50 protein-coding genes and 2 tRNA genes are annotated in these 56,880 nt (G+C 60.6%); 30 read left to right on the plus strand and 22 right to left on the minus strand.

Annotation, left to right across the window (positions count from 1 at the left end):
* Positions 1 to 28: 28 nt before the first annotated feature.
* The 6 genes from hisF to APH27_RS18785 form a co-directional block, all read right to left on the minus strand.
* Complete coding sequence (hisF, locus tag APH27_RS18760) at positions 29 to 799, minus strand: imidazole glycerol phosphate synthase subunit HisF (protein WP_011536177.1); 771 nt, start codon at positions 797 to 799, stop codon at positions 29 to 31.
* 10 nt (positions 800 to 809) lie between these two features.
* On the minus strand, positions 810 to 1,547 hold the full coding sequence (hisA, locus tag APH27_RS18765) for a 1-(5-phosphoribosyl)-5-[(5-phosphoribosylamino)methylideneamino]imidazole-4-carboxamide isomerase (RefSeq protein WP_023382794.1): 738 nt from the start codon (positions 1,545 to 1,547) through the stop codon (positions 810 to 812).
* 27 nt (positions 1,548 to 1,574) lie between these two features.
* Complete coding sequence (locus APH27_RS18770; RefSeq protein ID WP_027917568.1) at positions 1,575 to 1,835, minus strand: DUF2164 domain-containing protein; 261 nt, start codon at positions 1,833 to 1,835, stop codon at positions 1,575 to 1,577.
* A complete protein-coding gene (gene hisH, locus APH27_RS18775) occupies positions 1,836 to 2,474 on the minus strand; it encodes an imidazole glycerol phosphate synthase subunit HisH (RefSeq protein WP_027917569.1) in 639 nt (212 codons plus the stop codon).
* Positions 2,475 to 3,068: an imidazoleglycerol-phosphate dehydratase HisB gene (gene hisB / locus APH27_RS18780; protein WP_027917570.1), complete on the minus strand. Its 594-nt coding sequence runs from the start codon at positions 3,066 to 3,068 to the stop codon at positions 2,475 to 2,477.
* Between the two features lie 271 nt (positions 3,069 to 3,339).
* Positions 3,340 to 5,001 carry an OFA family MFS transporter gene (locus APH27_RS18785; protein WP_027917571.1) on the minus strand — a complete coding sequence of 554 codons (1,662 nt, stop codon included), beginning with the start codon at positions 4,999 to 5,001 and terminating at the stop codon, positions 3,340 to 3,342.
* Between the two features lie 456 nt (positions 5,002 to 5,457).
* On the opposite strand from APH27_RS18785, the gene APH27_RS18790 reads away from it, so the two are divergent.
* The 6 genes from APH27_RS18790 (at position 5,458) to APH27_RS18815 (ending at position 10,919) form a co-directional block, all read left to right on the plus strand.
* The gene (locus tag APH27_RS18790) at positions 5,458 to 7,695 is read left to right on the plus strand and encodes an AsmA family protein (protein WP_060485613.1); all 2,238 of its coding nucleotides are present in this window, start codon (positions 5,458 to 5,460) and stop codon (positions 7,693 to 7,695) included.
* Positions 7,692 to 8,759 (plus strand): A/G-specific adenine glycosylase, encoded by a 1,068-nt coding sequence (gene mutY, locus APH27_RS18795; RefSeq protein ID WP_060485614.1) that lies wholly within the window; start codon positions 7,692 to 7,694, stop codon positions 8,757 to 8,759. The genes APH27_RS18790 and mutY overlap by 4 nt, the downstream gene beginning before the upstream one ends.
* Positions 8,756 to 9,028 carry an oxidative damage protection protein gene (locus APH27_RS18800; protein WP_027917574.1) on the plus strand — a complete coding sequence of 91 codons (273 nt, stop codon included), beginning with the start codon at positions 8,756 to 8,758 and terminating at the stop codon, positions 9,026 to 9,028. Before mutY ends, APH27_RS18800 begins: the two co-directional genes overlap by 4 nt.
* Before the next feature lie 90 nt (positions 9,029 to 9,118).
* Positions 9,119 to 9,194: transfer RNA gene (locus APH27_RS18805), tRNA-Phe, on the plus strand.
* Positions 9,195 to 9,384: 190 nt separating this feature from the next.
* Entirely contained in the window at positions 9,385 to 10,374 is a 990-nt protein-coding gene (gene ppk2 / locus APH27_RS18810; protein WP_060485615.1) for a polyphosphate kinase 2, read from the plus strand.
* 101 nt (positions 10,375 to 10,475) lie between these two features.
* On the plus strand, positions 10,476 to 10,919 hold the full coding sequence (locus APH27_RS18815; protein ID WP_027917576.1) for a hypothetical protein: 444 nt from the start codon (positions 10,476 to 10,478) through the stop codon (positions 10,917 to 10,919).
* Between the two features lie 180 nt (positions 10,920 to 11,099).
* On the opposite strand, the gene gabP is transcribed toward APH27_RS18815, so the two are convergent.
* A complete protein-coding gene (gabP, locus tag APH27_RS18820; RefSeq protein ID WP_027917577.1) occupies positions 11,100 to 12,485 on the minus strand; it encodes a GABA permease in 1,386 nt (461 codons plus the stop codon).
* A 632-nt stretch (positions 12,486 to 13,117) separates the two neighbouring features.
* Between gabP and APH27_RS18825 the strand changes: the two genes are divergently transcribed.
* From APH27_RS18825 to APH27_RS18845, 5 genes are all read left to right on the plus strand, one after another.
* Positions 13,118 to 13,891, plus strand: a complete 774-nt coding sequence (locus APH27_RS18825; RefSeq protein ID WP_027917578.1) for an ABC transporter ATP-binding protein — start codon at positions 13,118 to 13,120, stop codon at positions 13,889 to 13,891.
* Between the two features lie 11 nt (positions 13,892 to 13,902).
* Positions 13,903 to 14,652 carry an ABC transporter substrate-binding protein gene (locus tag APH27_RS18830; RefSeq protein ID WP_027917579.1) on the plus strand — a complete coding sequence of 250 codons (750 nt, stop codon included), beginning with the start codon at positions 13,903 to 13,905 and terminating at the stop codon, positions 14,650 to 14,652.
* Between the two features lie 53 nt (positions 14,653 to 14,705).
* On the plus strand, positions 14,706 to 15,398 hold the full coding sequence (locus APH27_RS18835; RefSeq protein WP_027917580.1) for an ABC transporter permease: 693 nt from the start codon (positions 14,706 to 14,708) through the stop codon (positions 15,396 to 15,398).
* On the plus strand, positions 15,398 to 16,087 hold the full coding sequence (locus tag APH27_RS18840) for an ABC transporter permease (protein ID WP_027917581.1): 690 nt from the start codon (positions 15,398 to 15,400) through the stop codon (positions 16,085 to 16,087). Before APH27_RS18835 ends, APH27_RS18840 begins: the two co-directional genes overlap by 1 nt.
* Positions 16,088 to 16,222: 135 nt before the next feature.
* Entirely contained in the window at positions 16,223 to 17,428 is a 1,206-nt protein-coding gene (locus APH27_RS18845; protein ID WP_060485616.1) for a methyltransferase, read from the plus strand.
* Between the two features lie 380 nt (positions 17,429 to 17,808).
* On the opposite strand, the gene APH27_RS18850 is transcribed toward APH27_RS18845, so the two are convergent.
* Both APH27_RS18850 and APH27_RS18855 read right to left on the minus strand, forming a co-directional pair.
* On the minus strand, positions 17,809 to 18,081 hold the full coding sequence (locus APH27_RS18850) for a DUF3077 domain-containing protein (RefSeq protein WP_027917583.1): 273 nt from the start codon (positions 18,079 to 18,081) through the stop codon (positions 17,809 to 17,811).
* Complete coding sequence (locus tag APH27_RS18855; protein ID WP_027917584.1) at positions 18,074 to 18,346, minus strand: hypothetical protein; 273 nt, start codon at positions 18,344 to 18,346, stop codon at positions 18,074 to 18,076. The genes APH27_RS18850 and APH27_RS18855 overlap by 8 nt, the downstream gene beginning before the upstream one ends.
* Positions 18,347 to 18,827: 481 nt before the next feature.
* Between APH27_RS18855 and APH27_RS18860 the strand changes: the two genes are divergently transcribed.
* The 4 genes from APH27_RS18860 (at position 18,828) to APH27_RS18875 (ending at position 22,643) form a co-directional block, all read left to right on the plus strand.
* Positions 18,828 to 19,076 carry a hypothetical protein gene (locus APH27_RS18860; RefSeq protein WP_027917585.1) on the plus strand — a complete coding sequence of 83 codons (249 nt, stop codon included), beginning with the start codon at positions 18,828 to 18,830 and terminating at the stop codon, positions 19,074 to 19,076.
* A gap of 97 nt (positions 19,077 to 19,173) precedes the next feature.
* A tRNA-Thr gene (locus tag APH27_RS18865) sits at positions 19,174 to 19,249 on the plus strand.
* 163 nt (positions 19,250 to 19,412) lie between these two features.
* On the plus strand, positions 19,413 to 20,732 hold the full coding sequence (locus APH27_RS18870; RefSeq protein ID WP_060485617.1) for an integrase arm-type DNA-binding domain-containing protein: 1,320 nt from the start codon (positions 19,413 to 19,415) through the stop codon (positions 20,730 to 20,732).
* A 930-nt stretch (positions 20,733 to 21,662) separates the two neighbouring features.
* On the plus strand, positions 21,663 to 22,643 hold the full coding sequence (locus APH27_RS18875) for an integrase domain-containing protein (protein ID WP_060485618.1): 981 nt from the start codon (positions 21,663 to 21,665) through the stop codon (positions 22,641 to 22,643).
* A 376-nt stretch (positions 22,644 to 23,019) separates the two neighbouring features.
* Here APH27_RS18875 and APH27_RS18880 read toward each other — a convergent pair whose 3' ends face one another.
* The 3 genes from APH27_RS18880 to APH27_RS18885 are packed head-to-tail and all read right to left on the minus strand — an operon-like array spanning position 23,020 to position 27,318.
* Entirely contained in the window at positions 23,020 to 25,362 is a 2,343-nt protein-coding gene (locus APH27_RS18880) for an AAA family ATPase (RefSeq protein WP_060485619.1), read from the minus strand.
* Entirely contained in the window at positions 25,346 to 26,041 is a 696-nt protein-coding gene (locus APH27_RS26465) for an ABC-three component system middle component 1 (RefSeq protein WP_134698223.1), read from the minus strand. Before APH27_RS26465 ends, APH27_RS18880 begins: the two co-directional genes overlap by 17 nt.
* A complete protein-coding gene (locus APH27_RS18885) occupies positions 26,038 to 27,318 on the minus strand; it encodes an ABC-three component system protein (protein ID WP_134698225.1) in 1,281 nt (426 codons plus the stop codon). Before APH27_RS18885 ends, APH27_RS26465 begins: the two co-directional genes overlap by 4 nt.
* 917 nt (positions 27,319 to 28,235) lie before the next feature.
* On the opposite strand from APH27_RS18885, the gene APH27_RS18890 reads away from it, so the two are divergent.
* Entirely contained in the window at positions 28,236 to 28,436 is a 201-nt protein-coding gene (locus APH27_RS18890) for a hypothetical protein (protein WP_027917590.1), read from the plus strand.
* Between the two features lie 40 nt (positions 28,437 to 28,476).
* Here the strand turns inward: APH27_RS18890 and APH27_RS18895 are convergent, their stop codons facing one another.
* On the minus strand, positions 28,477 to 30,756 hold the full coding sequence (locus APH27_RS18895) for a TonB-dependent siderophore receptor (RefSeq protein ID WP_371262723.1): 2,280 nt from the start codon (positions 30,754 to 30,756) through the stop codon (positions 28,477 to 28,479).
* Positions 30,757 to 30,914: 158 nt separating this feature from the next.
* Here APH27_RS18895 and APH27_RS18900 point away from each other — a divergent pair, with 158 nt between their 5' ends.
* The 3 genes from APH27_RS18900 (at position 30,915) to APH27_RS18910 (ending at position 34,777) form a co-directional block, all read left to right on the plus strand.
* The gene (locus tag APH27_RS18900; RefSeq protein WP_060485622.1) at positions 30,915 to 31,634 is read left to right on the plus strand and encodes a response regulator; all 720 of its coding nucleotides are present in this window, start codon (positions 30,915 to 30,917) and stop codon (positions 31,632 to 31,634) included.
* Between the two features lies 1 nt (position 31,635).
* The gene (locus APH27_RS18905; protein ID WP_060485623.1) at positions 31,636 to 33,003 is read left to right on the plus strand and encodes an ATP-binding protein; all 1,368 of its coding nucleotides are present in this window, start codon (positions 31,636 to 31,638) and stop codon (positions 33,001 to 33,003) included.
* 103 nt (positions 33,004 to 33,106) lie between these two features.
* Positions 33,107 to 34,777 carry an FMN-binding glutamate synthase family protein gene (locus APH27_RS18910; protein ID WP_060485624.1) on the plus strand — a complete coding sequence of 557 codons (1,671 nt, stop codon included), beginning with the start codon at positions 33,107 to 33,109 and terminating at the stop codon, positions 34,775 to 34,777.
* A 30-nt stretch (positions 34,778 to 34,807) separates the two neighbouring features.
* Here the strand turns inward: APH27_RS18910 and APH27_RS18915 are convergent, their stop codons facing one another.
* On the minus strand, positions 34,808 to 36,127 hold the full coding sequence (locus tag APH27_RS18915; protein ID WP_027917595.1) for an OprD family porin: 1,320 nt from the start codon (positions 36,125 to 36,127) through the stop codon (positions 34,808 to 34,810).
* Between the two features lie 444 nt (positions 36,128 to 36,571).
* Here APH27_RS18915 and APH27_RS18920 point away from each other — a divergent pair, with 444 nt between their 5' ends.
* Entirely contained in the window at positions 36,572 to 38,674 is a 2,103-nt protein-coding gene (locus APH27_RS18920; RefSeq protein ID WP_060485625.1) for a TonB-dependent siderophore receptor, read from the plus strand.
* Positions 38,675 to 38,753: 79 nt separating this feature from the next.
* Here APH27_RS18920 and APH27_RS26095 read toward each other — a convergent pair whose 3' ends face one another.
* Both APH27_RS26095 and aguA read right to left on the minus strand, forming a co-directional pair.
* Entirely contained in the window at positions 38,754 to 38,951 is a 198-nt protein-coding gene (locus APH27_RS26095) for a hypothetical protein (protein ID WP_081784253.1), read from the minus strand.
* A 183-nt stretch (positions 38,952 to 39,134) separates the two neighbouring features.
* Positions 39,135 to 40,241 (minus strand): agmatine deiminase, encoded by a 1,107-nt coding sequence (gene aguA / locus APH27_RS18925; protein WP_027917597.1) that lies wholly within the window; start codon positions 40,239 to 40,241, stop codon positions 39,135 to 39,137.
* Between the two features lie 453 nt (positions 40,242 to 40,694).
* On the opposite strand from aguA, the gene rfbC reads away from it, so the two are divergent.
* From rfbC to APH27_RS18950, 5 genes are read left to right on the plus strand one after another with little or no spacing between them, the layout of a single operon-like run.
* Positions 40,695 to 41,237 (plus strand): dTDP-4-dehydrorhamnose 3,5-epimerase, encoded by a 543-nt coding sequence (gene rfbC / locus APH27_RS18930; protein ID WP_060485626.1) that lies wholly within the window; start codon positions 40,695 to 40,697, stop codon positions 41,235 to 41,237.
* Positions 41,234 to 42,094 (plus strand): dTDP-4-dehydrorhamnose reductase, encoded by an 861-nt coding sequence (rfbD, locus tag APH27_RS18935; RefSeq protein ID WP_060485627.1) that lies wholly within the window; start codon positions 41,234 to 41,236, stop codon positions 42,092 to 42,094. The genes rfbC and rfbD overlap by 4 nt, the downstream gene beginning before the upstream one ends.
* A gap of 38 nt (positions 42,095 to 42,132) precedes the next feature.
* Positions 42,133 to 43,947: an ATP-binding protein gene (locus APH27_RS18940; RefSeq protein ID WP_027917600.1), complete on the plus strand. Its 1,815-nt coding sequence runs from the start codon at positions 42,133 to 42,135 to the stop codon at positions 43,945 to 43,947.
* On the plus strand, positions 43,944 to 45,353 hold the full coding sequence (locus APH27_RS18945; RefSeq protein ID WP_060485628.1) for a sigma-54 dependent transcriptional regulator: 1,410 nt from the start codon (positions 43,944 to 43,946) through the stop codon (positions 45,351 to 45,353). The genes APH27_RS18940 and APH27_RS18945 overlap by 4 nt, the downstream gene beginning before the upstream one ends.
* Positions 45,350 to 45,805 carry a YiiD C-terminal domain-containing protein gene (locus APH27_RS18950; RefSeq protein WP_027917602.1) on the plus strand — a complete coding sequence of 152 codons (456 nt, stop codon included), beginning with the start codon at positions 45,350 to 45,352 and terminating at the stop codon, positions 45,803 to 45,805. The genes APH27_RS18945 and APH27_RS18950 overlap by 4 nt, the downstream gene beginning before the upstream one ends.
* Positions 45,806 to 45,932: 127 nt before the next feature.
* On the opposite strand, the gene cysQ is transcribed toward APH27_RS18950, so the two are convergent.
* Both cysQ and nudE read right to left on the minus strand, forming a co-directional pair.
* Positions 45,933 to 46,751 (minus strand): 3'(2'),5'-bisphosphate nucleotidase CysQ, encoded by an 819-nt coding sequence (cysQ, locus tag APH27_RS18955; RefSeq protein WP_027917603.1) that lies wholly within the window; start codon positions 46,749 to 46,751, stop codon positions 45,933 to 45,935.
* Positions 46,748 to 47,314, minus strand: a complete 567-nt coding sequence (gene nudE / locus APH27_RS18960; protein WP_027917604.1) for an ADP compounds hydrolase NudE — start codon at positions 47,312 to 47,314, stop codon at positions 46,748 to 46,750. Before nudE ends, cysQ begins: the two co-directional genes overlap by 4 nt.
* A 64-nt stretch (positions 47,315 to 47,378) precedes the next feature.
* Here nudE and yrfG point away from each other — a divergent pair, with 64 nt between their 5' ends.
* Positions 47,379 to 48,041, plus strand: coding sequence for a GMP/IMP nucleotidase (yrfG, locus tag APH27_RS18965; RefSeq protein ID WP_060485629.1), 663 nt, complete (start codon positions 47,379 to 47,381; stop codon positions 48,039 to 48,041).
* A gap of 93 nt (positions 48,042 to 48,134) precedes the next feature.
* On the opposite strand, the gene lysM is transcribed toward yrfG, so the two are convergent.
* Positions 48,135 to 48,572: a peptidoglycan-binding protein LysM gene (gene lysM, locus APH27_RS18970; RefSeq protein WP_060485630.1), complete on the minus strand. Its 438-nt coding sequence runs from the start codon at positions 48,570 to 48,572 to the stop codon at positions 48,135 to 48,137.
* 177 nt (positions 48,573 to 48,749) lie between these two features.
* On the opposite strand from lysM, the gene fdhD reads away from it, so the two are divergent.
* The 3 genes from fdhD (at position 48,750) to APH27_RS18985 (ending at position 52,625) form a co-directional block, all read left to right on the plus strand.
* Positions 48,750 to 49,580 carry a formate dehydrogenase accessory sulfurtransferase FdhD gene (fdhD, locus tag APH27_RS18975; RefSeq protein ID WP_027917607.1) on the plus strand — a complete coding sequence of 277 codons (831 nt, stop codon included), beginning with the start codon at positions 48,750 to 48,752 and terminating at the stop codon, positions 49,578 to 49,580.
* A gap of 5 nt (positions 49,581 to 49,585) precedes the next feature.
* Complete coding sequence (locus APH27_RS18980; protein ID WP_060485631.1) at positions 49,586 to 51,931, plus strand: FdhF/YdeP family oxidoreductase; 2,346 nt, start codon at positions 49,586 to 49,588, stop codon at positions 51,929 to 51,931.
* Positions 51,932 to 52,145: 214 nt separating this feature from the next.
* Entirely contained in the window at positions 52,146 to 52,625 is a 480-nt protein-coding gene (locus APH27_RS18985) for a glycine zipper domain-containing protein (RefSeq protein WP_027917609.1), read from the plus strand.
* A gap of 56 nt (positions 52,626 to 52,681) precedes the next feature.
* Here the strand turns inward: APH27_RS18985 and APH27_RS18990 are convergent, their stop codons facing one another.
* The 3 genes from APH27_RS18990 to hslO all read right to left on the minus strand — a co-directional run bounded on the left by APH27_RS18990 (position 52,682) and on the right by hslO (position 55,956).
* Positions 52,682 to 53,122 (minus strand): thioesterase family protein, encoded by a 441-nt coding sequence (locus tag APH27_RS18990; RefSeq protein ID WP_060485632.1) that lies wholly within the window; start codon positions 53,120 to 53,122, stop codon positions 52,682 to 52,684.
* Positions 53,123 to 53,335: 213 nt separating this feature from the next.
* Positions 53,336 to 54,877, minus strand: a complete 1,542-nt coding sequence (locus APH27_RS18995; protein WP_027917611.1) for a phosphoenolpyruvate carboxykinase — start codon at positions 54,875 to 54,877, stop codon at positions 53,336 to 53,338.
* 179 nt (positions 54,878 to 55,056) lie between these two features.
* Positions 55,057 to 55,956, minus strand: a complete 900-nt coding sequence (gene hslO, locus APH27_RS19000; protein ID WP_027917612.1) for an Hsp33 family molecular chaperone HslO — start codon at positions 55,954 to 55,956, stop codon at positions 55,057 to 55,059.
* A 108-nt stretch (positions 55,957 to 56,064) separates the two neighbouring features.
* Here hslO and APH27_RS19005 point away from each other — a divergent pair, with 108 nt between their 5' ends.
* Positions 56,065 to 56,859, plus strand: a complete 795-nt coding sequence (locus APH27_RS19005; RefSeq protein ID WP_027917613.1) for a phosphatase PAP2 family protein — start codon at positions 56,065 to 56,067, stop codon at positions 56,857 to 56,859.
* The last annotated feature ends 21 nt before the right edge of the window (positions 56,860 to 56,880 follow it).

The following is a 56,880-nucleotide window of genomic DNA, read 5'->3' on the forward strand; positions in this document are numbered from 1 at the left end:
GGGCTGAAAAGCAGCCCCAATCAATATTTCAGCGAACGACAATCCCGCGCGAAGCCATATAAGCCTTGGCCTCCGGCACGGTGTACTCACCAAAGTGGAAGATACTGGCCGCCAGCACCGCGCTGGCATGCCCTTCCAGAATCCCGTCAGCCAGGTGCTGCAGGTTACCCACACCCCCCGAAGCAATCACCGGAATCCCCAGCGCGTCGCTGATGGCACGGGTTACGCCCAGGTCGAAGCCGTTCTTCATGCCGTCCTGGTCCATGCTGGTCAGCAGGATCTCGCCTGCCCCCAGGCCTTCCATCTTCTTCGCCCATTCAACGGCATCCAGCCCGGTCGGCTTGCGCCCACCGTGGGTGAAGATCTCCCAGCGTGGTGCTTCACCAGGCCCGGACACCTTCTTGGCGTCGATCGCAACGACGATGCACTGCGAACCAAAACGGTCCGCTGCCTCGCCAACGAATTCCGGGTTGAACACCGCGGCGGTGTTGATCGAAACCTTGTCGGCACCGGCGTTGAGCAGGTTGCGGATGTCCTGCACGGTGCGCACGCCACCGCCCACGGTCAGCGGGATGAACACCTGGCTGGCCATGCGCTCGACGGTATGCAGGGTGGTGTCGCGGCCGTCGACGCTGGCAGTGATGTCGAGGAACGTGATTTCGTCGGCACCCTGCTCATTGTAGCGACGGGCGATTTCTACCGGGTCACCGGCATCACGGATGTTCTCGAACTTGACGCCCTTGACCACCCGGCCGTTGTCCACGTCCAGGCAAGGGATGATGCGCTTGGCCAGTGCCATGGTTCAGTCCTCAGCCTTGGTAGTTGTCGCAGAAGGCCTGGGCCTCGGCGACATCGAGGGTGCCTTCGTAGATGGCACGGCCGGTGATGGCACCGATGATGCCTGGGGCCTTGGCGTCCAGCAGGGCCTTGATGTCGCCCAGGTTGTGGATACCGCCCGAGGCGATCACCGGGATCGACGTGGCTTCGGCCAGCGCCTTGGTGAACGGCACGTTGCAGCCCTGCATCATGCCGTCCTTGGCGATGTCGGTGTAGACGATCGCCGAGACGCCATCGGCCTCGAAACGCTTGGCCAGGTCGATGACCTGCACCGAGCTGACTTCGGCCCAACCGTCGGTGGCGACGAAGCCGTCTTTCGCGTCCAGGCCGACGATGACCTTGCCCGGGAAGGCCTTGCACGCTTCGGCGACAAACTCAGGCTGCTTGACCGCCTTGGTGCCGATGATCACGTAGCTGACGCCGGCCTTGACGTAGTGCTCGATGGTTTCCAGCGAGCGGATGCCGCCGCCGATCTGGATCGGCAGGTTCGGGTAGCGCTTGGCGATGGCGGTAACCACTTCACCGTTGACCGGCTGGCCTTCGAAGGCGCCGTTGAGGTCGACCAGGTGCAGGCGGCGGCAGCCACCTTCGACCCACTTGGCGGCCATGCTCACCGGGTCGTCGGAAAATACCGTGGAGTCTTCCATGCGGCCCTGGCGCAGGCGCACGCAGGCACCGTCCTTCAGATCGATAGCGGGGATAATCAGCATCTTGGGAACCTGTCTGTTCTTGGGGTTTCAGGGCTTCTCGAGCGCCCAGAGATCGCTTTCGATGCTCTCGAACCGCTCCTTGAGGTGCAGCTGAACATCGGCAATCGCCCTGTTGTAGTAATGGGGTGCAATTTCTTTGCTGAACAGCTCAAGGACCTCGGCCACTTCGAACGACCCCAGCTGCAGCTCGAAGCGGTCTTCCAGAAAGCGCTTGAGCGTGTCGAGCGCCTCGCGTTCCTCTTCGGGAGCCAGGGTGATGATCGGGGCCTTGGTCTTCGAGCGGCTCATTTACCAGCGCCCGTCCCAGGCGACGAAGTTCTGCAGCAGCTGCAGGCCATGGGTGTGGCTCTTCTCCGGGTGGAACTGCACGGCAAAGCGCGAGCCATCGGCCAGCGCGGCGGCAAAGTCGACGCCATAGTGGCCACGGCCGACTACCTGGCCCGGCTTGCCGGCATTGATGTAGTAGCTGTGCACGAAATAGAAGCGCGCGCGGTCGGAAATGTCGTGCCACAGCGGGTGGTCGATGGTCTGGCTGACTTCGTTCCAGCCCATGTGCGGCACCTTCAGGTGCTCGCCGTCTTCTTTCAGGTCTTTGCCGAAGAAGCGCACCTGGCCAGGGAACAGGCCGATGCAGTCGACGCCTTCGTTCTCTTCGCTATGGTCGAGCAGCGCCTGCATGCCGACGCAGATGCCGAGGAACGGGCGGTCCTGGCTCACTTCACGCACCAGGCTGTCGAAGCCCAGGCGGCGGATTTCGGCCATGCAGTCACGAATCGCACCCACGCCTGGGAACACCACACGGTCAGCCTCGCGGATCACCGCAGCGTCGCTGGTGACCAGCACCTTGCCGGCGCCGACGTGCTCAAGCGCCTTGGCCACCGAGTGCAGGTTGCCCATGCCATAGTCGATTACGGCTACCGTCTGCATTTACAGGCACCCTTTGGTCGACGGCATCTGCCCGGCCATGCGCTCGTCGAGGGTCACAGCCATGCGCAGGGCGCGGCCGAAAGCCTTGAACACGGTTTCGATCTGGTGGTGGGTGTTGTGGCCACGCAGGTTGTCGATGTGCAGGGTCACCAGGGCGTGGTTGACGAAGCCCTGGAAGAACTCCTGGAACAGGTCGACATCGAAGCCGCCAACCGTGGCGCGGGTGTACGGCACATGCATCTGCAGGCCTGGGCGGCCGGAGAAGTCGATGACCACGCGCGACAGCGCTTCGTCCAGCGGCACGTAGGCGTGGCCGTAGCGGAAGATGCCTTTCTTGTCGCCGATGGCCTGGGCGAATGCCATGCCCAGGGTGATACCGACGTCTTCGACGGTATGGTGATCGTCGATATGCAGGTCACCCTTGCACTCGATATCCAGATCGATCAGCCCATGACGGGCGATCTGGTCCAGCATGTGTTCAAGGAAAGGCACACCGATATCGAATCGGGCCTTGCCACTGCCATCGAGGTTGATCGAGCACTTGACCTGGGTTTCCAGGGTATTGCGCTCGACGGAAGCCTTACGTTCGACCATCACCAGCTCCGCAAAATCATTGGGCGAAAAGGGCTCCATTATAGGCCCAGAACGCGCCAGCTTGAAACGCGGATGACATATGGCATGGCAAGGAATTACGGGGCCGGAGAGGCCTACAGGTCTATACAACCAGGGAAGTGGGGCTGCTTTGCAGCCCATCGCGACACAAGGCCGCTCCTACAGGGACCGCGCGATCTCGAGGTCCACGCGGCCCCTGTAGGAGCGGCCTTGTGTCGCGAAAGGGGCGCGCAGCGCCCCCAGTGCAGCTACATCAATGGAACAGCACAGCAGTCTTCTGCAGGGTAACCCACACGCCCCACGCCAGCGGAATCACCACCACAGCCCAGGCCAGCAGCACCAGCGGCAGGCTACCCGGCGCAGCATGCCACTCCAGCGAACGGGCACCGTCAGCGCCTTTGTCGTGGCTCAACGCACGTTCGGCAGCCAGTTCGGCATCGGTCATGAAGTACTTGTCGGCCACCGGGCGGATCAGCATGTTGCAGATGAAGCCCAGCACCAGCAGGCCGGCGAGGATGTACAGGGTCATGTCGTAGGCCGCTGCACGTTCCACACCCGCCGCCAGCTGGTACTCGCGCAGGTAGGTGATCAGCACCGGGCCCAGCACGCCGGCAGCAGCCCAGGCGGTCAGCAGGCGACCGTGGATGGCGCCGACCATCTGCGTACCGAACAGGTCGGCCAGGTACGCCGGTACGGTAGAGAAGCCACCGCCGTACATCGACAGGATGATGCAGAACGCCGCCACGAACAGCGCCACGTTGCCCAGGTGGCCCATGTTCGGCACCAGGCTGTAGAGGCCAACGCCCAGGGCGAAGAAGGCGAAGTAGGTATTCTTGCGGCCAATGTAGTCGGAGAACGATGCCCAGAAGAAGCGGCCACCGATATTGAACAGGCTCAACAGGCCGGTGAAACCGGCGGCGATGGCGGCGATCTGCGCCAGCTGCGCGGCGTTCAGCTCGCTGAAGCTCAGCGCGTTGCCCAGCAATTTGCCGGCGAACACCTCCTGCAGCAGCGGCGACGCCATGCCGAGGATGCCGATGCCGGCCGAGACGTTCAGGCACAGCACCAGCCAGACCAAGGCGAACTGCGGGGTTTTCCAGGCGACGCTGACGTGCACGTGGCGGTCGGTGACCATGCCATTACCGGCTTTTTTCGCCGGGGCAGTCCAGCCTTCAGGCTTCCAGCCGGTCGGCGGCACGCGGTAAGCCAAGGCACCGGCGGTCATGAACACGAAGTAGATCGCGGCCATGGCGACGAAGCTCTGCCACACACCCACTTCATGCTCGTTGCCGAAGTGGCCCATCAGCGCGGTGGCCAAGGGTGCGCCAACCATGGCGCCACCACCGAAGCCCATGATCGCCATGCCGGTGGCCATGCCTCGCTTGTCCGGGAACCACTTGATCAGGGTCGAGACCGGCGAAATGTAGCCCAGGCCCAGGCCGATACCACCGATAACGCCGGAGCCCAGCCACATCAGCCACAGCTGGTGGGTCTTCACGCCGATCGCCGAGATCAACATGCCGCCGCACCAGCACAGCGCCGACACCAGGCCAGCCTTGCGGGGGCCTGCGTGTTCCAGCCAGCCGCCCAGCACCGCCGCCGAGCAACCGAGGAAGACGAAGAACAGGGTGTAGATCCAGCTCAGCATCGAGATCGGCCAATCGCACTCGGCGCTGAACAGGCGGGCGATGAAGCCCATGTCCGCCGAACAGGCGACTGGCGCGGTGATGCCGATGGCTTGCGACAGTGGCAGCCAGAACACCGAGAAGCCATAGGCCATGCCGATGCACAGATGGATGGCCAAGGCGGCTGGCGGGACCAGCCAACGGTTGAAGCCCGGGCGGGCGATGATGCGCTCCTTCGACAGGAAGCTCGGCGCGCTGGCCAGCCCCCCTGCCGCGATTGTACTGCTCATGGATTCGATCCTTTTGTAGGTAGACAGTGCTCGCGGATGGCGTCCCGGGCTCTTGTTCTCGCACGCAGGGCGAACTGGCCTTTTCCCTGGGTAACGGCCCGCGACAATGGGTCGCGGTCGCTCCGCAAAGCGGCACAAGGGTACCAGTTCGCAGATGACATGAAAGCAATCTGATATCGTTATTTTCCGCGTGGCTGAATCGGTATTTCTATGCCGGCCTCTTCGCGGGCTCGCCCGCTCCCACAGGACTTCCACAGCTCTCGAGTGCGCTGCAGCACCTGTGGGAGCGGGCGTGCCGCGAAGAATCCAGCGCCGAAGGAACTGCCAAAACCACAACTGTCGAATCTCACAATCATTGGAAATGCCCTGCATCGCTAGTCGAATACGCAGGGCACACCCCTGCGGCGCTATACTCTGGCGTTCGGAATTCACACTACGGACTACAAGGACTCGCCCATGAAAGCGTTCGGCAAAATCCTGGGACTGGGGCTTCTCGGGTTGCTGCTGATCATTGTGGCGCTGGGCTTCGCCCTGACCCACCTCTTCGATCCCAACGACTACAAAGACGAGATCCGCCAACTGGCGCGCGACAAGGCCCACGTCGAGCTGACCCTCAACGGCGACATCGGCTGGAGCCTGTTCCCCTGGCTGGGCCTGGAGCTGCACGAAGCCAGCATCGCCACCCTGACCAAACCCAAAGAACCGTTCGCTGACCTGCAGATGCTCGGCCTCTCGGTACGCGTGCTGCCATTGCTGCGCCGTGAAGTGCAGATGAGCGATGTTCGCGTCGAAGGCCTCAACCTGACCTTGGCACGTGACGAAAACGGCCACGGCAACTGGGAGGACATCGGCAAGCCGCTACCGGCTGCAAGCGAGGGCACCGCCACTGCGCCGACCCAGGCACCTGCCGAACAACCCGCCAAACCTGCCGAAAGCGGCGGCGAACGCGCCGTCAAACTGGACATCGACAGCCTCACCGTGAACAACGCCCGGGTGCAGTACACCGATGCCAAAAGCGGTCAGAGCTACAGCGCCGAAAGCATCCAGCTGAGCACCGGCCCGGTCCACGAAGGCACCAATATCGCCCTCAAGGCCAGCGCCTTCCTCAGCGCCAGCCAGCCAGCCATCAAGGCCCGTACCGAGCTGGCCGGCGAATTGCGTTTCGATCGCAAGCTCAAGCGCTACAACTTCGAAGACATGCGCCTGACCGGCGAAACGTCGGGCGAACCTACCGCTGGCAAGACCGTCACCTTCGGCGCCCAAGGCCAGTTGCTGGTCGACATGGGCGCCAACGTGGCCTCGTGGAACGGCCTCAAGGTGTCGGCCAACCAGCTGCGCGCCCTCGGCGAACTGAACCTGCGTGACCTCGACAAGGCACCGCAACTGAGCGGCGGCTTGTCCATCGCCCAGTTCAACCTGCGCACCTTCCTCGACGGCATCGGCCACCCGCTACCGGCCACCACCGACCCGGCGGCATTCGGCAAGCTGGAGCTGGTGACCCGGCTGCAAGGCACGCCAACCAGCCTGACACTGGCCGACCTGGCCGTGAAGCTGGACGAAAGCACCTTCACCGGCCGCGTGGCCGTCGAAGACTTCGCCAAGCAGGCCCTGCGCCTGCAGCTAAAAGGCGACAAGTTCGACGCTGATCGGTACATGCCGGCCAAGAGCGAAGAGGCCAAGGGTGCCACTGCCGCACGCCAGGCCGAGGTCCAACAGCAGGAAGCCACAGCCGTAGCCGCTGCTGGCAGCACACCGCTGCCCAACGCCCCGACCCAGTTGGCCTGGAGCGACGACAAGCTGTTGCCGGTCGACCGCCTGCGGGTACTCGACCTGCAGGCCGACCTGGCCTTCGGCTCGCTGACCCTGGACAAACTTCCGATCAGCGATGCGCAACTGCAGGCCACCGGCCAAGGCGGCCTGCTGACATTGCAAACCCTGCGTGGCGGCCTCTACAACGGCACCTTCGAAGCCAAGGGTAATGTCGATGTGCGCCCTGCCGTGCCACAGATGGGTATCAACACCAAGATCAACCGGGTCCCGGTCGAGCACTTCATCAAGGCCGAAGGCAAGGAGCAGACGCCACCGGTCAAAGGCCTGCTGACCCTGACCAGTGATCTGACCGCCACCGGTAACAGCCAGAAGGCACTGGTCGACACCCTCAATGGCAGCGCAAACTTCACCATCAACGACGGCGTGCTGGTCAACGCCAACCTGGAACAGCAACTCTGCCAGGCCATCGCCACCCTCAACCGCAAGGCATTGAGTGGCGAGCCACGCGGCAAGGACACCCCGTTCGAAGAACTGCGCGGCAGCCTGGTGATTCGCAATGGCGTGGCCAGCAACCCGGACCTCAAGGCACGCATCCCGGGCCTGACCGTCAACGGCCATGGCGACCTCGACCTGCGCGTGCTGGGCATGGACTACAACGTCGGCGTGATCGTCGAAGGTGACCAGCGCGCAATGCCCGACCCGGCCTGCCAGGTCAACGAACGCTTCGTCGGTGTGGAAGTGCCGCTGCGCTGCCGTGGCCCGCTGGAGCTGGGCGCCAAGGCCTGCCGCCTGGACCAGGACGGCCTGGGCAAGGTCGCGGCCAAGCTGGCCGGCAACCGCCTGAAAGACAAGATCGATGAAAAACTCGGAGACAAAGTGAGCCCAGAACTCAAAGACGCACTCAAGGGGCTGTTCAAGCGATGACCCCCGCGCAGTTCTCCAGCGCCGTGCTGGATTGGTACGACCAGCACGGTCGCCACGACCTGCCCTGGCAACAGGGCATCAACCCCTACCGGGTATGGGTTTCGGAAATCATGCTGCAGCAGACCCAGGTCAGCACCGTACTCAACTACTTCGACCGCTTCATGCAGGCCTTGCCAACCGTGCAGGCCCTGGCTGAAGCGCCGGAGGACGAAGTGCTGCACCTGTGGACGGGCCTTGGCTACTACACCCGCGCACGCAACCTGCAGAAGGCGGCGAAGATCGTCGTCGAGCAGCATGGCGGCGAATTTCCGCGCAGCGTCGAACAGCTCACCGAGTTGCCCGGCATCGGCCGCTCCACCGCCGGCGCCATCGCCAGCATCAGCATGGGCATTCGCGCGCCGATTCTTGATGGCAACGTCAAGCGCGTGCTGGCTCGCTACACCGCCCAGGCCGGCTACCCCGGCGAACCCAAGGTGGCCAACCAGCTGTGGGCCACGGCCGAGCGCTTTACACCGCAGCTGCGTGCCAACCACTACACCCAGGCAATGATGGACATGGGCGCGACGCTGTGCACGCGCAGCAAGCCCAGTTGCCTGATCTGCCCGTTGCAGCGCGGCTGCGAAGCGCACCTGCACGGCGAAGAAACCCGCTACCCAGAGCCCAAGCCACGCAAGGCGCTGCCCCAACGGCGCACGCTGATGCCGCTGCTGGCCAACCACGAAGGCGCCATCCTGCTTTATCGCCGCCCATCCAGCGGCCTGTGGGGCGGCCTGTGGAGCCTGCCGGAACTCGACGACATCGCCCAGCTCGATGACCTCGCCTACCAGCACGGCCTGCGCCTGGCTGGCAGCCGCGCGCTGGACGGCCTGACCCACACCTTCAGCCACTTCCAGCTGGTGATCGAGCCCTGGCTGGTACGCGTCAACCCGGTCGGCCAGCACGTGGTCGAGGCCGACTGGCTCTGGTATAACCTCGCCACCCCGCCGCGCCTGGGCCTCGCCGCCCCGGTCAAGAAGCTGCTCAAACGCGCGGCCGACGAATTGATTGCAGGAGAAGCCCGATGACCCGCACCGTGATGTGCCGCAAGTACAAAGAAGAACTCCCAGGCCTGGCGCGCCCGCCCTACCCTGGCGCCAAAGGCCAGGACATCTTCGACCACATCTCGGAGAAAGCCTGGGAAGACTGGAAGAAACACCAGACCATGCTGATCAACGAAAAGCGCCTGAACATGATGAACGGTGAGGACCGCAAGTTCCTCCAAGGCGAGATGGACAAGTTTTTCGCTGGCGAGGAATACGCCCAGGCGGAAGGCTACGTTCCACCCTCCGAATGACCCCACGAATCGTAAGCGACGGAATTAATTTAAAATTTTTTCAAAAAGTCGTTGACGGGCCGTCAGAAAATCTATTTAATTCACCTCGTCGCCCAGATAGCTCAGTCGGTAGAGCAGAGGATTGAAAATCCTCGTGTCGGCGGTTCGACTCCGTCTCTGGGCACCACCTTCAAGCTTCTGGTGGTTGCAAAGTTACCCGAAGCGACAACAAGAAACCCGCCTAGTGCGGGTTTTTTGTTGCCTGGATTTTTGCTCCCCTCCCCATTCCCTCCGCCATTGACCGGCATCAACAAGCCCCGTTTCGCTCGAACTCAAAATTGCAGGTGGACATTCGGCCCAACCTCGCAAGGACCCCCATGAGCGAAGAACCCACCCTCCTGCTTCCCGCCCCGGGCGAATCCTCGACCCGCGCCACCACCACACCCCGCACGCGCCGCCCTCGCCAACGCAAGCCTGAGCCCACCATCACCCAGGTCAGCCAGGCCCCGGCCGCGCTGGAAGTCGCCAGCGCCCCGAAGGGCAGCAATGAAGACAGCACCTCGGCGCGCCTGCCAGCCAATTACCCGTACCGCACCCGCCTGCGCCGCCAGGATTATGAAAAGGCCAAGCACGCGCTGCAGATCGAGCTGCTGAAGGTGCAGAGCTGGGTGAAGGAAACCGGCCAGCGCGTGGTGATCCTGTTCGAGGGGCGTGATGCGGCGGGCAAGGGTGGCACCATCAAGCGCTTCATGGAGCACCTGAACCCGCGGGGTGCGCGCATCGTCGCGCTGGAAAAGCCTTCCGAGCAGGAGCTGGGGCAGTGGTACTTCCAGCGTTACATCCAGCACCTGCCCACGGCGGGTGAAATGGTCTTCTTCGATCGCTCCTGGTACAACCGCGCCGGGGTCGAGAAGGTGATGGAGTTCTGCTCGCCCTTGCAGTACCTCGAATTCATGCGCCAGACGCCAGACCTGGAGCGGATGCTGTGCAACAGCGGCATCCTGCTGTTCAAGTACTGGTTCTCAGTGAACCGCGAGGAGCAACTGCGCCGCTTCATCTCGCGCCGGGACGACCCACTCAAGCACTGGAAGCTGTCGCCTATCGACATCAAGTCACTGGACAAGTGGGAGGACTACACCGCAGCCAAGGAGGCGATGTTCTTCCATACCGATACTGCCGATGCACCATGGACAGTGATCAAGTCGGATGACAAGAAGCGCGCGCGGATCAACTGCATCCGGCATTTCCTGCATTCGCTCGATTACCCGGGCAAGGACCACCACGTGGCGCATGCACCGGATGAATTGCTGGTGGGCCGGGCATCGCGCGGGTTCGAGGAGGATGAACCGGCTGCGGTAGCCAGCTAGATTGCCGGGGCTGCTGTGCAGCCCCTTTCAGCAACACTTGGGTTTCCCGGGCAACTGCGCTTCAATACGCGCACTTTTTCAGCCACACCCCAGGATCAGCCATGGCCACTCCAACCAAGCAACAGAAACGCGCCAAGCGCGCCGCCAGCAAGGCCAAGCAGAACCGCATGGTGCGCAGCGGCCAGGCAGTCAAGGCCAGCGCCGGTGACAGTGCCAGCATCGAGCAGGTATTCAACAAGGCCATGGAGACAGACAGCTATAAAGAGCTGTTCGACAAGATGAAAGCCGCACAGGAAACCAGCCTGGTCGCGATGATCTCGGTATTCCTGGTCGACCCTCTGCTGGCCTTGGTACTCAAGGGCCACAAGGAAGAACACGCCACCGACTACATCGTGCTGGTGTTCAACGCCTACCGCACCTGGCTCGACGGTGCCGACGAAGACACCACCATGGCCTGGCTGGAGAGCGATGAGTTCCAGGAAGCCTACATCGCCGCTTCCGAGCTGGTGGCCAAGCAGCAACAGCAGCAGAAGCAATTTGGCTGAACGGGCCATATCGCCTGTTGCGGCCCTTTCGCGGGTAAACCCGCTCCCACAGGTTAACCACAGGCCCGAGGGCGTCGCGGTCCCTGTAGGAGCGGGTTTACCCGCGAAAGGGCCCGCACAGGCAATAAAAAAGGCCGCGTCCTGCACAGGACGCGGCCTTCTCATTTCAAGCAGCGCGGATCAGTTGTCCAGCGCTACCCGCCCGGCAGCTTCACGCTTGCGGTGCACCAGCAAGCCCGCCGCCACCACGCCAATACTCAGCAACGCAGTCGCGATGATCTCGGCACGGTGATCTTCACGCAGCGCCATCACTACCAGCACGGCGACGATGAAGGCGATGGTCGCCCAGGTCAGGCCCGGGAACAGCCACATCTTGAAGGCGATCTTCTCGCCACGTGCCTCACGCTGGCTGCGCATGCGCAGCTGCGAAATGGCAATCACCAGGTACACCAGCAACGCGATGGCGCCAGAGCTGGCCAGCAGGAATTCGAACACCTGGGCCGGGGCCACGTAGTTGGCGAACACGCAGAGGAACGCGGCAGCAGTCGACAGCAGCACAGCCACATGCGGAGTCGCCGCCCGGGTGGTGCGCTGTGCGATGGCCGGGGCGTCACCACGCTTGCTCAGCGAGAACAACATGCGCGAAGAGGTGTACAGCGCCGAGTTCAGGCAGCTGGTCACGGCCACCAGGACGACGATGTCGACGATCAGCTTGGCGTTCGGCACGCCGATGCGGCTCAGCACGGTCTGGTACGAACCCACTTCGGCCAGCGCCGGGTCGTTCCACGGCACCAGGGCCACCACCAGGAAGATCGACACCAGGTAGAACAGGCAGATACGCCAGATCACCGAGTTGGTGGCGCGGCTGATCTGCTTGCCCGGGTCTTTCGATTCGGCAGCGGCGATAGTGACGATTTCGGTCCCCATGAACGAGAACATGGTGGTCAGCATGGCCGCCAGCACGGCACCCAGGCCATTGGGCATGAAGCCCTGGGTGTCGAACAGGTGCGAAGCACCGCTCACCTGGCTGCTTGGCACGAAGCCGAACATGGCGATACAGCCGACGACAATGAAGCCGATGATCGCCAGCACCTTGAGCAGGGCGAACCAGAACTCGAATTCACCGTAGTTCTTGACGCTGCACAGGTTGGTCAGGGTCAGCGCCAGGGTGATCAGCAGGGAGAAGGCCCACAGGTCCACAGACGGGAACCAGGCGTGGAGGATGGCCGCAGCAGCGTTGGCTTCCAGCGGGATGACCAGTACCCAGAACCACCAGTACAACCAACCAATGGTGAAACCGGCCCAGCGGCCAATGGCGCGGTCGGCATAGGTAGAGAACGAACCCGTGTCCGGTGAGGCGATCGCCATTTCACCGAGCATGCGCATCACCAGTACCACAAGGGTACCGGCGGCGGCGTAGGCCAGCAGCACGGCCGGGCCGGCAGCTGCGATGGCATGGCCGGACCCTACGAACAGACCGGCGCCGATAACGCCAGCAATGGACAGCATGGTGACATGCCGTTGTTTGAGCCCCTGAGCGAGGTCATTGGAATTGTTACCGCTCATTAAAACTACCTTTGTAAGGAGTGGACCACTCCGACTGCGGGAACAGAGCGCACCTGGGGTTGACCTAGGCATCGCTGCAATCGGCGGTTTCCTACTGGCAATAAGCTTGCCACCTGCTGAATGCATTCGTCAGATTGATCGCCCGACCTTTAAACGGCGCGGGTTGCAGGGCATTCGGCCAACCTTTGACCGAAAGGCCGCCAAATGCCCATGCCAAGTCCGGATTACGGAAATACCCACTTACAAACGCACCAAAGGTGCTCCCCGGTAACACCTATGCACCGGCGCAAGGCACAAAAGTGCAACCCGAAGGCGCAACCCTTTATCCCCGGGACAACGGGCCGAAGTCGCACCCACAGCAGCGGGCCAGACCCGCGAATGGTCTAAAACAGCTTTCAAGTACCGGCCAAAACTGGCACCATCGCGCCTTTTTCCATCAAGGCCATGGCGCTGGGCGAGACCCTTTGCGGACATCTGCGCGACGTTGCACTGCAACGATGCGACAAACTGCCCCGGCAATGCCTTGAGCCCCCTGCGACCCTGTTGGCCGTCTATTGCCGCTATGCTAGCGTGGCGCTCGCCAGGAAGGCCGCCAACAGCTGGGAACGCACCCGAATACATGAGGACCGCACATGGCCCAGGCCACGCCCGCGCTGGAAATCCGCAACTTGCACAAACGCTACGGCGAGCAGGAAATTCTCAAGGGCATTTCGCTGACCGCTCGCGACGGTGACGTGATCTCCATCCTGGGGTCGTCCGGCTCCGGCAAGTCCACCCTGCTGCGCTGCATCAACCTGCTGGAAAACCCCCACCAGGGCGAGATCCTCGTTGCCGGCGAAAGCCTGAAGCTCAAGGCCGCCAAGAACGGCGACCTGATCGCTGCCGACAACCGCCAGATCAACCGCCTGCGCAGCGAGATCGGCTTCGTCTTCCAGAACTTCAACCTGTGGCCGCACATGTCGATCCTCGACAACATCATCGAGGCGCCACGCCGCGTGCTCGGCCAGAGCAAGGCCGAGGCCATCGAAGCCGCCGAAGCGCTGCTGAACAAGGTCGGCATCTACGACAAGCGCCACAGCTACCCCGCCCAGCTTTCCGGTGGCCAGCAACAGCGTGCTGCCATCGCCCGTACCCTGGCCATGAGGCCCAAGGTCATCCTGTTCGACGAGCCGACTTCGGCGCTCGATCCGGAAATGGTCCAGGAAGTGCTTAACGTTATCCGCGCACTGGCCGAAGAAGGCCGTACCATGCTGCTGGTGACGCACGAGATGAACTTTGCCCGCCAGGTGTCCAGTGAAGTGGTCTTCCTGCACCAGGGCCTGGTTGAAGAGCAAGGATCGCCGCAGCAGGTCTTCGAGAACCCGACCTCGGCGCGTTGCAAGCAATTCATGTCCAGCCACCGCTAACGGAGCAATACATGCACACTTACAAGAAGTTCCTCCTGGCAGCCGCTGCCACGCTGGTGATGTCGGCAAATGCCATGGCCGCGGAAAAACTGCGCATGGGTATCGAAGCCGCTTACCCACCGTTCAACAACAAGGATGCCAGCGGTAACGTCGTCGGCTTCGACAAGGACATCGGCGACGCCCTGTGCGCCAAGATGAAGGTCGAGTGCTCGGTGGTTACCTCCGACTGGGACGGCATCATCCCGGCCCTGAACGCCAAGAAGTTCGACTTCCTGGTGTCGTCGCTGTCGATTACCGACGAGCGCAAGCAGGCGGTCGATTTCACCGACCCGTACTACTCCAACAAGCTGCAGTTCATCGCGCCGAAGAACGTCGACTTCAAGACTGACGAAGCGTCGCTGAAAGGCAAGTCCATCGGTACCCAGCGCGCAACCTTGGCCGGTACCTACCTTGAAGACAACTTCAAGGGCGTCGACGTCAAGCTGTACGACACTCAGGAAAACGCCTACCTGGACCTGATTGCCGGCCGCATCGACGGCATCCTTGCCGACAAGTACGTGCAGTACGAGTGGCTGAAGAGCAAGGACGGCTCGAACTTCGAGTTCAAGGGTGAGCCAGTGATGGACAGCGACAAGATCGGCATCGCCGTGCGCAAAGGTGACCCGCTGCGCGAGAAGCTGAACGCCGCCCTGGCGGAAATCAAGGCTGACGGTACGTACAAGAAGATCAACGACAAGTACTTCCCATTCAGCATCGAATGATCCGCTTGACCTGCGCGCCCTCGCGGCGCGCACGTCCCTAGAATGACCTGCCCATGAATATCGACCTGCACGGATTCGGTCCGGCCATGATGGCCGGCACCCTGATGACCGTAAAACTGGCGCTCTGCGCCCTGCTGCTGGGGCTGGTCCTGGGCCTGCTCGGCGCCCTGGCCAAGACTTCCTCGATCAAGCCGCTGCAATGGCTTGGCGGCTTCTACTCGACCCTGGTGCGCGGCGTGCCCGAACTGCTCTGGGTCCTGCTTATCTACTTCGGCACCGTCGGCCTGATGAACAGCCTCGGCGAAGCCCTGAACCTGCCAGGCCTTGAACTGAGCGCCTTTGCCGCGGGTGTCATCGCCCTGGGCCTGTGCTTCGGCGCCTATGCCACTGAAGTGTTCCGCGGTGCGATCCTGGCGATCCCCAAGGGCCACCGTGAGGCTGGCCTTGCGCTGGGCCTGTCCAAGGGCCGCATCCTGTCGCGGATCATCCTGCCGCAGATGTGGCGTATCGCCCTGCCGGGCCTTGGCAACCTGTTCATGATCCTGATGAAGGACACCGCGCTGGTGTCGGTAATCGGCCTGGAAGAAATCATGCGCCATGCGCAAATCGGCGTGACCGTGACCAAAGAGCCGTTCACCTTCTACATGGTCGCCGCCTGCATCTACCTGAGCCTGACCGTGGTCGCCATGACCGGTATGCACTTCATGGAAAAACGCGCCGCTCGCGGCTTTGCGAGGGCTGAATAATGAATTGGGAAGTCATCTTCAAGTGGCTGCCGCGCCTGGCCGAGGGCGCGACCCTGACGCTGGAGCTGGTGGCCATTGCCGTGGTCGCCGGGTTGATCCTGGCCATCCCGCTGGGTATCGCCCGCTCTTCGCGCCACTGGTACGTGCGCGCCGTGCCGTTCAGCTACATCTTCTTCTTCCGTGGCACGCCGCTGCTGGTGCAGCTGTTCCTGGTCTACTACGGCCTGGCCCAGTTCGATGCCGTACGTTCCAGCTCGCTGTGGCCGTACCTGCGCGATCCGTTCTGGTGCACGGTGCTGACCATGACCCTGCACACCGCCGCCTACATCGCCGAAATCCTGCGCGGTGCGCTGCAGTCGATCCCCAAGGGCGAGATCGAAGCGGCGCGGGCGCTGGGCATGTCGCGGGGCAAGACGCTGTTCTACATCATGCTGCCGCGCGCCTCGCGCATCGGCCTGCCGGCCTACAGCAACGAAGTGATCCTGATGCTCAAGGCCAGCGCCCTGGCCAGTACCGTGACCCTGCTGGAACTGACCGGCATGGCCCGTACCATCATTGCCCGGACCTACCTGCCAGTGGAGATCTTCTTCGCTGCCGGGGTGTTCTACCTGGTGATCTCGTTCGTGCTGGTGCAAGGCTTCAAGCTGCTGGAGCGCTGGTTGCGCGTGGACGCCTGCCAGGGCCGCTGAACCCTACTGGCCCTTTCGCGGGTAAACCCGCTCCTACAGGCGCTCCACTGCCTTCAGGCCTGTGGTGACACCTGTGGGAGCGGGTTTACCCGCGAAAGGGCCCTTGAAACCACCACACACCTCAAGCCCTGCCCCATGTCCACCTACCTCCACAGCCACGCGTTGCACGACCGCTTCCAGGCCTTGGACCAGTTCCTGACCGAGCACCAGCCGCTGTGGAAACCCAGGCCCTTCACCGCCCTGCGCCTGGACTGGGAAACCGAATACCCTGAACTCGCCGCCCACCTGCGCCAGTGCACCCTGGCCGATGCCGAAGCCGACATCAACCCGCAAGGCCTGCCCGCCCCGTTCCCGCAGCTGGCCGCGCAAGCCGAGCAACTGTCAGCCCTGGGCGAGCTCCCCGACACCGGCCTGCCCAACGCCGGCCACCGCCTGGACGTCAACGTCCCGGGCCGCAAATGGCAACAGATCGAAGCCTTCAGCCGCCGCCTGGGCTTTCGCCAACACACTCGCCACTGGCTCGACTGGTGTTCTGGCAAGGGCCACCTCGGCCGCCGCCTGCTGCAACCCGGCCAGCAGCTGACCTGCCTGGAGTACAACCCCGAGCTGGTCGCCGCTGGCCAGGCCCTGAGCGATCACCACCACCTGCCCGCGACCCACGTCCACCAGGACGTCATGGCCACCAGCAGCGCCCAGTATCTGGACCACGATAAAAGCGTGGTCGCCCTGCACGCCTGCGGCGAACTGCACGTCCACCTGCTGCGCCAAGCCAGCCAGCAAGGCTGTCGGCACCTGGCCGTTGCCCCTTGCTGCTACAACCGCATCCCCGGCGAGCACTACCCGCCGTTATCCACAGCCGCGCGGCACTCGCCACTGCATCTGAGCCTGATCGACCTCGGCCTGCCATTGAATGAAGCCGTCACCGCCAGCGCCCGCGTGCGCCACCAGCGCGACTGCTCCATGGCCCGGCGCCTGGGCTTCGACCTGCTGCAGCGCGAGCAACGCCAATGCGATGAATACCTGTCCACTCCTTCGCTGCCGATTGCCTGGCTGGGCAAGCCTTTCGAGCAGTATTGCCGTGAGCTGGCCGACCTGCGCAAGGTCGAGCTGAGTGGCAAACCGGACTGGGCCGCGTTGGAGGCCGCCGGCTGGCAGCGCCTGGCCCAAGTGCGCAACCTCGAGCGCCTGCGCAACCTGTTCCGCCGCCCACTGGAGCTGTGGCTGGTACTCGACCGCGCCCTGTTCCTCGAAGAACAGGGCTACGACGTTCGCCTGGGTACTTTCTGCGATTATCCGCTCACGCCGCGCAACCTGCTGCTGCTGGCCGAGCGTGACCGTTAGCCGCAGCAAAAGCTGTGGATAAGTCTGTGAACAAGCTTTTGATGAATGGATGGAGCCAAGCGCTATTTCAAGCGCTCGGCTTATTCCGGTGCACACCTCAAGCCCAGTAAAAACAGGTGTTTGCGCAAAGACCGGCGGTATACGAGAGCGGCATGCCTTTCGCGCAAGGCGCCGATGCCTCTTGTGCATAAGCTCTCATTGTGCATGCCGCGAAAGACTAATTTCCCAACCGCACACGGCCCTTTTGTAGGAGCGGCCTTGTGTCGCGAAAGGGCCGCAAAGCGGCCCCAAGATCTAGGCATCAACGCTGATACCTAGGCCCGCCTTGCAGCCCTTTCGCGACACAAGGCCGCTCCCACAAAGCGTTGCGCACCTGCGCATCAATGCACGTTGTTCTTGGCAATCTCGATATCGTTCATCAGCGCCTTGGCCAGCGCCAACAGATAATCCGCAGCGCCCAACAGCTTATGGTCGTCCTCCATGTCCCCCTCGCGCACCAGGTGCTTGATATAGCCGAGCAGCACCGACACATGCTCGTAGGCATGGTCAATCGGGATACCCGGCTGTACGCATAACAGGTCCATTGTTGGGTTTCCGGCTTCCAGGAAGGTCTCCACGCCGGCCGTGACGATGGTTTTAACGGCATCACTCATGCGCCGGCCCCTCTTCATCGCTCATGCTCGCTACCGCGTGCTGGAACAGGATCAATGCTGATTCTGCCGCAAAGGCAGCATTGGCCAAGGTGTTCAAGCCAGGCTCGCCGGCATGGACGCGGCAGTGTTCATCGATGGTTTCGGCTACGCCACGGATCAGCTCGGCGCCGTGGGTGAAGGCGTCTTGGGGGGAAATGTCGCTGTGGACAGAGAAATATGGGGTTTGGATTAAGCAGCGGGGTGGATCAGGAACGATCTTTTTCATGACAGCAGCTCCTTGAATGGAACCACCACATGGACCTTTCTCACGGATTCAGGTGGCAGTCGTACACGGGGTGAGAAAACCGAGGGAGCTACAAAGCTCGGCCAGACCGAAGTCTGCCCGCGTACGACCGCCATAACTGACTAGCCGAGTAACTCCTTGTCGGGTTTCTCACGCCCGGTCACCAGAAATTGGCAACCCAGGAACGTTATCCCCGGGCCACTTCCCCGCCAACAGAGCAGGGTCGACTAGCCACGTAGGATAATTCCCAAATACCCCAATCCTGAAGCATTTGGCCTCAAGTTCAGAAATCCCTCACAAAATCACCACGGCCCCTGTGGGAGCGGGTTCACCCGCGAAGAGGCCCGACGGTGTATCATCCGCTCCCCAAATCATTAAAAAGCTACGTCGCACGCTGCCCGCCAGCCCTGCGACCGTCTGGCGTTGCGCCAGAACCGACAATGGACTAACGGACTAAACCATCGTGACCCAAGCCAAATCCTTTGCCCTGCTGACCTTCACCCTCACTCTGGGCGCCTGCAGCCACAGCCCTGCCCCGCACCCTGCCAGCAACCTGGACTGGAACACCCCCGGCATGCAGCTGGGCGGCGACAACGGCCTGCCCCTGCGCGTCGAAAGCCCCTGCCGCAAGCGCGGCTGCGACAACGACAAGCTGTTTTTCAACCCTGGAAAAACCGAGCCAAGCGTCAACACCATCCACCGCGGCTGGTAGGAAAATTCTCCTTTCAGACCGGTAACTTAGGTATTTGCACGCAATCGCAAGGAAGTGGTTTACAGGCGCCAAACGATCGTTATAATGACGCCCCATTGCCGGTATAGCTCAGATGGTAGAGCAACTGACTTGTAATCAGTAGGTCCCGGGTTCGATTCCTGGTGCCGGCACCATTCAAGGTTCCATAGAAAGCTTTCAAAATCTCTGGAACCCCCGAAAAACCCGCCTTCTGGCGGGTTTTTTCGTTTTGGCGTTCCGTCGGATTCCGAGGGTAGCCAGCGCTAATAAGGGTAGTTTTAAGGATAGAGGTCCGTTTCGATATCGGAGACTACCCTTATGGCCCGCACCACTGCCCCGCTTACAGACACCACCTGTCGCACGGCAAAGCCCAGAGAGCGCGAGTACAAGCTCTTCGACGGCGACGGTCTTTACCTGCTTGTGCAACCCAACGGCCGCAAAGGCTGGCGACTCAGGTACGTGAAACCCGATGGCCGCGAAGGCCTGACCGCCCTCGGCAGCTATCCGGTGGTCGGATTAGGCGACGCACGCCGCAAGCGCTTCGAGATCAAGCAGCAGCTCGCCAACGGCATAGACCCCATCCAGTACAAGCAACAAACCAAGACCCAAGCCGTGATCAACGGCCGCACCTTCGAAAGCGTTGCGCTCGACTGGTATGCGAGCATGGTGCCGAAGTGGGCGCCCGGCCACGCCAAGACTGTGCTCAGCCGGTTGAAGACTCACGTATTCCCTTTGATCGGTGCCAGAGCAATCGTTGAGTTGGACACCCACGACCTCATGCAGCCACTGGAAGCCCTGACGAAGCGCGGCACCATCGACGTGGCGCTCAGGGTCAAGAACTACCTGCAAAGCATCATGCGTGAAGCCAAACGGCTGCGACTGATTACCGCGAACCCAGCTCACGACCTCGATGGCTCGATCAAGACACCGCGGGTAACTCACAGACCCGCACTACCCTTATCGCGGCTGCCAGAGCTACTGGCATGCATCGAGGACTACAGAGGTCGCCCGCTCACGCGCCTCACGGTGATGCTGTCGTTGCATGTATTCGTACGCTCCAGTGAACTGCGCTTCGCCCGTTGGAATGAGTTCGACCTCAAGCGCGGAATTTGGGAGATCCCCGACACCCGCCCGGCGCTGGACGGAGTGCCCTTCTCCACAAGGGGTACGAAGATGGCCGGGGACATTCACGTTGTACCCTTATCGCCGCAGGCAGTGGCCTTGCTTGAGCAGATCCACGCGATCACCGGCAAGTTCGAGCTGGCGTTCGCGGGAGATGCCAAGCCGTGGAAACCGATGTCCGAAAATACGGTGAATGCCGCGCTCAGGACGATGGGCTATAACACCAAGGTGGATATCTGCGGCCACGGGTTCCGAGCCATGGCGTGCAGTGCGCTGGTCGAGTCCGGGCTGTGGTCGGAGACGGCTATCGAGCGGCAGATGAGCCACAAGGAACGCAACAACGTGCGCGCCGCCTATACCCACAAGGCTGAGTTCCTTGAAGAGCGCCGGATGATCATGACCTGGTGGAGCCGGTTTCTAGAGGCGAACCGCGAGGACCATGTGACGCCGCATGAGTTTGCCAAGCAGACGGGCGAGAACGTCACGCGCCTTCGCAGTGCCAAGAGGACCGAGTAACCCGCCGCACCACCACCTCAAACTCGCTGTGAAGTTACCCACAGCACCGCATGAAGCTCCTCCGCGCGGGTCCTTTCAAACGGGGCTGCAAAGCCGCCCCGTTTGAAAGGACCATACCTAAGAAAAAAACTGCTGGCACAGCTTACGTCTGTGGAAAACCACTGATGTCCACCGGGGGATAGTTTTATCCACAGGCGCTAAATCCCTGATATCGCGCTGCTTGACGAATATTGTCCACAAGCGTAGACCGGGAGTCGCAAGAGCTGTCGATGACAGCACCCCAGGTGGCCCGAACCTTGAAGGTCACGCCGCTCCCGCGGTGGTTCTCCCCAAGGGCGATTCGCATCCGGCAGCTCGCCCGGTCACCTCCCCGGTGATGGATGCTCTTACACATATAGCGCTCGTGCGCCAGATACACCGTACCTCGCTGCCCTGCAGCAACCTATCCGCTTGGCCGAATATTGCGCCAACCTGTGCCCGTCTCTTTCTTCTGGAAAGAGACGGGCACTTCTACCACTGCTGCAGCCCTGATCGCACAAGGCTTAGCGGCATTCCCCCTCGTGACAATCGGCGTGACAAACGCCGATGTCACCAGCAACAGCGCTGCAGATGATGGTGCCGCAGACCAGGGAATGGACTGCACATGACTGACAGTCGGGCATGCCCCGGTCATCGCATTGCTGCTTGCACTTGGCTCAGGATCTCGCGGCACTGGTCTCGTCAGCCAATGCAGCCTCCACCCGCCCACCGGTAACGGTGCTCAGGGGGCCAGATCATGAGATGCCCTTGCTCCTGGTCGTAAGGAGCCGCCAGTCCCGCGTTAGAGGACATCCCCACAGGTCGCAGGGGCCTTGATCCCTGATAACACTCAACATTCTTGGCGGGATGACGTGGGGCGAGGATCAGAGAACGGTAGATTAGGTGACTGACATGGCATTGGTGGGTAGACGCGATGGTCGTAATTTCGGCTACGGCAGGCAATTGAGCCATGCAGGGCCGCAGGCGCTGAAAGACATGTTTGGCGGTGGCCATTACGGCACGGTCAAGGCGCACAGTGATCGATGGTTGGCATTCGTGAGGTGGTGCCGTTCCGAACGGGGGCCCGGAATCAATGATGCGCGGCAGATTGACCGCAAAGTGTTGACCGACTATGCAGCCTATCTGCGTGACGTGGTTAGGCGCGGTGACCTCGCCGTCAGCACCGCACAAAACCGGCTATCCAGCGTTAACAGGACCATGGCGGCGCTGCGCGGTGATCAGTGTGTGAAATTGTCCAGTCCGAGCAAGGCACTGGGTATGCAGCGCACCGGGGTTCGACAGTCGATACCGCAAGGCCAAGACCGCGAACAGGTTAAACAGATAGTCGATGTGCTTTGCCGCCAGCAGCAACTACGGGCCGCTGCGATCATTCTGCTGGCGCGAGCCACCGGCATGCGCTTGCGAGAGGCCATTTTGGCTGATCTTCCTCGACTGCAAAGAGAGGCCAACCGATACGGCAGAATTAACATTCAAGATGGCACCAAAGGTGGCCGCTCGGGTGCGTCGGCGCATCGTTGGATCTGGATGAATGATTATATTCGTGAAGCGCTCACGTACGCCGAGCAGGCCTCTCCCTTAGGAAGCGGCAACTTGCTTGCACTGAACGAAAGCTACCTAGACTTTCAACATCGGATTGTCCGCCCTGCACGGGACATCCTTCACGCGCACCGCCTCAAGGGATTTCACGAATTGCGGGCGGCCTACGCATGCGAGCGGTATGAGCAGATTGCAAACCAGCTTTCGCCAATCAAAGGAGGAAGCTGCTACCAGCTCGACCAACCCCTCGATCAGGAGGCACGCGTACAAATCAGCTATGAGCTGGGTCACGGTCGTATCGACATAGTTTCTGCATACATCGGTGGCCGAGCATGAGCGAACCGTTCGATATGGAGGTATTCCTAGGGGGTGTCATGAGCGGATCGCAGACAACACGTCAGCGCCATCTACATCAAGCAAAAGCTATCCAAGCAGCTATCGCTGTGCGCTGGCACCGAGATAACCCGTGGACTTGGCGGCGAAAACATCTTGTCTGGTTCTTGAGTCAGTACGTAAACCAGCGCGCAGAATCAACGCGCTATTACTATATTTTGACCATAACCTTAATCACGCTTCGCCTAGGGAAGTCTTGGAAATTCAAAAACATCAGCAAAGCCAACCACTCACACTAGCACTTAACTTTCAACATGTGGAGACCATCTAGGATGGTCTCCACAACAACAGAGTGACGCACAAATAAAAACCAGGACCATCAATTAACCGAAAAGACTTGTTTAAAATCTAAACCCTCAGCATCTAAATTATATTTTTTGAATTTATATTGCATATAAGCCGACATTTCATCTTCATGCGTGGAAAGAATTATTTGTCTATCGGAAAACTCAGCCCTTAACAAATCAACAAACCCAGCAACATTTATATCGTCTAGCGTTTGAACAGGGTCATCAATTAATAAAATAGCGTTCCTTGCGTACCTCTTATTTAAAGCAAGCGTAAACGAAAGCACCAATGAAGAAAGCTGCCCTGAACTCATAGAGAATATTACATCATGCAATTTTTTCGGATTCTCTCGAAATGACAAATTTTTACCATCTGTTTCAATAAAAATCCCAAGCCCACTTTGAAAGTTCTGCAAAAGCCGCCCTGAATATATATGAAATAGCACCTCGATGCCTTTAGCAATTGACGCCACATAAGAATTTAAATTCTCATTATAAATATCCCTGAGCTTACTTAGAGCTTTATCCAGGTAAATGGCTTTCTTGTAAGTATCTTCGGCCACACTATAGGATCTTTCTTTGTCCTTAATGTCGCCGTAAATACTTCTAGTATAAGCAGCCTTTACATAGGAGATTTTTCTATCAATCGAATCCAACTCTAGGCTTAAAGCCGAGTTATCATCCTCCAAAAATACTTGCTCAAAAATCTCTTGGAAATCTTCATCAATAGCATCATGATCGACAACGCGATACAAAGCACTAACAGCCTCACCAAGTTTGTTAATACTCAAAGACTCTTGCAAGTCAAAGCTCGTACAGTAGAAAGGTCTTAAATCAATACCATAAGATAAGTATGCACGTACCAGCTTACGCAAATACGAGACCTGCTCCTCGCGAAGCTCGGCGATTTTTTTCTTGTAATCTATAGACTCTTCCTGAGCAGCAGCGTGCTCTCCTATAACTTGGCGAATAGGACCTAAGACTTTACTTTCAAATCGCTCTATATTTCGCTTAAGTGCTTCGCCATTAGAATCGACAAGGGTCTCTAGAACTAACTTTTGGGATTCCATGTGGCGCAGCAATTCATCGTACGACTCCCAGTCATAACCACATGCAGGACAGTTGCCATCGTCATGAATAATATGTTCAGATGAGTACTTGGATACAAATAGATCTCGAGCAGCCTTCAATTCATTGTAAGCAAGCTCGACGGAATTTGAGTTTTCAACAACCAACTTTATTTCAGCAACAGCCTGTGAAAAATCATTATAACTCAACTCAAAACCAAAACCATCAAACACATCAGGTTCAAATCTCAAATCTTCTTTTAACGACGAGGGGATCCCGCTTTCAAATTTACTTAAAAAATCCACACCAAAGTCATAAAGAGCGACATCATTTTTATATACTGCAATCGAATCCAGGCGACCACCAAACCTCAGTAGACTCTCAAGCGCCTCCTGCTTCGGCTTCAGGGTTTTATCAATCCTAGAGTTAAATTTGAAACTGATAAAATTATCTACTCTTTCTGTAAATTTCCTAAGCCTATTCAATGCCCCTTCATCACCTAACCATGTAGCTATGATTGAAGATTTGACTGCGATATCTTCATGGTCCCACGGTTGATGGGTAGTAAAGATTAATCTTTGATAAGGTTCAATTACATTTTCATCCCCAACATTAACAGAGCGATGCAATTGCTCAATCTCTGCTTTACGCGAAATTAAGTCCTCCTTTTTCGCAGCTGTCTTTAGGCTGGCGATCAACTCTTTCGCAGTGTCAATTTTCTTAATTTTTTCTCTGTAGTCTCCCACATCAAACAAATGGTCAATTTTCTGCTGCTTAGTCGACGCTTTACTTTTTAAAATTGCCGTATTATCTTCTTGCTCAACATAATGAAAAAGCTTGAAATCTCGAAGATAACCGGCCCCAAGTATTGCTCCTAAGAAGGACTCCTCGTCCTGAACCAACCGCTCCTCGCCATCGATACTAGTCAACTCAAATAGCTTAAACAGCTTTAATCCAAGCCCCTTCCCTCTATCCAGCTTATCTTTACTCGCGCTTCTTTTTAAATAGAACAGTCCATGACTGGTTTCAATCTCCGCCACAATTGAAATCTCAGCCCCTGCGACTGCTTGATCATGGACTATTGGGCTTCCTAAAGCTATCGAGCGTTTATCAACTACGGAGCTCTCCAAATTATTGTAGCGACTAATATCGCCGGTCAGAAGAAACTCTACAGCATCAAAAAAAGAGGTTTTCCCAAACCCATTAGGCCCATCCAAGACTGCCAGATTAGAACTACCAATCTCAAACTTATGACCCACAAATGCTTTGAAATTCTTTAGAATAAGTTTTTTAATATTTAACTTCATGGCCGGCCTCAGCTATCTTATCAACCAAATCTTTCAATAGAGACTCGGCGCTATCATACCCATCAACATTTGAAGTAAGTACGCTGGACTCAATAAACGATAAGAGTTCTGGCTGCTTTGTGCTTCTAATTTTTTCGCGATGTCGAGTATAAAGCCCTTCTATATCAGCCGGTTCACCTTCTCCGATATCTATAAATCCAAGCTTTATAACTATTCTATAAATTAATTCCTCCCAGCTTTCACTGCCCAAAGATTTTTTATAACTGGAGAAAACATCAGGATTATTCACCGAATTCAAAATTAAATCTGCAACATTATCCTCTCCGAGCTTTTCATTGAGGCTAACTATTTCGGTAGCTGTATGGTAAAGCACATGTTTCTTGAAAAAAAATAAATCTTCTTCCGTAGCATGAACCTCAGAGATAATTTTATCGGTGATTTTTTCGACAGGCCAAATGCAAATTAGGCTCGTATTCTTCTCGACCGCAGGGTTTCGGTTTATCTCTTGGCATTTAGTCAACCAGGAATGCTGATTCTCAATTACAGCTCGCGGCGAGGACTCTACAACCAGCCAGTAGGCTTCCTTACTAACATCGTCAGGCACGAACAGGCTAAACTCTTCAGTCAACGTCTCTGAGTAACTATGTCTAGAGAATAATTCAGTTAAGAGTTGCTTCATTTCTTAATCCCACTTGGCAAATTAGCAATAGACACCAACGCCACATCTTTAAATTTATTAAATTTAGTATGATCGTGAAGGGCGCCACCTCGCGGCCCAACATTCGCGACCGAAAATATAGAGTCTGCATCTATATCTGTGGTAATCAATGTTCCACTTTCATAGAGAAATTCAACATCATGCTTTAGAGAGTTATCGACAATTTTTTTACAAATAGCACCGGCACTTTTCTTCCCTTGGTGAATCGCCGTCGGGTAATAACTGCACCCAGAAAACTCCCAGAAGAAACCTGCATTCCGCGTCCCATCATTAAAGTCAGGCTCAATTAAATCATCGAAAATTCTAAACAACCCATACTGAAGATCATCAGAGTTTACAGACTCATCCTTGTACTCCGCCAAGGAGTTAAACCGTCCTTTTTTACTAGGCAAAATTGAGCGCATGAAAACTTTTAGCTTTTCGACATCAAACTTATTAATCCTAGCAACACACTTTCCTAACTTGTCTAAGTCTTCACGCGCCAAGTCGTTTTCATCGCAAAAATCGGAATAGTAATTTCCAATATCTTTGATGATCACCGAAAAAAAATAACTTTCGCAAAGTATGGAAGAAGTTAACTCGACAGATAGAATATCGAAAAAATCCACAAAACTAATTTTCTCTCTACTAGCAACCTGACGCTGAACTGGCCCTTTGGAAAGTTGGATTTCAGCATGCATCGAGATTATCTTACTTACTATAATGTCTTCTAGAAGATTCCTAGACCATTGCAAATAGTCCGGCACAGTTTTATGCTTTGCACCCGATTCATACTTAATGTAAAACTCGCATATGAGATTTTCCAGCAGCGAGTCAATTTCTGATAGAGCACAATAACTTTCAATTAGCGCATCTTTTTTGTAACTATAAAAAATTGCAGGCGAGTAGACACTACTGAAATCAGCAGGGAGGACAACATCCTTGGAAACATGGAATAAAACCTTACACCCAGGATATGCCTTTGACTTTTTAACTTGTTCGCTTATCGCCCCAGAATAAGCTGAAAATTCATCGCTTTTATACGCTTTAACTTGATGCATGGACTGACATGCACCATCTAATAAAATGGCGAAATCATCGATACTATCAAGCTGCAGTACTAACTTTTTACTATCAACCAAATTCTCCAACATCAAACTAAGGCAGTGGTACAGCGCAATTTTTCCTTGATATATATACCCACCCCAGGTCGCAACCGCTGTATGAGGCAAGCTTGCTTCGACACTATTTTTCGCCATAGCTCTAAACCTTCAATTGCAGATTTAAATATCTGCGACTTCAAATTAGCATGTAATTCTATTTCGGTCGGCGCAACTAAAACGAGATGACGTAGTAGTCATGTGATATTCCATAATTGCATTCTTGTATTTTTACCCAAGGCCTGACCTCAAAAACTGACCGTAGCACCGTCTGGCAACCCAATAACACTTATAGGACTGATCGAATATATCTTCGGAAAGGGCGATTTTACTTTGGCTATCCATGGCCAGGCTCCCACATGAATCGATGACGGCGCAATGCCACTACAGACACTACCGTTTAGTGCCTAAACCGTAAAGGACCGAAGAAGATAATGGGGACTGACGCGCTGAAAAAGGCTTATGAAGCGACTAAAGTCCCATTTGAAGCGATGCACAGGAGGCCTGGATCCAACCCTCTAGGCGAAAGAAGCCTCAGCGCGCAAATTCGCTGTGAACGGCCATGGGCGGGTTGATGTGTTATGGCGACACTAGAAGATGCAGAACGGAGAACAAATTTAGGGTATTCCAAGAGGTATAACTTAACGCAGCTATATAATAAATATAATTAAAACAATGCCTTACGAATCGATTCGACTCCTGGTGCCGCACCATACGCAGTATCAAAAAAGGCTCACCGAAAGGTGGGCCTGTTTTGTTTTCAATGCGCCGCACTCCCAAGCTCGATAGCGAACCGGTGGGAGCAAGCATGTCAGCCCCCGACGAACACTTTCCAGTAACCGTCCCTACCTCAGAAACCGGGGGAAGCTTTGCGGCCCCTCGCCAGCAAGCGAGGCTCCCAAACGGTATGCGCTGCGCGACGAGTGGCGAGTACCGGAAATCAACAGGTTGGCATAATGGCATCGCGATTTACCCGCCCCTGAGTTTTTCAGTCCTCCTCTGCGAGCCCCTCTGCAATGAATGCCGAAATCCGTTACTCGATCATCCTGGAGCACAACGCTGAAGTGCTGCTTGCCAATGCCTCCATGGCGCAGGTCGAGGCATTCTGGGATGCCAACGACTCCCGTTACTTTGGCTTGCGCATGGAAGACCCGTGCGGCGCACATGTGCGGGTCATGGTTACGGATGAAATGCCTGAAGAAGAGGCTGCGCTCTAACCGCCGCGCAAAAGGGGCCGCTCTGCGGCCCCCCCTTTGATCAGAACGCGGTGCTGACCGTCAGCGACATATTGCGCGGATCGCCGTAAATAGCCCCGGCATAGAACCCGTACTGGGTGTAGTAGTGCTTGTCGAACAGGTTATCGACATTGAGGCTCACCGTCGTGTCATCGGTCAGCTGGTACTTGGCCATGGCATTCCAGATCGCATAACCGGACCAGTTCACATCGGTCGCCCCCGCACTCACACCGTTGACCGGCTGCCCCGCCGGGCTTGAGATGGCGCGGATGTTGGTCTGGGCCTTCACCCCTGCACCAACAGTCAGGCGGTCCAGCGGGCCAGACAGGCGGTAGGTGGTCGAAGCCTTGAACAGGTGCGACGGGTCGCTGCGCCCATCGCTGTCGACGCGGCGGAAGTGCAGGTAGGTATAACCGCCATACACGTTCCAGTTCGGCGTCAGCGCACCGGCAATTTCCAGGTCGATACCGTCGGTTTCCTGCCCGGTGCCAGCCTTGTAGGCGTCACCCCCGGTTGGCGTGGTCAGGCCATCGTCGAGCACTGCCTTGTTCTGCTGCTTGGTGCGGAAGTACGCCGCCGACGCGTTCAGGCGGCCATCCAGCCACTCACCCTTGATACCGGTCTCGTAGCTCTGGCCACGAATCGGCTCGACTTTGGTGCCGCTCTCGGTCTCGGCTGTCTGCGGGTTGAAGATATCGGTGTAGCTGGCGTACAGCGAGTAGGTGTCGTTGAGGTCGTACACGGCCCCCAGGTACGGGGTGACAATACCGGTGTTCTGCTGGTTGCTGCGCACCCCGGCGACGCTGTTGGTGGTCGCCGAATAGTCGGTGGTGCGCACGCCGACGATTACCGACAGCGGGTCGGTGATGCTTAGCCGGGTAGCGGCATACATGCCCTGCAGGCGGGTGGTGGTCTTGCTGTGGCGGCCGGTGCGCGAGGCGATCATGGCGTAGTCGCTGTCCACGCCATTGTGCCAGTCGGTGAGCGGGAAGCCGTTGTTGGCGCGGAACTGGCAGCCCACCGAGGGCGCGCTGACGCGGTCGTCGCTGACCATGGTGCAGCTGTATTCCGGCGACCAGGCCACGGTGCGGCTGTCGTTGTAGCCGACCATCGCCTGATGGGTGCGGCCGAACAGCTGGAACGGGCCGGACAGATCGATCTGCGCGGACTGCTGGGTGGTGTCGCTGGAGCTGTGCAGGCCGTTGAGCACTGCGCCGCTGCCATCCTGGTCCCAGTAGCCGCCGTAGCTGCCCCGGCCAGCCGAGTTGACCTTGGCCAGGCCACGGTGGTTAAGCACTTCGGCAGTGCTTTGGGCTGCTTTCAGGTCCAGGGTCCAGTCGTTGTCGAAGCGGTGCTGCAACGAGCCAAAGGCGGTGCGGGTGGTGTACTCGCCAAAGCTCCAGCTTGGCACCACGTTGGTGCTGCGTGGCAGGTCGGTCTTGCTGCCGTCCTTGAACCAGATCGGGATGTTGGCACCCCAGCCGCCACCGACCACCTTGTTGTATTCATACTGGTAACCGGCACCCAGGGTAGTGGCGTCGTCGAGGTCGAACTCGAAGTTGGCCAGCGCCGCGCGCGAGCGCTCCGACTGGTTGTCGCGGAACGAGTTGGCGTCGCCCTGTGTCATCACGAACCGCGAACGCAAGCGGCCGTCTTCGGACAGCGGCAGGTTGAGGTCGGCGCCCAGGCGGCGCTTGTCCCAGCTGCCGTAGGTGGCGTAGGCGCTGCCGCCAAATGTTTTGGTAGGTGCCTTGCGGATCAGGTTGACGGTGGCTGACGGGTCGCCGGTGCCGCCAAGCAGGCCGTTGGCGCCGCGGACGATGTCGATGCGCTCGTACAGGTCCATGTTCAGCGCGTTGCCGCCGCCGCTGAAGTCGGAGCCCCCCTGGAACTGCAGGCCATCGACCTTCCAGTTGCTGATCGAGTAGCCCCGGGCACGGAAGTCAGTGCGCCCGCCCACTTCGGACTTGGTGGTGCTTACACCTGGCGTGGTGTCCAGGGCTTGCTCGATGGAGTGCACGTCGCGGTCATCCAGCTGCTGGCGGGTGATGGTGGTGACCGATTGCGGTGTTTGCCGTGGGGTCAGCTTCAGGCCCGTGGAGCTGCGGGTGCTTTCCACCGTGTAGCCGAGCTGGCCGGTTTCATCTGCGGACACAAGCGCACTGTCTTCGATCTGCGTGGCATCCAGCTCCAAAGGCTGGCTTTCGGCAGCCAAGGCGCTGCCACTGATGGCGACGGCAACAAAGAAGGCAAGCGGGTGCAGGCGGCTGCCGCCCCGGACAACAGAACTGAAGTTGTTCATGGCGCTCTTATGATTCATTTGGGAAGGCTTCGTATTCGCAGATGATTTTTTGTTACGATTCTAGGCATCCGCCCCTTGGGCTCCATACCCGGCTTGTACGGGGATGTAATTGAACGTAACGAGCGCTGCCCGCCCTCCCCGCACAGGTGTTTTTCCCGATGAGCACAACCTTGCTGGTTGTCGACGATGACGACGAGATCCGCGAACTTCTCTGCGATTACCTGACCGATGCCGGCTATACCGTTCTGGCGGCCGCCGACGGTGAGGGCATGCGCCAGCACTTGGCCGAGAGCAAGGTCGACCTGGTGGTGCTCGACCTGATGCTGCCTGGCGAAGACGGCTTGAGCCTGTGCCGCCAGTTGCAGGGGACGCCGGGCCTGGCAGTGATCATGCTGTCGGCAAAGGGCAGCACGCTGGATCGCATCATTGGCCTGGAAGTGGGCGCTGATGACTACCTGGCCAAGCCCTTTGAACCGCGTGAGCTGATCGCCCGCATCAAGGCGGTTCTGCGCCGCCCGCAACGCCTGGATACCCCCGTCGAAGCGCCCACCGCCGAAGCCCAGCGCTTCGCCGGCTTCAGCCTCGACCACGTCAAGCGCCTGCTGACCCGCCCGGACGGCGCAACCCTCACCCTGCCGCGCTCCGATTACCGGGTGCTGCGTGAACTGCTGGAGGCCAACAACCGCGTGGTCTCGCGTGATCAGCTGACTCGCAGTGCGTTTGGCCGCGACCACCACCCCGACGATCGCTCGGTAGACATGTGCATCAGCCGCCTGCGCCAGCAACTGCGCCGCGCGCCAACCGGCAATATCCAGATCCTGACCATCCGCAACGAGGGCTATTTGCTGAGCATCGCCCGCGCCGAGGCCGACTGCTGAAATGCGTTGGCTCCGTCGCCTGTGGCCGCGCACGTTGTTTGGTCAGCTGCTGCTGATCATGGTCAGCGGCACGCTGGTGATCCAGTTGATGTCGAGCAGCATCTGGTTCGATGTGCGGTTCGCCCAGGTGCTCGAGGCCCCCGTCCGGGTCATGGCCGCGCGCAGCGCCCCGCTGATAGCCCAGGCCGATTGCCACACAGAGCACCGGCAGGTGCCCGCACACTATCAACTGCGTTGCACCGAGAGCGAACCCGCGCAACCGGAGCATCAGCGACGCGGGCACCGGCGCGTCGAGCTGTTGCTGCAACAGGCGCTCAACTACGAACTGGGCCACGCCCAGAAAGTGCGCCTGCTGAAGGTGCAACTGACTGATGAACTGGGCCAGCCGATCGTCTGGCGCAGCCTGTTCGGCCTGCGCACCGCCCAGGCGCACATCCAGTTCGCCGTACCGTTGGCCGATGGCCACTGGCTGAGCATCGACGGCCAGGAGCTGCAGGGCTGGAGTGGTGAGTCCGCGTGGGTGCTGATCAGCGACTACCTGCTGCGGGTCTACGCGCTGCGCATCGTCGCCGTGCTGCTGGTTTGCCTGATCGCTGTGCGCCTGTGCTTGCGCCCACTGCGGCGCCTGGCCGACGCGGCTCGCGGACTGGGCAGCAACCTGGAGCAGCCGGCGCTGGCCCTGGACGGCCCAGAAGAGGTGCGCCAGGCCGCACTGGCCTTCAACGCCATGCAGCAGCGCCTGATTGCCATGGTCAACGACAAGGCCTACTTCCTGGCAGCCGTGTCCCACGACCTGCGTACCCCGCTGACGCGCATGCGCCTGCGCCTGGAGCGGCTGCCAGACGACGAGCAGCGCGAACGCCTGCGGCAGAACATCACCCAGATGGACGACATGATCGGCCAGGTGCTCGACTACCTGCGCGCCGGCGAGCAGCAGAACCTCCAGCAAGTCGACCTCGACCGCCTGGTGGCGCGGCTGTGCGCCGACCTTGCCAGCAGCGCGGAACCCTTGCCTGTACATGGCAAGGGCGGCAGCCTGCGGGTCGATGCCCTATTGCTGCAACGCTGCCTGCAGAATCTGGTGGTCAATGCCCTGCGTTATGCCAGCCAAGTATCGGTGACGCTGGAAACCGCCATCACCGGCGTGTACATCCACGTCGACGACCGCGGCCCTGGCATTGCCCCTGGCCTGTTGGCCACCCTCACCGACCCGTTCGTGCGTGGCGAGGGTTCGCGCAACCAGGCATCCGGTGGTTATGGCCTGGGGCTGAGCATTGCCCAGCGCATCGCAAGCAGCCATGGCGGCGAACTGCTGCTGCAAAACCGCGAGGGCGGCGGTTTGCGCGTGAGTGTATTGCTGCCCAGGTGAGCCAGCCCCCTCGCTCAGGTAATAGTCTTTTACCAAAACCCCTGGTTTTCCGAACCTGCGGTTTGCCTATCCTAGGCCGCGTCATCCAGCCTGCGATGGACCCATGAAAGATTCGCTCCCCAGCCGTTATGCCTGCCTGGCCCTGTGCCTGCTGTTCACCTTCGCCAGCATCCCGTTCCTTGCCCAGCACAGTTGGCTCTGGCCGCTGACGGTGGTCACCACCCTGCTCAGCCTCGTCGGCCTCAACGACCTGCGCCAAAGCCACCACGCGGTGCGGCGCAACTACCCGATCCTGGGCAATATCCGCTACCTGATCGAGACCATCCGCCCAGAGATCCGCCAATACCTGATCGAAGGCGATGACGACAAGCTTCCGTTCTCCCGCTCGCAGCGCTCGCTGGTGTATGCCCGGGCCAAGAACGAGAGTGCCGAGAAAGCCTTCGGCACGCTCAACGACGCCTACAAGCCTGGCTTCGAGTTCATCAGCCACTCGATGCTGCCGGTCGCCACACCCGACCCGGCCTCGTTCCGCATCGCCATTGGCGGGCCGCAATGCCGCCTGCCCTACTCCGCTTCGATCTTCAACATCTCGGCCATGAGCTTCGGCGCGCTCAGTGCCAATGCGATTGCCGCGCTCAACCAGGGCGCACGCCTTGGCCGTTTCGCCCATGACACGGGCGAGGGCAGCATCAGCCCATACCACCGCGAGCACGGCGGTGACCTGATCTGGGAAATCGGCAGCGGCTACTTCGGTTGCCGCACCGAAGACGGCCGCTTCGACGCGCAACGCTTCGCCGAGCAGGCACGCAGCCCGCAGGTGAAGATGATCGAACTCAAGCTCAGCCAGGGCGCCAAACCCGGCCACGGCGGCATTCTGCCGGCACACAAGGTCAGCCCGGAAATCGCCGCCACCCGTGGCGTGCGCGTTGGCGAAGACTGTATCTCACCCGCCGCGCACAGTGCGTTCCGCACCCCGGTGGAGTTGCTGCACTTCATTGCCAGCCTGCGCGAACTGTCGGGCGGCAAGCCGGTGGGTTTCAAGTTCTGCCTGGGCCACCCGTGGGAGTTCATGGGCATCGCCAAGGCCATGCTGGCCACCGGCATTACCCCGGACTTCATCGTCGTCGACGGCAAGGAAGGCGGCACCGGCGCGGCACCTCGGGAGTTCAGCGACAACATGGGCGTGCCAATGCGCGAAGGCCTGATGTTCGTGCACAACACCCTGGTTGGCCTGAACCTGCGTTCGAGCATCCGCATCGGCGCAGCGGGCAAGATCGTCAGTGCGTTCGATATTGCCAGCGTATTGGCCATCGGCGCCGACTGGGTCAACTCGGCGCGTGGCTTCATGTTCGCCATCGGCTGCATCCAGTCGCAGAGCTGCCACACCAACAAATGCCCGACCGGCGTCGCCACGCAAGACCCGTTGCGCCAGCGCGCATTGGTCGTACCCGATAAAGCCGAGCGGGTAGCCAGCTTCCATCGCAACACGCTGCATGCCTTGGCCGAGATGCTCGCCGCAGCGGGGCTGGAGCACCCCTCGGAACTCAAGCCCAAACACCTGGCGCGGCGTATCAGCACCAGCGAGATCAGCCTGTTTTCCGACCTGCACCAATTCCTCAAGCCCGGCGAATTGCTCAGTGGCTCGATCGAAAGCGAGTTCTATGCGCGGATGTGGCGGATGGCGCGCAGTGACAGCTTTGCGCCGGAGACGGGAGAAGTACCGGCTACGCCGGCAGCGGCCAGCGTGCGCCGTAAAGAAACAGCCCCGGCCTAGGCCGGGGCTGCTCGAGACGCTCGGTCAGGATCAGAAGATGCTGATCGGGTACTCGACGAATACGCGGACTTCGTTGCCGTCGTCGTTGTAGCCGTTCTGCTGTACAGCGTTGTTGGTGCGAACGAACGAGCTGCGCAGCTTGATCGACAGGTCCTTGGCCGGGCCGTCCTGAACGACGTAGCGGATCTGGTTGAAGATCTCGCGCTCTTTACCTTCGCCGAAGCCCTGCGGGTTCTTGACGTTGCGGGTGTTGATGTTGTCACCCACCACGTAGGCCAGCTTGTAGGTCAGGCCCGGGATGCCGTAGGCACCGAAGTCCAGGCCGTAGCCCAGCTGCCAGGAGCGCTCGTCTTCGGCGTTGAAGTCGGACCAGTAGGAGTTGGCCAAGTAGATGGTCGAACCACCGTCACCCACGCCGCCTTCATTCTGGTACCAGCCGTAGTTGTAGCCGGTGCTGCCAGTGCTGCGCTGGTGCGCGAGGGTGAACGAGTGGGCGCCGTAGGCGTAGGTCGCAGCGAGGCTCCAGATGGTGTTGGAGTCGCCGTTCAGGCCGGCTTCCTGCACGTACTTGTGGTCGATGTCCGATTTGTAGCCGTTGAAGTCCAGGGTCAGGGACTGGTCGCTGGCGATCGGGAAGACGTAGTTCAGGCCCAGGTAGTGCTTCTTCATCACGTCTTCGTTATCTGCGGTGTACAGCGAAGCGGTGAAGTTGTCGGTGAACTTGTAGCTGCCGCCGAAGACGTTGATCGACTTCAGGCCGCCACCGTCACGACGCTCGGCGCTCTTGCGAGCTTCCTGGGTGAAACGGCCAGCGTTCAGCTCCAGGCCCGCGATCTCCTTGGAGGTGATCAGGGTGCCGGTGAAGCTTTCTGGCAGCAGGCGGGCATCGTCGTATTGCAGCACTGGCAGTGCCGGCATCTGGTCACCGTACTTGAGCACAGTGTTGGAGATGCGGAACTTCACGGCCGCGCCGGCACGGGCCAGGTCGTGCGGGCCGCTGGCGTTGCCATCGGCATTCACGGTGTTGTGCGGCTTGAAGAAGTCGACACCGGCGCCACCGTTGTGGCCTTTGCCGCCGTCCAGACGCACGGCGTACAGGCCGAATGCATCGACGCCGACACCGACGGTGCCCTGGGTGAAGCCAGAGGAGAAGTTGGCAATGGCTGCCTGGCCCCATTCGATCTGGTCATCGGTACCGTGCTTCTTGTCACGGTTGATGTATGCGTTGCGCAGAAGGACGTTGGCGTGGCTGTCCTCGACGAAGCCCTTGCTGTCGGCCTGATCGTTGGCCTGAGCCTGGGTCGCGGCGATCATCGCCAGGGCGACCAGGCTGATCCTGGTTTTCAACATGTTGTTTTCCTTATTTCTAAATCAAAAACGCTTTGCACAATTACGCCAGGAACCAACGCCCCTTCGTAGGTTCGACGCTATGCGGATCCGAACTGAAAAGCCCGCCGATCATCGTGTGGCGGGCCTTTCGCAGCAGCATGGCCATGGGTGGCCAGCAAGCGTTGGCCGAATCCTAGCTGTGTGCGATTACAAATGTCAAAAACTCGTGAATTGCAGGTTGATATAACCAATTTAACGGCCGTAGCTGGTGCTTTCTCACATCGCTAAACGCAATCGGCAGGCATTTTTTCTTCTGTGAGGATGTTCGGATTCGACGCGAGGGAAAGCGTAATTTACAAACTGATACATATGTAAAGACAAGCCTTTACAAATACCCAGGCAGCCGTAAATAACAAGCATTACCATTCGCGCCTATTTTTCATTTACCCCTGCCCGGATGTTCTGATGCTTGCCCCCAACCGCCTGCCCTCACTTGGCCTTGGCCTGTCACTGTTGATCAGCGCCAGCCTGGCCAGCGCCACCAGCACCACACTTCCCGAGCTTTCGGTAACTGCAGAAAGCGAGCGCGAAGAAGACAACCCACAGGTCAAAGAGGTCAGCACCGCGACCCGTACGTCAACGCCGGTGCGCTATGTGCCGCAAGCCATCGACACAGTGAAGACAGCCAACGTACTGGACTACGGCAGCAATACACTGGGTAAGGCGCTGGAAGGCATTCCCAACGTCAGCAGCGGTGCCGATACGCGCTTTGACAGCGTACGTATTCGTGGCTTCGAGGCCAGCAACGACTTTTATCTGGACGGCATCCGCGACGACAGCCAGTACATTCGCGACCTGCATAACATCGAGCGGGTCGAAGTACTCAAAGGGCCGGCAGCCGTGCTGTATGGCCGTGGCAGCCAGGGCGGCATCGTCAACCGGGTGAGCAAGGCACCGGAGCAAGGGCGGCGCTCGTCGATCGAAGCCCAGGGTGGCAGTGAAGACCTGCGCAGCCTGTACGCCGACCTCAGTACCGACCCGACCGACAACATCAGCCTGCGCCTGAACATGGGCAACCAGGACAACAACAGTTTCCGCGATGGCATCGACGGTAGCCGGCAGCTGTTCGCGCCGTCGATGAGCTGGCAGCTTTCACCCGACCTCAACTGGCTGGTGCAGTACGAATACAGCCGCTACAACCGCACGCCTGACCGTGGCATTCCCGGTGTCGACGGGCGCCCGGCGGATGTCGGCCGCAGCACCACCTACGGCGACACCCAGCGCGACTACATCGACGACCGTGCGCAGTCGTTGCGTTCTCGCCTGAACTACCAGCTCAACGATGCCTGGCAACTGCGCCACACCCTGGGCCTGTTCAAGCTCGACAGCGAGTTCGACAACACCTACCTGACGGGCTACAACGCCAGAACCAGGACGGTTACCCGCCAGCGCTGGCAGCAAGACCTGACCACCCGCAACCTGTTCAACAACCTGGAAGCCGAAGGTGATTTCGCCACCCTTGGCCTGGAGCACAAACTGTTGATCGGGCTGGAGTTCGGCAATCAGCGCCGTGACCCGACGCTGTATACCGCCGCACCGGTCTCGGCCGGTGGCAGCCCGGTGCCCAGCCTCGATGTATACCACCCCGACCGCAGCCTGCAGCACACTGGCCGTATGGTGGTGTCGAGCGACAACCACACCGTGGTCGACAGCCGCGGGCTCTACCTGCAAGACCAGATCCGCCTGAATGACCAATGGCAATTGCTGGCCGGGGTGCGTTTCGACCAGTTCGAGGTGCAGACCACCAACAAGGTCCGCAACCTGTCCGAGAAGCAAGACAGCAATACCACCAGCCCGCGGCTGGGCGTGGTTTACACACCGTGGCGTGATCACGCCTTCTATGCCTCGTGGAGCAAGACATTCTCGCCCGTCGGCGGTGGTCTGATCGGCATTACCCCCGGCGCACCGGGCAACACCAACGACACCCGCCCCGAGCTGACCCGCCAGAAAGAGATCGGGCTGAAGAGCGACTGGCTGGACGAACGCCTGAGCACCACCCTCGCCATTTATGAACTGGAACTCTACAACCGCCGTACACGCGACCCGAACAACCCGGAGATCACCCTGCTCAGCGGCCTGCAGCGCTCACGCGGCATCGAACTGACGGCCACCGGCAATGTCGTCGGCAACTGGTACGTACGCGGCGGCATTGGCTTGCAGGACGCCACCATCGTCAAGGACAACAACGGCCAGGAAGGCAATCGCATCAACGATGTGGCAAAACGCAACGCCAGCCTGTTCGTGACCTGGAAACCCGAACTGGGCTGGTATGCCGAGACTGGGCTGACGCTGGTTGGCGAACGCTATGCCGACAACCAGAACACCACGGTATTGCCAGGCTATGGCCGTTGGGATGCGCTGGCGGGGTTCCGTACCCATGACTGGGATGTGCGGGCAGCGCTGAGCAACATCACCGACAAGACCTACTACAGCTCGGCGACCAGCGCCGCGCAGATCCAGGTCGGCGACCCGCGCAGCCTGGTGGTGACCGGTACCTACAGTTTCTGATCAGCTTTTGGCTCCGTGCACAAACGAAAACGCCACCGCATTTGCGGTGGCGTTTTCATGGGGTGGGCTCCTGCCCTGGTCAGTGCCAGACCCCCAGCAGCGCATCCAGCTCAGCATCGCTGATCAGCCCTTGAGGATAGCGGCCGTCAAGCAGACGTCGTGGGTCGGTCGTCCTGACCCGTTTGCCTCCATGGTGTTTCAACCACTGCGCCAGAACCTTGAGCGAATGATGATTGACTGCCGATGGGCGCAAAGCCGTCTCACTTGCTGCGTTCATGTCCACACGTACTCCCTGGGCCCGTGAGCGGCTAATTTACGTCGTGATTGTTACAGTACGGAGAGCCCGGCCTGCTTGGGTAACTCGCTGAAAACAATACAAAACGTATGCCATCCAGGCTTCCGGATGTCGTCGGAGCAAAAAAAAGCCCGTCATCTGACGGGCTTCTTCATGGGGCAGGTATCAGCGCTTGACCGGTGCCGGCTGCTGCTGGGTCAGGCAATGGATGTTGCCACCGCCAAGCAGCAGTTCACGACCCGGGATCATCACCACTTCGTGGTCCGGGAAGACTTTAGCCAGAATCGCTCTGGCCTGCGCATCTGCCGGGTCATCGAAGCTCGGTGCGATGATGCCGCCATTGACGATCAGGAAGTTCACATAGGAACCGGCCAGGCGCACCGACGGGTCGCGCTCCTGGCTGCCGGCCACCTGATCGACACCGGCGCATTCTTCTTCAGTGGCGAACAACGGGCCGGGGATCGGCATCTTGTGCACCACAAACTGGCGGCCTTTGGCATCACGGGTGTTTTTCAGCACCTCGTAGGCGGCGTGGCAACGGGCGTAGTTGGGGTCGTTGGAATCATCGGTCCAGGCCAGTAACACTTCGCCCGGGCTGACGTAACAGCAGAAGTTGTCGACGTGGCCGTCGGTTTCGTCGTTGTACAGGCCATCGGGCAACCAGACGATGGTTTCCACCGCCAACTGCTCGCGCAGGATCTCTTCGATCTGCTCGCGGTTCAGGTGTGGGTTGCGGTTGCGGTTGAGCAGGCACTCTTCGGTAGTGATCAGGGTGCCTTCGCCATCGACGTGGATCGAACCGCCTTCAAGCACAAAACCTTCGGTGTGGTAGCGCTGGCAGCGCTCCATTTCCAGCACCTTGGCCGCCAGTTCCTCATCCCGATTCCAGGGTGCATACAGGCCACCGTCGAAACCGCCCCAGGCGTTGAAGCCCCAGTCCACGCCACGCACTTCACCGTGGTCGTTGATCACGAAGGTCGGGCCGGTGTCGCGCACCCAGGCATCGTCGTTGCTGATTTCAACCACACGAATGTTCGGCAGGTCGAGCTGGCGACGGGCGTTTTCGTACTGGCCGGCGGAAACGGCTACGGTCACCGGCTCGAAGCGGGCGATGGCCTTGGCCAGGGTGACATGCGCTGCCTGGGCCGGCTTACCGCCAAGGCGCCAGTTGTCCGAACGCTCTGGCCAGACCATCCAGACCTGGCTTTGCGGGGCCCATTCGGCGGGCATGTGGAAACCGTCGGCACGGGGGGTGGAGTTGAGGGTCTTCATGGGTAACCTCTGCAAAGGCACTAGGCCGATGGTCGATGGATAGCAAGTGAATGTGACAGTTCCGGCGGTGCGTGATGCCCGTCGCGATTGGCTAATTTATAACCGATAGATATCGACTTTAGAAGCCTTTTTAACAATAGAGCCTCTACAAAACTCTAATTTTTATCGATATAGATCGACAAGCGGTCAAGCAAGGTCAATCCACCCTCGACGTTCGATATAATCGCTTGGCGCAAGCTGCATCAGGGTGCCAAAAAGCCTCAAGATGAAACCTGTTTCATCTTCAACCTTGGGAAACCGTGCTTGTGGCCGATAACCCGGTGCGAAGATGAAATCAACAGGTGGGCTCGTGCTGGCTCACCGCCAGCCGATCTAGGCTCAGTTGGCCAAGGCGGCGGACTTAGAGCGGACCTTTCAAGGTCGGACCATCAGCACACTGACCGAAGAATCTCCATGAACATCATAGCGACCGAGATACCCGACGTAGTCATCATCGAACCGAAGGTCTTCGGCGACAGCCGTGGCTTCTTCTTCGAAAGCTTCAATGCCCGCGAATTCAAGAAACAGACCGGGTTCGACGGCCACTTTGTCCAGGACAACCATTCGCGCTCACAGCGCGGCGTGCTGCGCGGCCTGCACTACCAGATCGACAACCCTCAGGGGAAACTGGTGCGCGTGGTGCAGGGCGAAGTGCTGGACGTGGCGGTGGACATCCGCCGCAGTTCGCCTTACTTCGGACGCTGGGTGGCCCGGCGCCTGACCGCCACTGACCACCTGCAGTTCTGGATCCCGCCCGGGTTCGCCCACGGCTTCCTGGTGCTAAGCGAATCGGCCGACTTCCTGTACAAGACCACCGACTACTACAACCCTGCCGCGGAGCGCTCGATCCGCTGGGACGACCCTGACCTGGCCATCGACTGGGGCGTCGAGAACCCGACCCTGTCGGCCAAGGACCAAGCGGCCGTGCTGTTGAAAGACGCGGACCTGTTCCCATGAAAATCCTCGTCTGTGGCCACAATGGCCAAGTCGCCCAGGCACTCCAGGCGCAGTTGAGCGGGCTCGGCGAAGTACATGTGCTTGGTCGCGATCAACTGAACCTGGCTTGCGCCGAGGCGCTGCGCGAGCCGCTACGGCGCCTGGCCCCGCAGCTGATCATCAACGCTGCCGCCCACACTGCGGTGGACCAGGCCGAAAGCGAACCTGACCTGGCCTTCGCGATCAACGCAGAAGGCCCGCGGGTTCTGGCCGAAGAGGCGGTGCGCCTGGGGGCGCCGCTGATTCACTACTCCACCGACTATGTCTTCGATGGTGAAAAGGCCTTGCCCTACACCGAGCTCGACCACCCCAACCCACTGGGTGTCTACGGCCGCAGCAAACTGGCCGGGGAGCAGGCCATAGCCGCCGTGGATGGCGAGCACCTGATTCTGCGTACCAGCTGGGTCTATTCGCTGTACGGGCGCAACTTCCTGCTGACCATGCAACGCCTGCTGCAGGAAAAACCGCAGCTGCGCGTGGTCAACGACCAGATCGGCGCGCCCACCTGGGCCACGACCATCGCCATCGCCACCCGCGAACTGATCGAGCGCTGGCAAGCCGGGCAGCGCGGCGCCTGGGGCACCTACCACCTGGCCGCCCAGGGCGAAACGTCCTGGTTCGGCTTCGCCCAGGCTATTGGCGAACAGCTCAAGGCGCGCGGCCTGCCCTGCGCCGAGCTGCTGCCGATTCCTTCCAGCGAGTACCCGACCCCGGCGCGTCGCCCGGCCAACTCACGCCTGGACTGCTCGCGCCTGGCCCGTGAGTGGGACGTACACCTGCCGCACTGGCAGCAAGCGCTGATCGACTGCCTCAAGTAGCGCATAATTGCGCCAGACCCATCTGGCGCATTTACGCGATGATTGCAAAACCCACGCCCCCTCGCCGTCCCCGCTGGCGCAGCCTGGCCCTGTTGGCCCTGTGCCTGACACCCCTGCTGTGGCCACTGCACCATCTGGCCGAGCGCTACTACCAGGACGAGTTGGCCTCGCAGAACCGCCAGACCCTCGACCTGTACGTCGCCAACCTGCTGGGCACCCTGCACCGCTACGAAACCTTGCCGCAGATCCTCGGCGACCTGCCGGCGCTGCGCGGCGTGCTGGCCGATCCGTTCCGCCTCGAGGCGGTGACCAACGCCAACCGCCTGCTCAAGGACATCGTCCACCAGACGGGCGCTGAAGTGATGTACCTGATGGACATCAGCGGCAATACCTTGGCTGCCTCCAACTGGGACAAGCAGGACAGCTTCGTCGGCCGCAATTTCTCCTTCCGCCCGTATTTCAACGAAGCGATGGCCGGGCACCTGGGGCGCTTCTTCGGCCAGGGCACCACCTCGGCCAAGCGCGGCTACTTCTTCGCCGCCGCCGTGCGCGACCGCGAGCGCATCGTTGGCGTGCTGGTGGTCAAGGTCGACCTGGACCACACCGAAACCCTTTGGGGCCGTACCCCCGAGCAACTGCTGCTGACCGACCACAATGGCGTGGTGATCCTCACCTCACGCCCCGACTGGCGTTTTCGCGCCACCCGCGCGCTGACCGAAGCCGAGCGCCAGGCGATCATCGCCATCCAGCCCTACCCGACCCAGGCCCCTCAGCCCCTGGTGCTCAACCAGGACGCCTGGCTCACCCAGACCCGCGACATCAAGGAAACCGGCTGGCAGGTAAGCATCCTCGCCCCCCGCCTGCTGGTCGACCGCTCGGTGCAGACGGTAATGGCCATCGGCGCCGGCGCACTGCTGGTGCTGATACTGTTCGCTGGCCTGGTGATGCAGCGGCGGCGCCATTACATCGACCGCATCGACTTCGAAGCTCGCGGCCGTCAAGAGCTGGAATCTCGCGTGGCCGAGCGGACCGCCGCCCTCGAAGGCCTCAACACCCGGCTGAAAAGCGCCGTACTGGAGCGCGAGAACGCTCAGCAGGAGCTGGTGCGCGCCCAGGACGAACTGGTCCAGGCCGGCAAGCTGTCGGTACTCGGCACCATGTCGGCGAGCATCAGCCACGAGCTCAACCAACCCCTGGCGGCGATTCGCAGCTACGCGGAAAACGCCGAAATCCTGCTCGACCACCAGCGCACCGAGGACGCCCGCGGCAACCTCAAGCTGATCGGCGAACTGACCGGGCGCATGGCCTCGATCATCGCCCACCTGCGCGCCTTCGCCCGCCGCGACCGCCACGCGCCGGAAAGCGTTGCCCTGCAACCGGCACTGGATGACGCCCTGGCCCTGCTGGCCAAGCGCCGCCGGGCCATGGCCGTGGAGCTGATCCGCGACCTGCCCGAGGCCACGCTGTGGGTGCAGGCCGGCGAAACCCGCCTGCGCCAGGTGCTCGGCAACCTGCTGGCCAACGCCCTCGACGCCCTGACCGAAAAGGCCAACCCTCGGCGCCTGTGGCTGAGTGCCGAACAGCGCGATGACTACGTCTACCTGTACATTCGTGACAACGGCCCGGGCTTCAGCCGCCAGGCCATGGAGCACGCCAAGGAGCCGTTCTTCACCACCAAGACCCGGACCCAAGGCCTGGGCCTGGGGTTGGCCATCTGCGAAAGCCTGATGCGCGCCCTGGGCGGTGAACTGCTGCTGGCCAACCACCCCGAAGGTGGCGCCCTGCTCACCCTGCAACTGCGCGTGGCCGCACCCGGCGCTACCTTGCCCACTTCGGAGGACCCCTCGGCATGACGACCGAGCCTTACATCGACAGCCAGGCCCAGGTGATCCTGGTCGATGACGACCCACACCTGCGCCAGGCCCTGAGCCAGACCCTCGACCTGGCCGGGCTCAAGGTGGTCGCCCTGGCTGACGCCCAAGGCCTGGCCGAGCGCATCGAGCCCGATTGGCCGGGCGTGGTGGTCAGCGATATCCGCATGCCAGGCATCGACGGCCTGCAGCTGCTGGAGCAGTTGCACGGCCGCGACAGTGAACTGCCGGTGCTGCTGATCACCGGCCACGGCGATGTACCGCTGGCGGTGCAGGCCATGCGCGCGGGCGCTTACGATTTCCTGGAGAAGCCCTTTGCCAGCGACGCCCTGCTCGACAGCGTGCGCCGGGCTCTGGCCTTGCGCCGCCTGGTACTGGACAACCGCAGCCTGCGCCTGGCCCTGAGTGACCGCCAGCAACTGGCCACCCGGCTGGTCGGCCACTCCTCGTCGATGCAGCGCCTGCGTGAGCAGATCGGCGCCCTGGCGGGCACCCGCGCCGACGTCCTGATCCTTGGTGAAACCGGTGCCGGCAAAGAGGTGGTCGCCCGCGCCCTGCACGACCTGTCCAGCCGCCGCGCAGGCCCGTTCGTGGCCATCAATGCCGGCGCACTGGCCGAGTCGGTGGTCGAAAGCGAGCTGTTCGGTCACGAACCAGGTGCCTTCACCGGTGCGCAAAAGCGCCGTATCGGCAAGTTCGAGTTCGCCAACGGCGGCACGCTGTTCCTCGACGAGATCGAGAGCATGAGCCTGGACGTGCAGGTGAAGCTGCTGCGCCTGCTGCAGGAGCGGGTGGTCGAGCGCCTCGGTGGCAACCAGCTTATCCCGCTGGATATCCGCGTCATCGCGGCCACCAAAGAAGACCTGCGTACCTCCGCCGATCAGGGCCGCTTCCGCGCCGACCTCTACTACCGCCTGAACGTGGCGCCGCTGCGCATCCCGCCCTTGCGCGAACGCGGCGACGACATCCTGGTGTTGTTCCAGCACTTCGCCGATGGCGCCAGCCAGCGCCATGGCCTGCCACCCCACAGCCTGCAACCTGCCCAGCGGGCCATGCTGCTGCGCCATGACTGGCCAGGCAACGTGCGCGAACTGCAGAACGCCGCCGAACGCTTTGCCCTGGGCCTGGAACTGGCCCTCGATGGCCAGGCACCGGCGGCGGCTGCCACCGCGGCGCCGACCCTGCCGGGCAATCTCAGCGAGCAGGTTGAACAGTTCGAACGCTCACTGATCACTGCCGAACTGGCCCAGCCCCACAGCTCCATGCGCAGCCTCGCCGAAGCCCTCGGCATCCCGCGCAAGACCCTGCACGACAAGCTGCGCAAGCACGGCCTGCATTTCGAAGGCGGTAGCAGCGGCAGTGACGACCACGAGGAAAATCGCCCATGAGTTCCGATAGCCAATACCTGCAGTCCGTGCTGCACGGCGACATTCCACTGACCCGTGAAATGGGCCTGGAGGTCATCGATTGGCAAGCCCAGACCCTGCGCCTGCAACTGCCGCTGGCAGCCAACGTCAACCACAAGAGCACCATGTTCGGTGGCAGCCTGTACTGCGCCGCGGTGCTGGTGGGTTGGGGCTGGCTACACCTGCGCCTGCGCGAACTGGGCATCGATGACGGGCATATCGTCATCCAGGAAGGCCAGATCAGCTATCCGCTGCCGGTAACCGGCGCAGCGGTGGCGCGCTGCGCTGCACCGGAGGAAAAGACCTGGGAGCGGTTCCTGACGATGTACCAGCGCCGTGGTCGGGCCCGGCTGACGCTGGCGACCACGGTCAGCAATGCCGGCAGTGATGAACCCGCCGTCACCTTCAGCGGGCAGTACGTGCTTCATCGCTGACAAAGCTGACGCGCCCCTGCCCTGTGGGAGCGGGCTTGCCCGCGAAGCAGGCACCGCGGAGGATGGCACCGGCTTCGCCGGTGTTCGCGGGCAAGCCCGCTCCCACAAAGGGCGAGCGAGCTTCAGATCAGATCAAATCAAGGAATGCCTGGCGCCAGGCAGCGTTTGCAGGCAAGGCCAGGAAGAACGGATTGAGCAACGATTCACGCGCCGGGTAGCGGAACGGCTGGCCATCCACCTCGACCACCTCGCCACCGGCACCTTCCAGTACACCCTGCGCCGCCGCCGTGTCCCATTGCGAAGTCGGCGCCAGGCGCGGGTAGCAGTCGGCGCTGCCTTCGGCCAGCAGGCAGAACTTCAGCGAGCTGCCGATATTCGCCAGCTCCAGTTCACCCACAGCAGCACCCAGGCCAGCCAGCAGCGCTTCCTGCTGCGGGCTGGAATGACGACGGCTGGCCACCACGGTGAAACGGCCACCGGCAGGCGGGGCATTACGCACGTGAACAGGCGTTGCCTCAGCAGCCCCTTCGGAGCGCCAGGCACCCAGGCCACGGCCGCCGAAATAACAGCGCCCGTTGGTCGGCATCGAAACCACGCCAAACACCACTTCGCCGTTCTCGACCAGCGCGATGTTGACGGTAAATTCCTCGCTGCCGGCGATGAATTCCTTGGTGCCGTCGAGCGGGTCGACCAGCCACCAGCGGCTCCAGCCCTGGCGCTCGGCCAGCGGAATATTACAGTCTTCTTCGGAAAGCACCGGAATCTGCGGCGCCAACGCCAGCAAGCCATCGGCAATGACCCGATGTGCAGCCAGGTCGGCGGCCGTCACCGGCGAATCATCGGCCTTGTTGGTCACGGCCACGTCGGCCCGCCAGAACGGCATGATGGCCTCGCCCGCCAGCTGCGCGAGCTTGACCACTTCGTGCATCAGTTGTTGGTCGTTCATGCTTCGAGCAGCCCCCGCTGGATCAGCAGGTCGCGGGCCAGGTACAGCGCCGCCAGCGCCCGCCCCTCGCTGAACTGTGGGTGCATGGCCAAGGCCGCAAGCTCGCGCAAGTTGACCTTGTCGACCCGCATGGGCTCTGGCTCATCACCCTCCAGGCGCTCCTCGTAGAGGTCGCTGGCCAGCACCACCTGGATCTTCTGGCTCATGTAGCCAGGTGACAGCGACAGCTCGGTCAAGTGCTCCAGCTGGCGAGCGCCAAAGCCGGCTTCTTCCTTGAGCTCACGGTCGGCGGCGGCCAGCACGTCTTCACCCGGCTCGATCAGGCCTTTGGGCAACGACAGCTCGTATTCGTCGGTGCCGCCGCAGTATTCCTCCACCAGCACCGCGTGCTCGGCGTCGAGCATGGCCACGATCATCACCGCGCCGTAGCCATTGCCACGGCCAACCAGGCGCTCATAGGTGCGTTCGTTGCCATTGCTGAAGCGCAGTTGCACGGCCTCGACCCGGAACAGGCGGCTGCTGGCGACGATTTCGCGGCTGAGGACGGTGGGTTTCTGGCGCATGGGGCGGCTCCTTGGCGTGAACGCGTTACTATACCGTGGCTAGCCGACTGAACGAGAGTTTCCCATGCCTGTTCTTCCCTGGTCCGCCATCGATACCGTCCTGCTGGACATGGACGGCACCTTGCTCGACCTGCACTACGACAACCGTTTCTGGCTCGACCACCTGCCCCAGCGCTACGCCGAGCTGCACGGGGTGAGCCGGGCCATGGCGGAACTGGAGCTGCAGCCACTGTTCGAGCGCAACGCCGGCACCCTCAACTGGTATTGCCTGGACTTCTGGAGCCGCGAGCTGAAACTGCCGATTCGCGACCTCAAGCGCGAAATCGCCGACCTGATCGCCCTGCGGCCCGATGCCGATACCTTCCTGGCGGCCATCCGCAAGGCGGGCAAGCGCGTGGTGATGATCACCAATGCCCACCGCGATTCACTGTCGCTGAAGTTGGAGCGGGTGGAACTGGCACCGTATTTCGAGCGGCTGATCAGTTCGCACGATTACGGTTTTCCAAAAGAGAACCCGCAGTTCTGGGATGCCTTGCAGGCGGATATTGGCTTCGATCCCCAGCGCAGCCTGTTCATCGACGACACCCTGGCCATCCTGCGCAGTGCGCGGCGGTTTGGCGTAGGGTATCTGCTGGCGGTGCGCCAGCCGGACAGCAAGGCGCAGCCACGCGATACCGAGGAGTTCGCGGCGGTCGAGGATTACCGGGCGTTATTGGTTGGCCTGTGAGGGCCCTTCGCGGATAAATCCGCTCCTACAGCGATTCGCAATCTCCTGTAAGAGCGGATTTATCCGCGATTGGGCCGGACCAGGCAGCAGAGATCAGTCTGGAATACGCAGCACCTGCCCCGGATAGATCTTGTCCGGGTGCTTGAGCATCGGCTTGTTGGCCTCGAAAATCTTGTTGTAATCGGCCTTGCCATACGCGACCACCGCAATCGCCGACAGCGTGTCACCCTTCTTCACGGTAACGAACCTTGCCGCCGCCACGACCGGCCCGGTCACTTTGATCTGATCGTCGACGCTGGCCACCCCTTCGATGTTGCCTGCAGCAAGAATGATCTTCTCTTTCTCCTCCTGGCTGGCCACCTCGCCCTTGAGAATGACCTTGTCACCCTCTACAGTGGCCGAGATGTTCGGGTTGCCCAGGCCGACACTTTCCACGTGTTTCTTCAGCTGCTCTTCGGCATTGGCGTTGCCGGGAGTCAGCAGGTCGATCAACTTCTCGCCGGCTTCCTTCACGAAACTGAACAGGCTCATGACGTGCTCCTTGTTGACGTTAACCTCGGAGCAAGGAGTCTAGGCCAGGATTGCCCCGCCCGCCCCACTGTGACCAATCGACGCGGTCTATCAAGGCATAGACCCTAGCGATTAGACGCGACCGGCCCACAAGCCTAGGCTTGGTGATATCAAACAGCCGCCGGTAGTCAGCCTCCGATGCAAAGCAAACCTCCGGTCTGCGCGGCCTCCATGCCCCTGGCCTTGCCCGCCGCCAGCAACACTTACGACTACGTCCAGCTCAGCGACGGCGAGCGCGCCTGCACGCCGCTGGCCGAAGAAGTCGCCCTGGCCATTGCCTACAACGGCCTTAACCAGGCGGTGATGCTGGTCAGCCCCACCGATCTGGAGGACTTCGCGGTCGGCTTCAGCGTGGGCAGCGGCATCGTCGAAGGCACGGCCGAGATTTATGACCTGAAACTTTCCGGCAGCGGCTCGGCGATGTATGCCGACCTTGAGATCTCCAGCCGTGCATTCTGGAACCTGAAGAACCAGCGCCGCCAGTTGGCCGGTACCAGCGGTTGCGGCCTGTGCGGGGTGGAAGCCCTAGAGCAGGCGCTGCCGGAACTGACCGCATTGCCTGGCGCACCGCTGCCCCCGGCGCAATGGCTGGCGGGCCTGCGCGAGCGTATCGATGCGTTCACCCCGCTGGGCCAGCACTGCGGTGCCGTACACGCTGCCTTGTTCATGAACGCCCAAGGCGAATTGCTGATGGGCCGCGAAGATATCGGCCGGCACAACGCACTCGACAAGCTGATCGGCGCCCTGCTGCGCCAAGGCATCAGCACCGAGGGCGGCCTGGCCATCGTCACCAGCCGCTGCAGCCTGGAGCTGATCCAGAAAGTGCTGCGCGCCGGCATCCAGACACTGGTCAGCCTTTCGGCGCCCACCGGCCTTGCCCTGCAATGGGCGCGCAAGCACAACCTCAACCTCATCCATCTGCCCAAACACAGTGCACCGCGGGTCTACAGCCCAGCGGCGGAGTCGTAACAGTCGTGACCTCGTACCAGCAACTTCCGGACAACGCCCCAGCCTCCACCCCTCGCTACCAGCCCTACCACGGCCCCGCCGGCGGCTGGGGCGCGCTGCGCAGCGTGGCCAAGGCCTGGGTCGGCAGCGACAACGCGCTGAAGAACATCCGCGCCTTGCTCAAGACCAACCAGAACGGCGGCTTCGACTGCCCTGGCTGCGCCTGGGGCGATTCGCCCGAGAGCGGCATGGTCAAGTTCTGCGAGAACGGCGCCAAGGCGGTCAACTGGGAGGCCACCAAACGCCGCGTCGATGCGGCGTTCTTCGCTCGCTATAGCGTCAGCGCATTGCTGCAGCAGAGTGACTACTGGCTTGAGTATCAGGGCCGCCTGACCGAGCCGATGGTCTACGACCCTCAAAGCGATCGCTACCAGCCGATCGCCTGGGAGGCCGCCTACGCCCTGATCGCCCGTGAGCTGAACAAGCTGGCCAGCCCTGACCAGGCCGAGTTCTACACCTCGGGCCGTGCCAGCAACGAAGCAGCCTACCTGTATCAGCTGTTCGTGCGCGCCTACGGCACCAACAACTTCCCCGACTGCTCGAACATGTGCCACGAAGCCAGCGGCGTGGCCCTGGGCCAGAGCGTGGGGGTCGGCAAGGGCACCGTCACGTATGACGACTTCGAGCACGCCGATGCGATCTTCGTCTGGGGCCAAAACCCCGGCACCAACCACCCACGCATGCTCGACCCCCTGCGCGACGCGGTGAAACGTGGCGCCCAGGTGGTCTGCGTCAACCCGCTCAAGGAACGTGGCCTGGAGCGTTTCCAGCACCCGCAGAACCCGCTGGAGATGCTGACCAACAGTGACCGCCCGACCAACACGGCGTTCTTCCGCCCGGCGCTGGGCGGCGACATGGCAATGCTGCGCGGCATGGCCAAGTTCGTCCTGCAATGGGAGCGCGAAGCGCAGGCCAAGGGCGAGCCGGCGGTGTTCGACCATGTATTCATCGCCGAGCATGGCCATGGGGTGGAGGCTTACCTGGCAGCGGTAGACGCCACCTCGTGGGAACACATTCAGGAGCAATCCGGCCTGACACTGGCCGACATCGAACTGGCTGCACGCATGTACTGCCGCGGCAAGCGGGTGATCATGTGCTGGGCGATGGGCATCACCCAGCACCGCCATTCGGTGCCGACCATCCAGGAAATCGTCAACCTGCAGATGCTGCGCGGCAACATTGGCGCCCCGGGTGCCGGCCTGTGCCCGGTACGTGGCCACAGCAACGTTCAGGGCGACCGCACCATGGGCATCAACGAGCGCCCGCCGGTGGCCCTGCTCGATGCCATCGAAAAGCGCTTCAACTTCCCGGTGCCACGGCACAACGGCCACAACACCGTCGAGGCGATCCACGCCATGCTCGAAGGCCGTGCGAAAGTCTTCATCGGCCTTGGCGGCAACTTCGCCCAGGCGACCCCGGATACCGAACGTACCGCCCAGGCCCTGCGCAACTGCGAACTGACCGTGCATATCAGTACCAAACTCAACCGCAGCCACCTGATCCACGGCAAGCAGGCACTGATCCTGCCGTGCCTGGGCCGCACCGACATCGACCTTCAGGCTGATGGGCCGCAGGCAGTCACCGTGGAAGACTCGTTCAGCATGGTCCATGCCTCCAATGGCCAGCTCAAGCCGCTGTCGACCCAGATGCGCTCGGAACCTGCCGTGGTTGCTGGTATCGCGGCCGCCACCTTGGGCAAGCAACCGGTGGACTGGCACTGGCTGGTGGCTGATTACGCTCGCATCCGCGACCTGATCGGCGACACCATTGCCGGGTTTGCCGACTTCAACCAGCGCCTGGCCCACCCGGGCGGTTTCTACCTGGGTAACAGCGCCGCCAGCCGCCAGTGGAAAACCACCACTGGCCGCGCCAACTTCAAGGCCAACCTGCTGCCCGACACCCTGATCGACGAACGCGTGCGCGCCAGCGGCCAGTTGCCAGACCTGATCATGCAGTCGATGCGCTCCCACGATCAGTACAACACCACCATCTATGGTTTGGATGACCGCTACCGCGGTGTGCGCGGCCAGCGCGAGGTGCTGTTCGCCAACGAGGCCGACATCATCCGCCTGGGCTTCCAGCCGGGCCAGAAGGTCGACATCGTCTCGTTGTGGGGCGATGAACATGTGCGCCGCGTGCATGGTTTCACATTACTGGCATTCGATATCCCTGCCGGGCAGGCAGCGGCGTACTATCCGGAAGTGAACCCGCTGATTCCGCTGGAAAGCATCGGCGACGGCAGCCATACGCCGACATCCAAATTCGTTGCCATCAAGCTGGAACGAGCGCGCGACGATGGCCGAATCCTGTAAGTAGAGGTACCCCGGCAAAAACGAAAAAAGCCCTGAACCGCGAGGTCCAGGGCTTTGTCACAATAAGCTCTGACAAGCGAAAATCTATAAAGTTTCAGTGCAAATACAGCAACTTAGAGAATTGTGTACAACTCGTGTTACTCGTCGGATTTTCGTTGCCAGCCGCCCTTCATAGCCTCAAATTCGCCCTCGTCATCCCTCTGAGGCTCTCTTGATGAAGAAGTACTCCTCGATTCTGTTGTTGTCTTTCAGCTTGCTCAGCGGCGTTGCCATGGCCGGTGGCAATACCGAGGCCGGCATTGGCGGCGCATTGGGTGGGGTACTCGGCTCCGTAGTGGGCAACTCCATCGGTGGTAGCACTGGCGGTGCCATTGGCGCAGGCCTGGGCGGCGCGGCGGGCGGTGCCCTGGGTGCCGACAAGCGCCAGCGTGGTGAGGCTGCCATTGGTGGCGCACTGGGCGCTGCAGGCGGTAACGTGGTCGGTCGCTCGGTGGGCGGCACCACCGGTAGCTACATTGGTGCGGCCGCAGGTGGCGGTGCCGGTGGTGCGCTGGGTAACTACATGGGCAACAAGGCCGATGAAGACGAGCGCCATGACGACCGCCGCTACCGTCGTGACTACGATGACCGTCGCCACTACGACCGTGGCCACCACTACGGCCACCGCAAGCACAAGCGCCACTGGCGCGACTGATACCCGAGGCTCAGCCCACGGGTAAAAACAGCCCTGCCCTTACCGGCAGGGCTTTTTCATGCCTGCGGATCGAGCTGCAGTCCAGTCAGGATCACCTGCAACGCCTCAGGCAGTGGCACTGGGCTGCCACTGGCGCGCTCGATGAACACCTGCACCACCGTCCCCGCAGCGCACGCATCGGCCTCCCCTGGCCGGTAAAGCGCCAGGCGGTACTCCACCGTACTGCCTGCCAGCCGTGTCACCCCCAGCCCCACCTCCAGCACATCCGGGAAGCCCGGCAAGGCGAAGAAGTCTGCCGCCGAGCTCACCACGAAGGCCGCCAGTTCGCCATCGCGCAGGTCCAAATCCGCCTGTTCCATGAGGAAGGCCTGGATAGCGGTTTCGAAGAAGCCATGCACGGTGGCGCCAGCGATGTGGCCGTTGACGTCGTTGTCCTGGGGGCGGGTGAGGATCGGGTGGAAGTGGGAGAAGGCCGTGCGGTGGGGAGATTCGCTCATCTTTTAGTCCCGTGTCTTGGAAGTGGATGCAGACAGTGAAACAGAAATTCCAGAGACGTGTCGTTTGGGCAGGCCCTTTCGCGGCTAAAGCCGCTCCCACAGGGACAGCGGTGATCTGTAGGAGCGGCTTTAGCCGCGAAGAGGACGGCACAGGCAGCCGAAAACAAAAAAGCCGCCCCAAGGGGCGGCTTTCTCGTTACGACCGGCGTCAGTTTACAGCTGTGGGCCAGCAGCCTTGATGGCGTCGGAAACTTCGAACTTCTTGAAGTTTTCGATGAACAGCTTGGCCAGGCCTTGAGCGGCCTCGTCGTAGGCCGCTTTGTCAGCCCAGGTAGCGCGTGGGTTGAGCAGCTCGGTATCGACGCCCGGAACGGCCTTCGGCACGTCCAGGTTGATGATGTCCAGGTGCTCGGTTTCAGCGCCGACCAGAGCACCGCTCTGGATGGCAGCGATCACGCCACGGGTGGTCGGGATGCTGAAGCGCTTGCCAACGCCGTAGCCACCGCCGGTCCAGCCGGTGTTGACCAGGTAGACCTTGGAGCCGAAAGCGTTGATACGCTTGATCAGCAGCTCGGCGTATTCGCCAGCCGGGCGCGGGAAGAATGGTGCGCCGAAGCAGGTGGAGAAGGTCGACTTGATGCCGCCGCCCGAACCCATTTCGGTGGAACCGACCAGCGCGGTGTAGCCGGACAGGAAGTGGTAGGCCGCCTGCTCGTTGTTCAGGATCGAAACCGGAGGCAGAACACCGGTCAGGTCGCAGGTCAGGAAGATGACTGCGTTCGGCTCGCCACCCAGGTTGGCTTCGGCGCGCTTGGCGACGTGCTCCAGCGGGTAGGCGGCGCGGCTGTTCTGGGTCAGGCTGACATCGGCGTAGTCGGCGTGCTTGTTGGCGTCGAGAACGACGTTTTCCAGCACGGCACCATGCTTGATGGCTTTCCAGATGACCGGCTCGTTCTTCTCGGACAGGTCGATGCACTTGGCGTAGCAGCCGCCTTCCATGTTGAAGACAACGCCTTCGCCCCAACCGTGCTCGTCGTCACCGATCAGGTAACGGCTTTCGTCGGCCGACAGGGTGGTCTTGCCGGTGCCGGACAGGCCGAAGAACAGGGTCACATCGCCTTCTTCGCCAATGTTGGCAGCGCAGTGCATTGGCAGCACGTCGGCGGCCGGCAGCAGGAAGTTCTGCACCGAGAACATGGCTTTCTTCATTTCGCCGGCGTAGCGCATGCCAGCGATCAGCACTTTCTTGGCGGCGAAGTTGATGATCACGCAACCGTCGGAGTTGGTGCCGTCACGCTCAGGCTCGCACACGAAGTTGGCGACGTTGAGGATCTGCCACTGGTCGCGGCCAGCCGGGTTGAACTGCTCAGGGTTGATGAACAGGCAACGGCCGAACAGGTTCTGCCAGGCAGTCTGGGTGGTCATCTTCACCGGCAGGTAGTGCTCGGCAGCGGCCCCTACGTGAACGTAGGAAACGAAGTGATCCTGAGCGTTGTTGAACGCCTCGACGCGGTCCCACAGGGCATCGAACTTGTCGGCCGGGAACTTGCGGTTGATCGGGCCCCAGGCGATGGCGGCCTGGGTGGAAGGTTCTTCGACGATGAAACGGTCAGCCGGCGAGCGGCCAGTACGGTGGCCAGTTTCGACGACCAGTGCGCCAGTATCGGCTAGCACGCCTTCACCGCGTTGCAGCGCTTCTTTTACCAGCTCATCGACGCTCAGGTCGGTGTACACGGTGTTGTTGGCTTGCGTCATGAGATACCCCATCCGGCCCGAGGCCGAGTGCTCCAAACGTTTTGTAGTTGTCTCGAAAAAACTACTACAGCGAAAAAAGTGGCCGGATTATGCCAGAAACGCCCAAAAAAAGTAGGCCCCTCCTGTCAGAACCGCGCTTTCGCGCAATTCGACAGGAGATTCTCCTGAAATTAAACGTTTCAGTGGCGAGTTTCTGACGCCGCATCCGTGCCGCCGCCGGCAAACAGCTGCGCCACATCGCTGGCATCGAAGAAATAGCGCTGGTTACAGAACTGGCAATCGATTTCTACCGTACCACCGCACTCCACGACCAGCGCCTTGGCATCGTGCTCGCCCAAACTGACCAGCGCATTGCCGGAACGTTCGCGCGAGCAGCTGCACTTGAAGCGCAGCGGCTGGATGTCGAACAGGCGTACCGCGTCTTCGTGATAAAGGCGGTGCAGCAGGGTTTCGTTGTCTTCCGACCACTCTTCAGGCTTGAGCGTCTTGGCCAGGGCAATGACGTGCTGCCAGCTGTCTTCGCGCTCTTCATCGTCCGGCTGGCGGTCGCGTGGCAGCTGCTGCAGCAGCAGGCCACGGGCCTTGCCGCCTTCGGCGTTGAGCCAGAAACGGGTATTGAGCTGCTGCGACTGAACGAAGTAGTTGGTGAAGCACTCCGACAGGTTGGCACCGTCCAGGTCGACAGTGCCCTGGTAGCGCTGGCCTTTGACCGGGTCGATGGTCAGGGTCAGGTGACCGTCGGGCATCAACTGCTCTAGAGTGGCACCGGCCGGGATCTGCTCCGCTTCGTAGCGGGCCATGCCCCGGATGTCGCGCTCGCCCGAGCACTCGACCATCAGCAGCGGGATCGGCCCTTCGGAACGCGCCTGCAGAATCAGCAGGCCGTCGAACTTCAGCGCGCCCACCAGCAAGGCGGTGGCAGCCATCAGTTCGCCAAGCAGTGCCTGCACCGGCTGCGGGTACTCGTGACGCGCCAGCACCGCGGCGTAGCTGTCATCGAGAGACACCCACTCGCCGCGCACATCGCGCTCGTCGAAGATGAAACGTTGGGTGAAATCTGTATCTGGCAAGTCGCTCATGGTTGTCTGGCTATCTGAAAATGATGACAAAATAATTACCGGGATTTGAAAGTCCCGTCGCAGAGCGCCCGCAAGGCACTCATTTACTGCTGGAGATCGAGGTATTTTATGGACAATCGACCACTGTTCCAAGCAAGGTGGTCCTGGGGACCCTTGGCAGCCTGCACGTTGCTGCCCATTGCCCTACTGTGTTTCTGGTTATGGCCCATTGGCCAGATCCTGTGCCTGACTTTCGACGAATGGTTATTCCACAGCCTGAATGGGCCATTGGCCGACCATACGGCCTGGCGCTACATCTGGACCGTCGGCAGCCTTCGCCCCTTCGATATCGTCGTCGGCCTGATCTTGCTGGCCGTGCTGATTCGGGGCAACTGGGTGTTCAGGGCCAGCCAGGTTCGCGAAGCCTTCTTTGGCTTTCTGGTCACGCTGCTCCTATTAGTGGTGATTCGCGCGCTGTTTTCCAAGTGGGTGGATGCAATGGGCTGGCAACATGACAGCCCATCGATGGTATTCGACAACGTGGTGCACCTCAGCAGCTACTACCCGAACCTGGAAAAGGCCTGGGAACTCAAGGACCGGTCCAGCAACAGCTTCCCTGGCGACCACGCCTCGGTGCTGCTCATCTGGGCATTGTTCATGAGCCTGTTCAGCCGCCGCCTGGTGCAACACCTGGTGGTCTGGGGCCTGGCATTTCTGTTCATGATGCCGCGGCTGGTGGCCGGGGCGCACTGGGGGCAGGACGATTACATCGGCGGCCTGCTGATGGCGGTGCTGGCGTTGGGCTGGAGTTGCCATACGCCCTTGGCGGCCAAGGGCAGTGCCTTGCTGCTGCGCTGGACGGCACCGTTGTTTGCCATTGCGAAGAAGGTGCCGTTGGTCGGACGGTTGGCGGTCATCCGCTAGAGCCCAGGGGCTGCTTTGCAG

The organism is Pseudomonas sp. NBRC 111123, from assembly GCF_001320205.1.
Lineage (GTDB): Bacteria > Pseudomonadota > Gammaproteobacteria > Pseudomonadales > Pseudomonadaceae > Aquipseudomonas > Aquipseudomonas putida_J.

Coding starts and splice junctions, on each gene's coding strand:
- hisF (WP_011536177.1), bottom strand. CDS start 799: ATGGCACTGGCCAAGCGCATCATCCCTTGCCTGGACGTGGACAACGGC.
- hisA (WP_023382794.1), bottom strand. CDS start 1,547: ATGCTGATTATCCCCGCTATCGATCTGAAGGACGGTGCCTGCGTGCGC.
- APH27_RS18770 (WP_027917568.1), bottom strand. CDS start 1,835: ATGAGCCGCTCGAAGACCAAGGCCCCGATCATCACCCTGGCTCCCGAA.
- hisH (WP_027917569.1), bottom strand. CDS start 2,474: ATGCAGACGGTAGCCGTAATCGACTATGGCATGGGCAACCTGCACTCG.
- hisB (WP_027917570.1), bottom strand. CDS start 3,068: ATGGTCGAACGTAAGGCTTCCGTCGAGCGCAATACCCTGGAAACCCAG.
- APH27_RS18785 (WP_027917571.1), bottom strand. CDS start 5,001: ATGAGCAGTACAATCGCGGCAGGGGGGCTGGCCAGCGCGCCGAGCTTC.
- APH27_RS18790 (WP_060485613.1), top strand. CDS start 5,458: ATGAAAGCGTTCGGCAAAATCCTGGGACTGGGGCTTCTCGGGTTGCTG.
- mutY (WP_060485614.1), top strand. CDS start 7,692: ATGACCCCCGCGCAGTTCTCCAGCGCCGTGCTGGATTGGTACGACCAG.
- APH27_RS18800 (WP_027917574.1), top strand. CDS start 8,756: ATGACCCGCACCGTGATGTGCCGCAAGTACAAAGAAGAACTCCCAGGC.
- ppk2 (WP_060485615.1), top strand. CDS start 9,385: ATGAGCGAAGAACCCACCCTCCTGCTTCCCGCCCCGGGCGAATCCTCG.
- APH27_RS18815 (WP_027917576.1), top strand. CDS start 10,476: ATGGCCACTCCAACCAAGCAACAGAAACGCGCCAAGCGCGCCGCCAGC.
- gabP (WP_027917577.1), bottom strand. CDS start 12,485: ATGAGCGGTAACAATTCCAATGACCTCGCTCAGGGGCTCAAACAACGG.
- APH27_RS18825 (WP_027917578.1), top strand. CDS start 13,118: ATGGCCCAGGCCACGCCCGCGCTGGAAATCCGCAACTTGCACAAACGC.
- APH27_RS18830 (WP_027917579.1), top strand. CDS start 13,903: ATGCACACTTACAAGAAGTTCCTCCTGGCAGCCGCTGCCACGCTGGTG.
- APH27_RS18835 (WP_027917580.1), top strand. CDS start 14,706: ATGAATATCGACCTGCACGGATTCGGTCCGGCCATGATGGCCGGCACC.
- APH27_RS18840 (WP_027917581.1), top strand. CDS start 15,398: ATGAATTGGGAAGTCATCTTCAAGTGGCTGCCGCGCCTGGCCGAGGGC.
- APH27_RS18845 (WP_060485616.1), top strand. CDS start 16,223: ATGTCCACCTACCTCCACAGCCACGCGTTGCACGACCGCTTCCAGGCC.
- APH27_RS18850 (WP_027917583.1), bottom strand. CDS start 18,081: ATGAGTGATGCCGTTAAAACCATCGTCACGGCCGGCGTGGAGACCTTC.
- APH27_RS18855 (WP_027917584.1), bottom strand. CDS start 18,346: ATGAAAAAGATCGTTCCTGATCCACCCCGCTGCTTAATCCAAACCCCA.
- APH27_RS18870 (WP_060485617.1), top strand. CDS start 19,413: ATGGCCCGCACCACTGCCCCGCTTACAGACACCACCTGTCGCACGGCA.
- APH27_RS18875 (WP_060485618.1), top strand. CDS start 21,663: ATGGCATTGGTGGGTAGACGCGATGGTCGTAATTTCGGCTACGGCAGG.
- APH27_RS18880 (WP_060485619.1), bottom strand. CDS start 25,362: ATGAAGTTAAATATTAAAAAACTTATTCTAAAGAATTTCAAAGCATTT.
- APH27_RS26465 (WP_134698223.1), bottom strand. CDS start 26,041: ATGAAGCAACTCTTAACTGAATTATTCTCTAGACATAGTTACTCAGAG.
- APH27_RS18885 (WP_134698225.1), bottom strand. CDS start 27,318: ATGGCGAAAAATAGTGTCGAAGCAAGCTTGCCTCATACAGCGGTTGCG.
- APH27_RS18890 (WP_027917590.1), top strand. CDS start 28,236: ATGAATGCCGAAATCCGTTACTCGATCATCCTGGAGCACAACGCTGAA.
- APH27_RS18895 (WP_371262723.1), bottom strand. CDS start 30,756: ATGAACAACTTCAGTTCTGTTGTCCGGGGCGGCAGCCGCCTGCACCCG.
- APH27_RS18900 (WP_060485622.1), top strand. CDS start 30,915: ATGAGCACAACCTTGCTGGTTGTCGACGATGACGACGAGATCCGCGAA.
- APH27_RS18905 (WP_060485623.1), top strand. CDS start 31,636: ATGCGTTGGCTCCGTCGCCTGTGGCCGCGCACGTTGTTTGGTCAGCTG.
- APH27_RS18910 (WP_060485624.1), top strand. CDS start 33,107: ATGAAAGATTCGCTCCCCAGCCGTTATGCCTGCCTGGCCCTGTGCCTG.
- APH27_RS18915 (WP_027917595.1), bottom strand. CDS start 36,127: ATGTTGAAAACCAGGATCAGCCTGGTCGCCCTGGCGATGATCGCCGCG.
- APH27_RS18920 (WP_060485625.1), top strand. CDS start 36,572: ATGCTTGCCCCCAACCGCCTGCCCTCACTTGGCCTTGGCCTGTCACTG.
- APH27_RS26095 (WP_081784253.1), bottom strand. CDS start 38,951: ATGAACGCAGCAAGTGAGACGGCTTTGCGCCCATCGGCAGTCAATCAT.
- aguA (WP_027917597.1), bottom strand. CDS start 40,241: ATGAAGACCCTCAACTCCACCCCCCGTGCCGACGGTTTCCACATGCCC.
- rfbC (WP_060485626.1), top strand. CDS start 40,695: ATGAACATCATAGCGACCGAGATACCCGACGTAGTCATCATCGAACCG.
- rfbD (WP_060485627.1), top strand. CDS start 41,234: ATGAAAATCCTCGTCTGTGGCCACAATGGCCAAGTCGCCCAGGCACTC.
- APH27_RS18940 (WP_027917600.1), top strand. CDS start 42,133: ATGATTGCAAAACCCACGCCCCCTCGCCGTCCCCGCTGGCGCAGCCTG.
- APH27_RS18945 (WP_060485628.1), top strand. CDS start 43,944: ATGACGACCGAGCCTTACATCGACAGCCAGGCCCAGGTGATCCTGGTC.
- APH27_RS18950 (WP_027917602.1), top strand. CDS start 45,350: ATGAGTTCCGATAGCCAATACCTGCAGTCCGTGCTGCACGGCGACATT.
- cysQ (WP_027917603.1), bottom strand. CDS start 46,751: ATGAACGACCAACAACTGATGCACGAAGTGGTCAAGCTCGCGCAGCTG.
- nudE (WP_027917604.1), bottom strand. CDS start 47,314: ATGCGCCAGAAACCCACCGTCCTCAGCCGCGAAATCGTCGCCAGCAGC.
- yrfG (WP_060485629.1), top strand. CDS start 47,379: ATGCCTGTTCTTCCCTGGTCCGCCATCGATACCGTCCTGCTGGACATG.
- lysM (WP_060485630.1), bottom strand. CDS start 48,572: ATGAGCCTGTTCAGTTTCGTGAAGGAAGCCGGCGAGAAGTTGATCGAC.
- fdhD (WP_027917607.1), top strand. CDS start 48,750: ATGCAAAGCAAACCTCCGGTCTGCGCGGCCTCCATGCCCCTGGCCTTG.
- APH27_RS18985 (WP_027917609.1), top strand. CDS start 52,146: ATGAAGAAGTACTCCTCGATTCTGTTGTTGTCTTTCAGCTTGCTCAGC.
- APH27_RS18990 (WP_060485632.1), bottom strand. CDS start 53,122: ATGAGCGAATCTCCCCACCGCACGGCCTTCTCCCACTTCCACCCGATC.
- APH27_RS18995 (WP_027917611.1), bottom strand. CDS start 54,877: ATGACGCAAGCCAACAACACCGTGTACACCGACCTGAGCGTCGATGAG.
- hslO (WP_027917612.1), bottom strand. CDS start 55,956: ATGAGCGACTTGCCAGATACAGATTTCACCCAACGTTTCATCTTCGAC.
- APH27_RS19005 (WP_027917613.1), top strand. CDS start 56,065: ATGGACAATCGACCACTGTTCCAAGCAAGGTGGTCCTGGGGACCCTTG.